Raw genomic sequence first — 57,671 nt, 5'->3', positions numbered from 1 at the left:
ATCCGCCAAGCCAGCACCGGCGCAGACCACGGGAGCGCCGCCGACATGAGCCGCCAGCGACTCTCTTTCTGGTGGTTTGTCGGCACGCTGGCGGTGGCGATGCTGCTGATGCTGGTGCCGCTTCCGCACGTGCTGGAAGCATTCAAGCCGTACTGGCCCGCGTTGGTGTTGCTGTACTGGGCACTGGAGTCGGGCGATCAGCGCGTCACGCTGGGGCTCGCCTTCATCTTAGGGATTTGCGCGGATCTGCTGTCGGGCGTGTTGCTCGGCGAGCAGGCGTTGCGCCTGTGCGTGTTGGCATTCATCGCGCTGCGCTTCCGTTCGCGCCTGCGCTTTTTCCCGATGTGGCAGCAGACGCTGGCGGTGCTGGCCCTGCTGGTCAACGACCGCTTTCTGCTGCTGGTGGTGCGTGCTTTCGCCGGCGAAGCCACCCCGCCGGCGCTGTGGTGGGCTTCGCCGTTCATTAGTGCGGCGTTGTGGCCGTTCCTGTTCCTGCTGCTTGACGACTTGCGGATGCGGTTGAGGCTGCAATGAGAGCGGGAAACAGGGAACGGGGAGCGGGGAACGTGCAGATAGCGCGAGCCACCGCTTTTCTCTGCGTTCCAGCAAGAAATTCATGCGACACGGGATGGATGGGCAGTCGCCATCTACATGTTTCCCGTTCCCCGTTCCCCGTTCCCCGCGGCAGAGCCGCCCCATGAGCCGCCGCCTGCGCACCTACAAGGACACGCGCGGTGAAGGCGAGCTATTCCGCCGTCGTGCGCTGGCGGGTTTTGGCCTGATCCTGCTTGGTCTGTTCGCGTTGGTGGGGCGCTATGTGTTTCTGCAGGTGCTGCATCACGACGAGTTCGCCACCCGCTCGGTCAACAATAGCGTCAAACCGCGCGCGATCCCGCCGGCACGCGGCCTGATTTACGACCGCAACGGCGTGCTGCTGGCCGACAACATACCGGCGTTCCGGCTGGAAGTGCGGCCGGAGCAGGTGCAGCACATGAACCAGATGCTGGCCGATCTGGGCCAGGTGATTCCGCTCGATCAGGACGATCTCGACGCCTTTCACAAGCAGCTCAAGCAATCGCGCCGCTTCGACAGCGTGCCGCTGAAGATGCGGCTGACCGAGGACGACATCGCACGCTTCGCAGTGAACCGCTGGCGCTTTCCAGGCGTGGACGTGGTGCCGTATCTCACGCGCTATTACCCACTGGGGCCGTTGTTTGCGCATGTGGTGGGTTACGTAAGCCGCATTGATGCGGATGATCTGGAGAATCTCGATCAGGATCGTTACAAGGGCACCACGCATATCGGACGCACAGGTCTGGAGCGTTCTTACGAAGACATGCTGCATGGCACGCCAGGTTACGAACTGGATGAAGTGAACGCCGATGGGCGCGTGCAGCGCGTGTTGGAAACGCATCCGCCGGTGCCAGGCAAGAATCTTTATTTGAGCATCGACGCACGCGTCCAGAAGGCCGTAGAGGATGCGTTCGAAAGCAGGCCGGGTTCAGCCGTGGCAATCGATCCACGCAACGGCCAGGTGTTGGCGATGGTCAGCGTGCCGTCGTTCGACTCGAATCTATTCGTCAACGGCATCGGCTCGGCCGATTACAAATCACTGATCACGTCACCCGATAAACCGCTGATCAACCGCGCTTTGAGGGCGGCTTTCCCGCCCGGTTCGACAGTGAAACCGTTCATGGGTCTGGCGGGCCTGGAGTACGGCGTGCGCACGCCACAGGACACGGTGCTGTCCACCGGCGTGTTCTACATTCCGGGCCAGTCGCGCGGCTATCGCGACGACCTGCGCTATGGCAACGGCACGGTGAATCTCTATAAAGCGATTTACGCATCGGTCAATACGTACTTCTACAAGCTTGCGCTGGATTTAGGCATCGATCGCATCAGCGAATTCATGGGCTCTTACGGATTCGGACATCCCAGCGGAGTCGATCTTCCCGGCGAGGTGTCCGGCATCCTGCCGTCGCGCGAATGGAAGGCCAAACATTCGCCCAAGGAGCGGAATTGGTATCCCGGCGAGACCGTGATCGCGGGCATCGGCCAGGGCTATTGGTCCGTCACTACCATGCAGTTGGCGCACGCCTTGGCAACGTTCGCGGGCCGCGGTGTGCCTTACGCGCCACGCGTGGTCATGGCGACTGCGGATGTCGGCAAGTCACCGGCGCCGCTGGCCAATTCGCCCACCGGGCCTTCATTGATCAAGAACATGAAGGACTGGGAGGCGGTGAACGAGGGCATGCAGCTGGTGATCTACAGCAACGATCCGCAGTCGACCGGCTTCGGCACCAAGTTGGGCGAGGGCTTTCCGTATCGCATCGCCGGCAAGAGCGGTACCGCCGAGCGCTTCTCGCGAACCAGCAACGCGTACAACGAGAACAAGAATACGGCGTACCTCGCCGCGCGCCATCGCGCCTGGTTCGAAGCTTTCACGCCAGCCGAGGATCCGCGCATCGCCGTCGCCGTGGTGCTTGAGGCGGGCGCGTGGGGCGCCAAGGACGCCGGCCCGATCGCGCGCAAGATTCTCGACACATGGCTCACTACGCAAGGCGGCGCGGTGCCGCCACACCAGCCGTTGCAGGAATCCGGCGTGGCGGCCGCCTCGTCTGCGCAAGCACCGCCGGCACCGGAAGACACGCCGCAGACCGACATGCCTGCCCCCGACAGCTCCACTGCGGGAGACGACGCACAATGACCATCGATACCTTGCGCATTCGTCTTCATCGCTTTTTCCGTCGCGTGTGGAGGCGTCCGCGCATCGACCTGCCGCTCGCCTTTGCTCTGGTCTTGCTCTGCTGTGTGGGGCTGGTGACGCTGTACAGCGCGGGCGGCGGCAATCTTTCTCTGGTCATCGGACAGGCCGCGCGCTTCGTGCTCGGCGGCCTCTTCATTTTGGTGATGTCGCGCCTTCCACCGTCGATGCTGCGCAACTGGACGCCGTGGCTTTACGCCGGCAGCGTGATGCTGCTGGTGGTGGTGGCGGTGCTGGGCGAAGGCCGCGGCGCGGATCGCTGGCTCAATTTAGGGATCATGCGCTTCCAGCCGTCGGAGCTGATGAAGCTGACCATGCCAATGATGGTGGCCTGGTACCTGCATCCGCGCCAGCTGCCGCCGCGCTGGAAGGACATCGCGGTGGTTGGTGGCATGATCGCGATTCCTGCCTATTTGATCGGCAAACAGCCGGACCTCGGCACGGCCTTGTTGGTGACGGCGGCGGGCAGTTTCACGCTGTTCCTGTCCGGCATGGCATGGTGGCGCATTGGTCTGTTGTTCGCGGGTGCGGCCGGTATGGCGCCGATCGCCTGGCATTTCATGCATCAGTACCAGCGCGGTCGCATTCTCACCATGCTCAATCCGGAATCCGATCCGCTCGGCAACGGTTGGCACATCATCCAGTCGCAGATCGCGGTGGGTTCGGGCGGCGTCTTCGGCAAGGGTTTCGGGCAGGGCACGCAGTCGCGCCTGGACTTTCTGCCCGAGCACACCACTGACTTCATTTTTGCCGTGTTCTGCGAGGAATTCGGCCTGATTGGCGTGTGTGCGATCCTGGTGCTGTACGCTTTCATTATCGGCCGTTGCCTGTGGATCGCGATGGAAGCAAAGGACACCTATTCGCGCCTGCTCGCCGGCGCGATCGGCATGAGCTTCTTCGTATACGTATTCGTCAACGGTGGCATGGTGGCGGGCCTTCTGCCCGTGGTGGGCGTGCCGATGCCGATGGTCAGCTACGGCGGCACCTCGGCGGTGTCGTTATTGGTGGGCTTCGGCGTGCTGATGTCGATCCATGCCAATCGCAAGGTGCATGACTGATGCGCCATCAAAAATGCGCATGCGTGTTACCCTCGCCCGCATGAAGGAACGAATCATTTTTGCACTCGCAGCGCTATGTTTCTTGGCGCCATTCGCAGCCTGGGCCGAGCATCCTGGCCAGCAGCAACTGGTCGCCGAAGTAGCGAAAGACACCGGCAAGGATCCGGCCAGTTTGAACGCGCTACTCGACGGCGCGAAGCGGCAGCAGAGCATCCTCGATGCGATCAGCCGCCCGGCCGAGGCCAAGCCGTGGAGCGATTACCGCCAGATTTTTCTAACTCCCGCGCGCATCGATGCGGGCGTGAAGTTCTACCGTGAACATCAGGCGCTGCTGGAAGGGATCGCCAAGAAGTACGGCGTGGCCCCGCAGTACATCGTCGCCATCATCGGCGTGGAAACGTTCTACGGGCGCAACACCGGCAAGTACAAAGTGCTGGATGCACTGGTGACGCTTGGCCTGTACTACCCGCCGCGCGCCGCGTTCTTCCGCAACGAGCTGAAGACGCTGATGGAACTGCCGGATACGCAACTTGCCGGTCCGCTCGACACGCTCACCGGTTCCTATGCCGGCGCGCAGGGCTGGGGACAATTCATGCCCAGCAGCATCCGCGATTTTGCAGTGGATGAAGACGGCGACGGCCACATCGATCTGCAGAATTCGCTGCCTGACATCATCGGCAGCGTGGCCAACTATTTCGCCAAGCACGGCTGGGTCACGGGCGGTCCGGTGGCGGCGCGCGCGCAGCCGGATGCCGCGGCGAAAGTGCTCACGGTGAAGGACGCCACGCCGCAATGGACGGTGGAACAGCTCGAAGCCTGGGGTTATGCACCATTGCAGCACTTGGATCCAGGTGCACCGAGCAGCCTGCAGACGCTGCAGGGCGCGAACGGCCCCGAATATTGGTTTACGTTCCAGAACTTCCGCGTGATCACCACTTACAACCGCAGCGTGATGTACGCGATGGCCGTGAACCAGCTGGCGCAGGCGATTGTGGATGGCGTGAACGATCAGAGCTCGTCCGGGGCTGCGCAGAAAGTTCAGACAGGCTCTCAGGAGACTGTCACGCGATGAAGACGCTCTGGCGCCTGTCATGGCTGCTTGCGATCACGCTGATGCTGGTCGGTTGCGGCGGCCATCACAGCACGCGTCCGTCTTATTCGTCTTCGCATGGCAGTTCCAGCCAGGGAGGTTCCGGTTCCGGCAGCATCAACGACGACACCAGCAGGCCGCAGAGCAGCCGCTATCGCAGCGGCAGCGACAGTATTCCAGACGGCCCGCCGCCGGATGTGAGCAAGCTGCCCGAGCCGGTGCCGCAAGTGGAGCCGCGCTCGCTCTACGGCAACAAATCGCCGTACTCCGTGCTGGGGCGCACCTACAGCGTGCTGCCGACGGCGCGTGGCTACGACGAACGCGGCATCGCTTCGTTCTATGGGTCCAAGTTCCATGGCTATAAGACCTCTAGCCTCGAGGACTACGACATGTACAAGTTCACCGCTGCCAGCAAGGTGCTGCCGCTGCCGAGCTACGCGCGCGTGACTAACCTGCAGAACGGCCAGAGTGTGGTCGTGCGCATCAACGATCGCGGTCCGTTCCACGAGGACCGCGTGATCGATCTGTCTTACGCCGCCGCCGTGAAGATCGGCATCTGGCCCAAAGGCACGGGACTGGTGGAAGTGCAAGGCATCGATCCCTCCGCACCGCCACCCCAGGAAGCGCCGCCACCGCCACCGATTGCCACCGCCACGCCTGCACATCCGCCCAGTATTTACCTGCAAGTGGGTGCATTCTCTGACCCGGCTAACGCCGAGCGCATCGCCGCGCAATTGCGTGTGGCGAATTTCGCCCCGGTGCAGGTATCCGATGCGACGATTGGCGGCCGGCTCGTGCACCGCGTGCGAGTAGGGCCGCTCTCCGACGTGGATAGCGCCGACCAGGTGAGTTCCAAGATCGAACAAATGGGTCTGCCGCCACCGCAGGTCGCGGTAGACTGAGACACGCTCTGAATTTATTCAGAGCGTATTTGCAAATTTTCTGCGAAGTAGTCATGGCGCCGCGCGCGCCAAAGCATTTACGGATGTAAGCCCACAATGAATCTGTTCCGCCACCCTCTGCACATTCTTGCCGCCGCCGCCCTGGTGTTCGGCGCCGGTGCCATTGCCCAGCAGACCCCGCCCAAGCCCGTGCCGAATCCCGCGCCCGCGCCGGCAGCCACACAGGTGCCGGTACCGCCGCCGCCGGATGTGGATGCCAAGGCATGGGTGTTGATGGATTACGCCACCGGCCAGATTCTCGCTTCCAAGAATCCCGACGAGCGTGTGGTGCCGGCTTCGATCACCAAGGTGATGACCGACTATGTGGTTTCGGCGCAGCTGGTGGCGGGCAAGATCCACCTCACCGACCCGGTGATGATCAGCGAGCACGCCTGGCGCGCAGGCGGCGCGGGCACGGACGGTTCCACCAGCTTCCTCAAGCTCAACAGCCAGGTGCCGCTGAAGGATCTGCTCTACGGCATGATCATCCAGTCCGGCAACGACTCCGCTATTGCGCTGGCCGAACACACTGCCGGTTCCGAAGAAACCTTCGCGAACTTGATGAATGCCTACGCCAAGCAGTTGGGCATGGTGAACACGCACTTCGTGAACGCGTCGGGCTATCCGGCCGACAATCACTATTCCAGCGCGCACGACATCGCCATTCTGTCGCGCGCCCTGATTCATGATTATCCGGATGACTACGCGATCTCCGCGATCAAGGAATTCACCTGGAACGGCATCAAGCAAGGCAATCGCAACACCTTGCTGTGGCGCGACCCAAGCGTTGATGGCATCAAGACCGGCCACACCGCCGAAGCAGGCTTCTGCCTGGCAGCTTCCGCCAAGCGCGGCGAGTCGCGCATGATCGCGATCGTGATGGGCTCCAGCAACGAGAAAGCGCGCGCCGACGCGGCAATGGCACTGCTCAACTACGGCTTCCGCTTCTTCGAAACGCACAAGCTGTACGAAGTCAGCAAGCCGCTGGCTACGCCGCGCTTGTGGAAGGGTGAGGAAGATCAGCTTCCGCTCGGCGTGCAGCAGGACGTGCTGGTGACCGTGAAGACCGGCGACTACGACAAGCTGAAGGCGACGATGGATATTCCGTCCACGTTGATCGCGCCCTACAAGAAGGGCCAGCAGGTCGGTACGCTGCACATCACCGAAGATGGCCAGTCGATCATGGACGTGCCGTTGGTCGCGATGAACGATGCACCGCAGGGCGGTTTCTTCAAGCGCCTGTGGGACAGCATCCTGTTGTGGTTCCACGGTAGCGGCAAGAAGTAAGTTTCACATCATGAACCACACGGGGCCGTCTTCCCGCGAAAGCGAGAATGACGGCCTGTGGAACGACAAGTAAGCGGAGAAGGCCTATGAAAGAGCTGAGCGACATTCAGGCGCAAGAAGGCCAGGGTTTCCAGTTTCCCGGCGAGTTCGAGATCACCGCCATGGGCAACGCCAGCGCGGATCTGAAAGCCCGCGTGCCGCAGATCCTCGAAGGCATCGGCTTGCACGTGCTGCATGAGACCGTGAAACATCGTCATTCGCGCGAGGGAAATTTTCTCTCCGTCACCGTTAGCTTCCGCTGCGAGACGCGCGAGCAGTACGACCTGGCGCATAGCGTGCTGCGGGCGGATCCGGATATTCGCTATACGCTTTGAACAGCAGGGAACGGGAATCGGGGAACAAGGAACGTGGTGCTTCCGGCACTTGTTCCTTATCGCCATCAGCCCAATCTGCTGCCTGTCAAACACCTGCACCTATGGTCTAGCCGTGACCGAGCGTTCCCCGATCCCCGATCCCCGTTCTCCGCTCCATGTCCGCCGCCTGGGCCGCCAACCCTACGAGCCGGTCTGGCAGGCCATGAGCGCCTTCACCGACAACCGCACAGCCGATACCGTGGATGAGCTGTGGGTGCTGGAGCACGATCCCGTCTTCACCCTCGGGCAGGCCGGCAAGATGGAGCACGTCTTGGCGCCGGGCGAGATTCCGGTGGTGCCGGTGGATCGCGGTGGACAGGTCACCTACCACGGCCCCGGCCAGATCGTGGCCTATCCGCTGATCGACCTGCGCCGCGCCGGGCTGGGGGTGCGCGAGCTGGTCAACCGCATCGAGCAAGCCATCATCGATACCCTGGACCATTGGAATATCCAGGCCGTCCGCCGCGAGGGCGCGCCGGGGGTCTACGTTGCGGACGCCAAGGTGGCAGCCTTGGGCCTGCGTGTGCGCCGGGGCTGCAGCTTCCACGGACTGGCCTTCAATGTGAACATGGACCTGGAGCCGTTCCACCGCATCAATCCTTGCGGTTACAAGGGTCTGGCGGTCACGCAGGTGCTAGACTTGGGCGGTCCATCGCGGCTGGCGGACGTCGAGGAGGTGCTGATTGGCGAGTTCTGCCGACAGTTCGGCTTCGAAGGTGAACCGGCCAATCCCGTGATCCCCGAACTCCCCGCTCGCGTGGCGGTCAGAGCTATTTCATGAGCGATACCACCGCATCTTCCACGAAAGTCATTCCGATCAGCGTCGTCAGTGGCGCCCCTGCCGAGAAGCAACTCGGCGGTGACAAGATCGCGCTCAATCGCGCCAGCTTCGATACCAACGTTCCCACTTTGCGCAAGCCCAGTTGGATTCGCGTGCACTTGCCGCAAGGCAACGCCGTGCAGCAATTGAAGGCGCGCTTGCGCGAGAACGCGTTGGTGACCGTGTGCGAAGAAGCCTCCTGCCCGAACATCCACGAATGTTTCAGCAAGGGCACCGCCACCTTCATGATTCTCGGTGACGTGTGCACGCGTCGCTGTTCCTTCTGCGATGTAGCGCATGGCCGTCCGGCCGCCCCCGATCCGCTGGAACCGGCGCGCCTGGCCGACACCATTCGCGACATGCGCTTGAAGTACGTGGTGATCACCTCGGTGGATCGCGACGATTTGCGCGACGGTGGCGCCGAGCATTTCGCCGCCTGCATCCGCGCCGTGCGCCATGCCAGTCCAAATACCCGCGTCGAAATCCTTACACCCGATTTCCGCGGCAAGGGCCGCATGGAGCGCGCGCTGGAAGTGCTGAAGGATTTCCCGCCGGATGTGTTCAACCACAATCTGGAAACCGTGCCGCACCTGTATCGCGAAGTGCGCCCGGGCGCTGACTACCAGTGGTCGCTGGATCTGCTCAAGCGCTTCAAGGCGCAGCATCCGGACGTGCCCACCAAGTCCGGCATCATGCTGGGCCTGGGTGAAACCTACGAACAGGTGATCGAAACGCTGCGCGACCTGCGCGCGCACGACGTCGACATGATCACCATCGGCCAGTACCTGCAGCCCACGCCGCATCATCATCCGGTGGTGCGCTACTGGACGCCGGATGAATTTGAATCCTTGCGCGTGGCGGGTGAGGCGATGGGTTTCCATCACGTCGCATCCGGCCCGCTTGTCCGTTCTTCCTATCACGCCGACCAGCAGGCTCACGCGGCTGGCGTCACCGAGCACGCCTGAAGAGACCTCTATGATCTTTCGCTTTCGTCCCCTGCTGGCTCTACTGATCGCTCTCAGCGTTACCTCGACTGCGACGCTGGCGCAATCGGCGGCCGATCTTGGCGCCAGCAAACCGCGCAAGGTATCCGAGCTGCCGTTGCAGCCGGACACCAATGAAGCCAGCGCGGCGCTGATCTCGGCGCACCTGCTCACCCGCTTCCACTACGACGCGCAGCCGCTCGACGATGCGATGTCGCAGAAGATCTACGCGCTGTACTTCAAGCTGCTCGACGGCGAGAAGGTGTTCTTCACGCAGGAAGACATGGCGAAGTTCGCCAAGTACAAGGACCAGTTCGGCAACGCGATCTGGAATAAGGATCTCTCCGGTCCGTTCGACATCTTCAACCAGTACATCCTGCGCGCCATCGACCGCATGAACTACGCGCGCGGCCTGTTGAAGCAGGGCTTCGACTTCAACACCAACGACACCTACGCCATCGACCGCAAGAAGGCCGACTGGCCGAAGGACAAGGCCGAGCTGGACGACTTGTGGCGCAAGCGCACCATGAACGATTGGCTGCGCCTGAAACTGGCCGGCAAGACCGATGACGACATCCGCAAGACGCTGGACAAGCGCTACAGCAACTACATCGATCGCGTGAAACAGCTCGACGGCCAGGACGCGTTCCAGACGTTCATGACCGCGTATGCGAACTCCACCGATCCACATACCGACTACATGGGCCCACGCGCGGCCGAGAACTTCGACATCTCGATGAAGCTCTCGCTGGAAGGCATCGGCGCGGTGCTGCAGCAGCGCGACGATTACACCGCGATCCGCGAACTCGTGCCCGGCGGTCCGGCGATCAAGTCCGGCAAGCTGCACGTGGGCGACTACGTGCTCGGCGTTGGCCAAGGCGAAAGCGGTCCCCTGACGGATGTGGTCGGCTGGCGCATCGACGACGTGGTCAACCTCATCCGCGGCAAGAAAGACACCACCGTGCGCCTGGAGATCGTGCCCGGCGACCAGGGCACCGACGGCAAGCACGAAAGCATCACGCTGGTGCGCAAGAAAGTCACCATCGAAGAGCAGGCCGCCAAGAAGAAGGTCATCGAAATCACCGATGCCGGCGTCACCCGCAAGATCGGCGTGATCGAACTGCCGATGTTCTATTCCGACTTCGGCGCGCGCAGTGAAGGCGACAAGAACTTCAAGAGCGCCACCCGCGACGTCGCCAAACTGCTGGGCGAACTGAAAACCGAAGGCGTGCAGGGTGTGGTGATCGATCTGCGCAATAACGGCGGTGGTTCGCTGTACGAGGCGAACGAGCTCACTGGCCTGTTCATCGATAAGGGTCCGGTGGTGCAGGTGCGCGATGCACGTGGCCAAGTGCAGGTGCAGGGCGATGACGATCCGGGCATGTCCTGGAGCGGTCCGCTGGCGGTGCTGGTCAATCGCGGCACAGCCTCGGCCTCGGAGATTTTCTCCGCGGCCATTCAGGATTACGGCCGCGGCCTGGTGATCGGCACGCAGACCTTCGGCAAGGGCACGGTGCAGACACTGATCGACCTCAACCGCTTCGCCGCCGATCCCGACAGCAAGCCGGACTACGGCGCGCTGAAGATGACCGTGCAGGAATTCTTCCGCATCAATGGCGGTTCCACGCAGCTACGTGGCGTTACGCCGGACATGCAGTATCCAGGCAACGGCGACGACAAGGAATTCGGCGAATCCACTTACGACAACGCGTTGCCGTGGACGCAGATCGCGCCGGCCGACTACAAGCCGGTGGCCGACATGAAGGCGTATCTGCCGCAGCTTGAGCAGATGCATGACGCGCGTGTCGCTAAGTCGCCGGCTTGGCAGCTGATGCTGGACGAACTCGCTCAGTACAAAAAGCTGGCCGACCGCGCCTCCATCTCGCTGAACTACGACCAGCGCGAGACCGAGCGCAAGCAGTTGGATGCGATCCAGGCCGAGTTCCGCACGCGCCACAAAGCGATCGACGGTGGCACTGCCGACGTTGACGATGAGGCTCAGCTCGACGACGGCCTCAACCCGAACGAGCGCAGCCTGAAGTCGGAGCTGAAGGAACAGGAAGAGGCCAAGAAAGCACCCGATCCGCAGTTGCAGGAAACCTCGCACGTCCTGTTTGACGCGATCGGCCTGATCGATGCCAACCCGAAGCTGGCCGCAGAAGTGCTGCCGTATGGCGGCAAGCTGGGCGATAGTGCATCGATGGCTTCGACGAATGGAGCGATGGCGCTGCCGACACCGATGACGGAGCCGGGTGCGTCGCAAGCGCCGAAGCCGGCGTCGTCGACAGGCGGTAAGTAAGCCACTCGGCAGGACAAAAAAAGCAGCGCTCCGGCGCTGCTTTTTTATTTGCGTCGCGGTCTCTCGCTCGTCATTCCGGCGCAGGCCGGAATCCAGTCAAAACATGACGTGCGAAGCACACGACATAAAAAGATTTTGTGTGCTTCGCACGACGTACTAAAACTGGATTCCGGCCTGCGCCGGAATGACGGTGAGGTAGCGCCGGAGGCTGTGGCAAGGCGATGGATATATGGATCTTTTGGAGCGAGTATGGCCGCAAGCCTCTCGGCGCCAGGGATCTTCCGCCCATGAACCTGCTCTCCAACCTCGCTCTAGCCGGCGGCCTGGCCTGGGCCAGCGGTATCCGCCTCTACGCCACGCTGTTCATTGCCGGTCTGCTTGGCCGGCTGGGTTACGTCACGCTGCCGCCGGGTCTGGAAGTGCTTAGCCACAACTGGGTGCTGATTACTTGCGGAGTGCTGATGGTGGGCGAATTTCTTGCCGACAAAGTACCCGTGTTCGACAGCGTGTGGGATTCCATCCATACCTTCATCCGCATTCCCGTTGGCACCTTGCTGGCGTGGGGCGTGTTCAAGAACGCGGGCGTGGACGAGCAGGTGGCCGCGGCGCTGCTAGGTGGCGCGGTGGTTACGGGCACGCATCTGGCCAAGTCGGGCACGCGCGCCTTGATCAATACCTCGCCGGAGCCTTTCAGCAATTGGGGCGCCAGTGCGGGTGAGGATATTTCGTTGCTGGGGATTCTCTATCTGACGTGGCAGCACCCGCTGGTGCTGTTGATTCTGCTGGCACTGTTTATCGTGCTGATCTGTTGGTTGCTGCCGAAGATCGTGCGTGGATGGCGAGCGATTTTCGCGCAGTTGCGCAAGCTCGTCGGCGCGTCACCTTCTGCGTAATCCTCATGGCCGTCATTCCCGCTTCCGCGGGAATGACGGCCATTTGGGGTACGTGACGCGCTTAACTGGATTTCGCCTTGTCCTTCGCCTTCTGCTGCTTCTGCCACTCCTGAAATTCCGTCACTTGCGGCAAATCACGCAGCAGCTTCGAATGCGGATCGATGATCACCAACGCATCCGCAGGCACCTCAAGCTTGCCTTCGCCATGCGTCATCGGCAGTACGTGCAGCGAGCCATCCACCTGTACTTCCACCGGCATCGGGAAAGGCAGGTCGTGCGGTGTACGCCAGCGCAAACTGAGCGTGTTGCCCTGACGTTGCTCATCCAGCGCCGGCAACGCGGCCTGGTACAGGTACACATTGAAGAACCAGCTCAGGTCGCGGCCAGTCACCTTGTTCACGATGTCGATGAAATCGTGCGCGCTGGCGTAGTGCGGCGTGAAGTGGCCGGGCTTCGGATCGGGCGTGTCATACACCAGCACGCGCAGGCATTCGAAGAACTCGCGGTCGCCGATCAGCGTGCGCAGCGAGTGCAGCATCAATGCGCCCTTATCGTAGATGTCCAGGCCAGGGCCGTGCTCATCGTCATAAACCTGTGCTTCGGTCTTGCTGCTGCCAGACACGACGGGATAACGATCACGCAGTGCCAGGCGCATCTTGTCGAGCCAGGCGTAGTAGCCCCTGTCGCCGTTGATCGCCTGGCTGTATAGGGGTTGCATGTACGTCGCGAAGGCTTCGTGCAACCACATGTCGTCCCAGTCGGCATTGGTCACTTGGTTGCCGAACCACTCGTGCGCGAATTCATGCTGCAGCAGCCAGTCGAAGCCGCTGCCGTCCTTCGCGTAGTGATTGCCGTAGGCGTTGATGGTCTGGTGCTCCATGCCCAGATACGGTGTCTCCACCACGCCCATCTTTTCGTCACCGAAGGGGTAGGGGCCGATCATCGCTTCGTTGAAGGCCAGCATGCGCGGAAATTCGGCAAACAGCTTGCGCGCTTGCTCCTCCTCGCCGGACAGATACCAATATTGCAGCGGAATCACGTTGCCATAGCGGCTGTGGTACTCGCCGGTGAGCTCCTGATACGGACCCACATTGATGGAAATCGCATACGTGGTCGGATGCTTGGCACGCCAGTGATAGGTGCGCTTGTCGCCCTCGTCGCTGATGCCGATCAGCACGCCGTTGCCGGGTGCCACCAGTGGCTTAGGCACGGTCACGTACAGATCGACCAGATCGGGCTTGCCCTGCGGATGATCGATGCACGGCCAGAACAGATCGCAGCCTTCGCCTTCCACCGCGCTGCCTACCCACGGCTGGCCGTCTTTCGTGTGGCTCCATACGAAGCCGCCATCCCACGGCGCCTTCTTCGCCACGTGCGGCTGGCCGCCATAGTGCACGGTAGTGGCGACGTGTTCGCCGGCACTCAGCGTGCGTGGCAACTGGATGCGCAAGCGTCCTTCCGGATTGCTCCAATCGGTGGCAGCAACCAGTTTACCGTCCAGCTCGATAGCGCTGATCGGCAGGTTGCGATCCAGATCCAGCACCAGCACGTTGGTAGGCTCGCGCGCGGTGAAACTCAGCGTGGCGGTAGCATCGATGCGCTGCTGCGAAGGATCGACCGCGATATGCAGCTCCGCATGATCGAAATGCACGCGCTTCTGTTCGGCCGGCATCACACCGCCGGAATTTTCCGTGAGTGCGGTGAGCGGCGGTTGATGCTGTTGGACGCTGGCGCAGCCGGCAAGGCTGGCGACGAGACTGATGGCGAGCAGGGCAGGACGCAGTGGGCGCATGGGTTGGAATGCCAGGTGGAGTATCCGGGCATCATGCGGTGTTGCACGGCGGCGCGACTAAGCCAGAAGTCATGCAAGGGCGACAAGCTCCTCCCCCTGCTTGCAGGGGGAGGTTGGGAGGGGGTGAACACTTGCGGGGAAGTTCATGGCAAGTACTCACCCCACCCCAACCCTCCCCTGCAAGCAGGGGAGGGAGTTATTCGAGGTGTCATGTAGATAATTTACGGCAATGTTCAGCCGTACCGCTTGCTCAACAACGCATACATCGCCCGCAACCCCATCGCCTCGCCGCCGCGCGGACGGCCGGGACGATCAGCGTCGTTCCATGCATAGGTATCCAGATGCAGCCATGGCATGCCTTCCGGAATGAAGCGCTCCATAAACAGCGCCGCGGTGATCGCGCCGGCATGGCGGGATGCGCCCGCATTGGCGAAATCGGCGAGATAAGACTCCAACAACTTGCGGTACGGACGCCACAGCGGCAACCGCCACAGCGGATCGGCGACGGCATTGCCGCAAGCTAGAGCGGCTTCGGCGAGCGCATCGTCGTTGGCGAACAGCGCCGGCAGATCGGGGCCAAGTGCCACACGCGCCGCGCCAGTAAGTGTGGCGAAGTCGATGATCAACTCTGGCTTCTGCTCGGCCGCGTAGGCCAGTGCATCGCACAGAATCAGGCGGCCTTCGGCGTCAGTGTTGTCGATCTCCACGCTGTGGCCGGCGCGCGTGACCACCACATCGCCCGGCCGCATCGCGTTGCCGGCCACCGCGTTCTCCACCGCCGGCACCAGCAGCGTGAGCCGCACAGGCAGTTTCGCTTCCATCACCAATCCGGCCAGCGCGATCGCGTGCGAGGCGCCGCCCATGTCCTTCTTCATCCAGCGCATGCCATCGGAGGATTTCAGATCCAGGCCGCCGGTGTCGAAGCACACGCCCTTACCGACCAGCACTACTTTCGGATCGCTGGCCTTGCCCCAGCTCAATTCGACCAAACGCGGCGGACGATGGCTGGCGCGCCCGACGGCGTGGATAGTGGGGAAATTGTCTTCCAGCAGTTCGTCACCCACCCACTCGCGCACCTTCGCTTTGTACGTCTTGCCGAGCGCCTTGATCTGGTCGGCGAGCTGCTTGGGCCCCAAGTCTTCGGTCGGTAAGTTGACCAGGTCGCGCACGAAGTAGGTGGCTTCGATTTGCGGCGTCAGCGCAGCTAGCGTTTCCGCGCTGACCACCAGCGGCGAACCCGGACGCTTGGCATTGCGGTAACGAGTGAACTGATACGCGCCCAGCGCCCAGCCGAGTGCGGCGAGTTCCGCGTCCAGCGGCACGCTTTCCGCAGCTAAACTGTATTCGCCGGTAGGCAGCATCAGCGGTAGGGCTGCCAAAGCGGCGAGGGGATCCTGCCGTTCCACGCCGACCAGTACACGCGCCAGCTTGCCGTTCGTATCCGGCACCAGGCACACGCTGCCGGGTTTTGCGTCGAAGCCATTCTCATCCAGCCAGCTGCGCTGTGCGGCGTTCAAGCGCTTGCGCGTGGTGGCGAGATGCACGGGGTCGGTGGCTTCAACGGGCGTAGGAGCGCGACGGTTGGAGCGTTGGGCGATAAGGGCGGGCATGCGGTTCCTTGCGCATGGCATGCGCGGGTGATGAGGATTGGCGGAAGATGATGCGCGTTTTTGCTTGGGGCTTCAAAACCATCCGCTTCCCCCTCTCCCTTTGGGAGAGGGGTTGGGGTGAGGGTACGATCAGCGCGTGATGGTGAAGACTTGTACAAGAAGCCGACATCGCGCTTCGCTCGCACCCTCACCCCCGGCCCCTCTCCCGAAGGGAGAGGGGAGTGCTAGATGGGCCGCTCGAGCCACTCCACCAGCGCCGCCAGATCCCGCAAATCCAAATCCGGCGCCGCCCCCAGCGTGCCCGGCCACGGGTGCCCCGCACGATTGATCCACGCCGTGCGCAACCCCGCGTCGCGAGCACCGACCACGTCCAGCTCGGGATCGTCGCCCACGTGCAGGATGTTCTCGGGCGCAATGCCAAGCTTCTCGGCGGCGGCGAGGAAGATACGCGCATCGGGCTTGGCTGCGCCGACATCGCGTGAGCTGATGCGGTGCGCGAAGTGCAGATGCAGGCCGATGCGTTCCAGGTCGGCGTTGCCGTTGGTGAGGCTGGCGACCGGCCATGCGGCGCGCAGGCGTTCGAGCGCGGGCAGCGCATCGGGGTAGAGTTCCACGCTGTTGCGTGCGGCGGCGAAGACTTCAAATAGCGCATCCAACGGTGCTTCGCTGATGCCGCAGGCATCGAACGCACGTTGCATGGTGAGGTAGCGCTGCGCGGTGAAGTCATGCGCCAAGTCGATGCGCTCGGCGGCCACCTGTGCGCGCAATTCACGCAGCGCTGGAATGGGCCAGGTCTTCGCTACCTGCGGGTAGTGCAGCCGCAGGTAGTTGTTCAGATCGCGATCCGCCCGCTCCAGGGCCGGCATGACCGGCCACAGGGTGTCGTCCAGATCGATCGTGATGGCGAGGATTTGCATGGCGAGCGAGTGATCAGAAGTGAGGAGTGAGAGAAGTGCCGCGTACGTCTTTGCTCTTACTTACTCCTCACTCCTCTCCACTCACTTCTCGACGTCAGCGCGACTGAATGCGCAGCGTCTGGCCGGTGCGCACAGTGTTGTCCTTCAGGTGATTCCAGGTGCGGATCTGCGCCACGTCCACGCCGTGCTTGCGCGCGATGGAGTACAGCGTTTCGCCAGCGCCAACCCGATAAGTGCGCGCCGGCTTCTGCTCGACGCTGGCCACCTTCTTCTTGGCTTCGACCTTGCTCTCGACGCTTGCGGCCTTGCTGCCGATTTTCGCAGTGGTCTTGCTGACGGGTACCTTGCTTACGCTCACGTACGCATCGCTGGTGACTTTGGCGAAGCTGCTACCGCGGCCGGCGGCGGCCAGTTCGGTGAACGCATCGCCGCGGACGCCCTTCAGACTGCTCGGCTGCGGCGCGGTGGTTACCACGGCACCGGTGACCTTGTTCAGCGACGGCGTGGCGGGCGTTGCCGGGCGTGCCGCCGCGGCAGCAATGGCAGCCGGCGCCGGACGAGCCGCCGGTGCGGCAGCAATCTGCGAGGGCTCGGCGCTGGCGCGCGCACCGACCTGGGCCAGAATGCGGCTGCGGCGCGAATCATCCATCGCAATTAGCGCGCTGCCTGCCTGATAGGGCACCAGCGAGTGCGCGCGCAATGCTGCTTCGCCCTTCGCGCTCAGCGTGAAATCCACGAATTCCTTCGCCGCCGCCGCGTTCGGGCTGGATGGATTGGTTACCAGATATAGCGGTACAAACAACGGATACGCGCCACTGGCGACCGTGCCCGCGCTCGCCGCCGTGCCATCGATGCGCAGCATCTTGATCTTCGAATTGCCCGCCACGCTCGACAGCGTGGTCACGCCGAAACCGCGCGGATCGAGCATCACCGACTGCTCAAGCTGCGTGGTGTTTACATACAAGCGCGGTGCGGCCACTGGCTGGCTGCCGCGGCCGAACAACAGCTTGCGCAAGCTGTATTCCACACCGTCGCCGGGGCTGGCTACCGCGAACACATCGATCGGCGCGTCGCTGCCGCCGACTTCCTTCCAGTTGGTGATCTTGCCGAAATAGATGTCGTGCACCTGCTGCAGCGTGAGGCTGCTCACCGGATTGGCCGGGCTGGTGACCAGCACCAGGCCGTCCCACGCCACCGGCGTAAAGGTAAGGCCGCTATCGACCGAGCTACCGGAACTGGGACGCGCGCTGCCGGCGATGTCAGCCGAACCGCCGGACACCGCATCCAAACCCGAAGCGGTGTTGAACGGCTGGATTTGAAGCGCGCCGTGGCCGGACGACTGCCAGGCCTTGGCCACGCCCTTGACCACGCTGTTGGCGGTGACCACGTCGCCGCGCCAGGTGAGCGACTGCGTAGCCGCGGCAAGCACGGCAGTGGAAAGAGCGGCGCTGGTCAGGGCGACGGAAAGCAGACGGGTGATGCGTACGGGCATAAAAAGGCGCGACCTGCTAAAGAGGGAAATGATGCGAGTGTGCCGTCGACGACACACGAACGTAGTGACGGGTTACCGTATTTCAGCGGTCCCGGACCAAAACATCAAGCAATTATGTCCATGAACATCGAGTACGTTCATGGAGTTGCATCCAATAGTTGAGCTGGATAGGAAATAGGTGTCGCGTTTTCCGTTTGGCTTTGAGTCATCGTTGCTGTGCTCCCTACCCCTGCGCGCAGAGTAGGGAGCACCGTCAATTTACTGCACCACCACGTAATTCAGGCCCTCATCGGTGGCCACCAGCAGCACCAGCTGACGCGGACGCATGGCGACCAGGCCCTGCAGATCGCGCAAGCTGGTGATGCGTCGGTTGCCGATGCCGACGATCACCTCGCCGGCAGAGAGCCCCGCCTGCGCGGCGCGGCTGCTTGGATTTACCGTCGCCACCGCGACGCCCGCCATGCCCTGGCTGGCCTGTTCATCGCTCAACTCGCTGAAGGTCACGCCGGTGAGGCGTGGATCGAGTCGGGTGCCGTCCAAGGTGGCGAGCTTCTGCGGCGTGAGCTGCGCGGTGAGCTTGCGCGGCGTGTTGTTGCGCAGCGCGGTCAGGTTCACCGTGCTGTTGGGCGGCATCAAGCCCAGCGCATTGTTGAGCTGGTCCGAATTCTGCAGCGCCTGGCCGTTCACCGCGGTGATCACGTCGCCCACTTCCAACCCCGCGTGATCGGCCGCCGAGCCCGGCAGCACGCGCGTCACCACCGCGCCTTCGTTGCTCTTCAGGCCCAGCATGCGTGCGATGTTCGGCGTGATGTCCTGCGTCTGCGCGCCCAAGCTGCCGCGATTGACCTTGCCGTGCGCGATCAGCTGATCCATCACCTCGCTGGCGATCTTGGTAGGAATGGCAAAACCAATGCCGACGTTGCCGCCCGACGGCGAGAGAATCATCGTGTTGATGCCCACCAGTTCACCGCGCAGGTTCACCAGCGCGCCGCCCGAATTGCCGGGATTGATCGACGCATCGGTTTGGATGAAGTTCTGGAAGCTCGACCCACCCAGGCCCGAGCGACCCAACGCGGAGACAATGCCCGACGTCACCGTCTGGCCCAGTCCGAACGGATCGCCCACCGCCACCACGAAATCGCCTACGCGCAGCGTGGAAGAATCGGCAATCGGCAATGCCTGCAGCTTGTCGGCAGTGATCTTCACCACCGCCACGTCGGTGGCCGGATCGGTACCCACCAAAGTGCCTTTGACATTGCGCCCATCTTGCAGCGTCACCGTGATGTCGTCGGCGCCGCCCACCACGTGATTGTTAGTGAGCACATAACCCTTCGCGGCATCCACGATCACGCCCGAACCCAGGCTCTGTTCCACCTGTTCGCGCGGCGAGCCTTGCAGCCCGAAGAACTGTCGGAACACTGGATCGTCGAAGAACGGATTGCTCACCCGTACGCGCGTCTTGGTTGAAATGTTCACCACCGCCGGCGTCACCTTTTCCAGCATCGGCGCCAGCGAAGGCAGCGGTTGGCCGTTGACGGCCGGTGGCAATCCGGCTTGCGTGCGCAGCGGTAGAACGGCGAATGAAGCCGCGGCGAGAAGGGCAGTAAAACTGCGGAGAAAACGCGGATGCATGAAGTCTCCTTGGTCAAGAAAAAACTGCTTGTTCGACTCGACATGGCGCGGACGGTTCCCAAGCATGCACCGTGCCTTTGGTACGAATACAAGTGCTTGATTCGCAGCGAGGCATCCTTGAGGCCGCGTGTCAGTTTGCCTCCCTGTCACAAATCAGTACGCCGGAGGAATATTTTCAGCGCATTGCTCGTCGTGATGCAGTCAGCTCTTTACATCCATCGGTGGCGGGGGTAACGTTCGCCCAGTCGCAACCACAACATCTTGTGTGCGGGGTTCGGTCCGCCACCCAAGTGCTGGGGCTGGATGAATAACGTCAGGAGGGGCTGCCGCTGTTCGCGAAAAAACGCCGAACCCGATTTTCACGCGCGGGCGTGAACCGGGTACGACAGGGCTTTTTTCCGTCACTGACGCCACAACACTTCTACCTATAAGAAACCAACGGGGCCGTGAGGCCATGCCAGGAGGTCAGGAAGCCGATGAGCACCTTGCGTGCAACAAACACCAATCGCGATGCCGCTGCCATTCCGCTGCAACCCGCGTCGCTGGACATCTGGGACAAGAAGTACCGCCTGCGCACCAAGACCGGCGAGCCGGTGGATGCTGCCATCGACGACACCTGGAAGCGTGTCGCGCGCGCTCTGTCCGACGTGGAAGCCACACCGGAGCTTCGCGAACACTGGTTCGAGCGTTTCCTGTGGGCGCTGCGCCGCGGTGCGATTCCTGCCGGCCGCATTACCTCCAACGCCGGCGCGCTGGAACACAAGCCCGCCACCTCCACCATCAACTGCACTGTGTCCGGCACCATCCGCGATTCGATGGACGACATCCTGCAGAAGGTGCATGAGGCAGGGCTTACGCTGAAAGCCGGGTGCGGTATCGGCTACGAATTTAGTACGTTGCGCCCGCGCGGCGCATACGTGTCGGGTGCTGGCGCATACACCAGCGGCCCGCTGTCGTTCATGGATATCTACGACAAGATGTGCTTCACCGTCTCGTCGGCCGGCGGTCGCCGCGGTGCGCAGATGGGCACATTCGATGTCAGCCATCCCGACGTCAAAGAATTCATCCGCGCCAAGCGCGAGAACGGCCGCCTGCGCCAGTTCAATCTCTCGCTGCTGATCACCGATGGCTTCATGCAGGCCGTCGAGCACGATCAGGATTGGCCGATGGTCTTCCCGGTGCACGTCAAAGAGCAGGGCGACATCGATCTCAACGACCCGAGCAAGGTCGTGTGGCGTGAATGGCCCACACACGAGAACTATGTCGAACGCGAGGACGGCCTGGTCGCTTGCAAGATCTACGGCCACATCCGTGCGCGGCACCTGTGGGACATGATCATGGTCTCTACGTACGATTTCGCGGAGCCTGGTTTCATCCTTATCGACAAAGTTAACGAGATGAACAACAACTGGTGGTGCGAGCATATCCGCGCTACCAACCCGTGTGTGACAGCGGATACCTGGGTGCAAACCGGCGAGGGTCCGCGCCAGGTCAGTGATTTGCTGGGCCGTGGCTTTATGGCTCGTGTGGACGGCAAAGATCATGGAACGGGCGCCGAGGGTTTCTTCCGCACGGCTACCAAGCCGGTGCTAACGCTGCAAACGGAAGAGGGCTATCGGCTGCGACTGACCGCTGACCACCGCGTGCGCCGCGTATCGCGTCTCACTCGTTGGAATGTGGAAACAGAATGGTGTGAGGCCGGCGAGCTGCGTACAGGCGATCGCGTGCTGCTGAATGACCATCGTGCCAACGCAAGCTGGAGTGGTGCGCTGACCGAAGAGCAGGGCTATCTGCTCGGCCTGCTGGTGGGTGACGGCACGCTTAAGCAGGAGGCGGCCGTCCTCTCGGTATGGACGCAGGCAGCGGCCGTTAACGCAGTCGGTAGCAGCGGTGCGCATGCCCTTATGGGCGAAGCATTGCGCTGCGCGCAGACGCTGCCACATCGCGCCGATTTCAATGGCTGGTCCGAGGTGCAGGGCCGTGGCGAATGGCGCCTGAAGTCTGCCGCGCTGCGTGACCTGGCTTTCGAGCTGGGCATGGCGCAAGGCGACAAGGCCATTACGCCTGCGCTTGAAAAGGCGTCCAGCGATGCCTATCGGGGCTTCCTGCGCGGCTTCTTCGATGCCGACGGTTCCGTGCAGGGCAGTCAGACAAAGGGCGTGTCCGTGCGCTTGGCGCAATCGGATATGGCGCGCCTGGAAGCGGTGCAGCGCATGTTGCTCCGCTTGGGTATCCCTTCCCGCATCTATCGTGATCGTCGCGTCGCGGGCAGCAGCATGCTCCCTGACGGCAACGGCGGTATGCGCGCCTATGCAACGCAGGCTCAGCACGAACTCGTCATTGCCGGTGAATCCCTATCGCGCTTCGATGAGCTGGTCGGCTTTGCCGATAGCAACAAGGCAGGGCGCCTGAAGTCGCTCTTGGCCGGTTATCGGCGCACTCTGAATCGCGAGCGCTTTGTCGCCACGGTGGCGACCCTCGATGCCGACGGTGTAGAAGACGTCTACGACGTACAGGTTCCCGGCATCAACACCTTCGACGGAAACGGCTTTCACGCACACAATTGCGGCGAGCAACCACTTCCGCCCTACGGCTCCTGCCTGCTCGGCTCCATCAACCTCACCACCTTCGTGCGTGATGCCTTCGGTCCCAAGGCTCGTTTCGATTGGGACGAATATCGCGAAGTCGTGAAGATCTTCACCCGCATGCTCGACAACGTGGTGGAGATCAACGGCCTGCCGCTGGAACAGCAGCGCAACGAAATCCTTTCCAAGCGCCGTCACGGCATGGGCTTCCTGGGCCTGGGCAGCACGCTGACCATGCTCAAGATGCGCTACGGCGCCGCTGATGCCGTGGCCTTCACCGAAGAAGTGTCGCGCGAGATGGCCGTGGCCGGCTGGGAGGTCGCACTCGACCTCGCCAAGGAAAAAGGCCCTGCGCCTGTGCTCACCAAGAACTACACCGTTACCGGCGACATGCTGCGCAAGCGTCCGGAGATGGTCGAGGACGGCTACAAGGTGGGCGATCTCATCCCCGGCCGCGTGCTGCACGCCAAGTACAGCCGCTATATGCAGCGCGTTGCCGAAGTGGCACCCAACCTCGTCAAGGAGCTGGCCGAAGTGGGTGCGCGCTTTACGCACCACAGCTCCATCGCCCCCACCGGCACCATCTCCCTGTCACTGGCCAACAACGCCAGCAATGGCATCGAGCCCAGCTTCGCTCATCACTATTCGCGCAACGTGATCCGCGAGGGCCGCAAGAGCAAAGAGAAGGTAGAGGTGTTCAGTTACGAGCTGCTCGCCTACCGCGCGCTGATCAACGCCGAGGCGATGCCGTTCAGCGACGACCCCAAGGCCAAGCTGCCCGACTACTTCGTTTCGGCCGACGACATCAGCCCCAAGGAGCACGTGGACATCCAGGCCGCGTCCCAGCTTTGGGTGGATTCGTCCATCTCCAAGACCGCAAACGTACCCACCGATTACCCTTACGAAGACTTCAAAGACATCTACTTCTACGCCTATAAACAGGGCCTCAAGGGATGCACCACGTTCCGCTTCAACCCCGCTGCATTCCAGGGCGTGCTGGTAAAAGAAGCCGATCTGGAAAACACCCTCTACCGCTTCGAATTAGAGGACGGTAGTGTTGTGGAACTGAAAGGCAACGAAGAAGTGGAGTACGACGGAGAGATGCACACCGCCGCCAATTTGTTCGATGCTTTGAAGGAAGGCTATTACGGAAAGTTTTAGTAGTAGTGGCACGCAACGCGAAATCGCGCTACGTTTCCGCACACACACCGTAAGCAAGCCTGATGAAGGTTCCATAACAAACGTCCGGAGGGGAATACCCGCATGTCTATCGATACCGAGTTCGAAGTGCACAATGACGATCTGCTCACACCGGCCGCTCCGGTAGCCGAAGAGCCCGCTCCTGCAGCGCCGAAGAAGGCTCGTCGCAAGAAAGCAGCCAAGAAAGCAGCCGCCAAGAAAGCCGCACCCGCCAAGAAGGCTGCGAAGAAAGCAGTGAAGAAGGCCGCCAAGAAGGGCGCAGCCAAGAAAGCCGCGAAGAAGGGTGTAGCCAAGAAGGCAGCCAAGAAAGGCGCTGCAAAGAAAGCCAGCAAGAAGGCCGCCAAGAAAGCCGGCCGCAAAGCTGCAAAGAAGGTCAGCAGCAAAAAGACGGCCCGCAAGGCCGCAGGTAAGAAGACGGCCAAAAAGGCCGCTAGCAAGAAAGCCGCCAAAAAAGCGGTGAAGAGGTCCACTGCCAGCAAGAAGGCCGGTCGTAAGGCGACCAAGAAAACCGCCAAGAAGGCCGCCCGCAAGAAGTAAGTCATGTGCAATCCGGCCCGGCGCGAGTCGGGCCGGATTTCTTTTTAGAAGGACCTGCCTCTCCATCGTTCATCGATAGCGAGGGGCCAAAGAATTCTCTCCCTCTCCCCTCCGGGGAGAGGGTTGGGGTGAGGGGACCAACCTCGCCACAGCGCTTGAAAAAGCCGCTAGCGAATCCACTCACTCCACCAGGCGCCACCACACATACAGGAACCACCAAACATGACGATCAAGATCGAAAAGAAGATCAAGGGCTACGAGGTCGTCAAACCCGAAGACAAAGCCGCGCTCGCCGCGCAGCAATCCGCTGCCGAGCAGCCCAAAGAACCGCCGATGGCGGAAGTCATCCAGATGCACGAGAGCCTGGAGCGTCCCGAGACGCTGATCGGCTCCACCTTCAAGATCAAATCCCCGCTGTTCGAGCACGCCCTGTACGTCACCATCAACGACATCGTGCTCAACGCCGGCACCGCCTACGAACAGCGCCGCCCCTTCGAGATCTTCATCAACTCGAAGAACATGGATCACTTCCAGTGGATCGTCGCGCTCACCCGCATCCTCTCCGCCGTGTTCCGCAAAGGCGGCGACGTCACCTTCATCGTCGAAGAACTCAAGGCCGTGTTCGACCCCCGCGGCGGCTACTTCAAAGCCGGCGGCATCTACATGCCCAGCATCGTCGCCGAGATCGGCGCGGTGATCGAACAGCACATGAAGAACATCGGCCTCATCCACGACCCTGAAATGAGCGACGCCCAGCGCGCCCTGATCGCCGAAAAACGCGCCGCCTACGAAAAGACTGCTCAAAAAAAAACTGAGCTAAGCCCCACCGATGCCGGCACCAACGACTCAGCCGGCTTCCCGCCCGGGGCTACGTTGTGTGCGAAGTGCAATACCAAAGCGTTGGTGTTGATGGATGGGTGTCAGACTTGTTTGAATTGTGGGTATAGCAAGTGTGGTTGAGCATCGCGTTGCTGTAGGAACACCCATAAAGTTGAACTAGTGCCCCCATAACGTTGAACTAAATAGGGTCATAAAGTTGAACTAAATCTTCCAGGCCAATTAAGCCTGTCCCAAAAGGGGCAGGCTTAATTTTTGGTTCGACTAAAACAGTGGCAAGTACTGACGATTTCTTCGCCTGCACGTAAGGGCTGGTCTTCGCCATAGGTCGCTCTAAGCCTAGTGATCGGCAACCCAAATTTGTGAAGCTGTACGCGGCGACATCGGCGGGGTCCGCGAATGTGCTAGCTGTTACATCAGTCATATCGACAACCTCCTTCGGTGTGAGCAACCTAGGCGGGCGGACGTGGTATTAGCTGTCTAGGCTCCGCAAGCTTTCGTCTGCTTTTCCATTTCTGTTCGTAGCGCATCTGTGGCCCAGGTTTCGTGTTCCATGGCGTGCGACACAATGCCAGCATCTACGTCATTTAATCCAATACCGATCATTGCTTGTTTAATGGATTCACAGAAGCTAGCGACGTCTTCGGGCTTTGGCTTAGCCGCTAACAACACTTTCTGCGAGGTTCCGTACCAAGCCTGTTGTTTCAGGAAGCTGGAAACGGATCCCATGTTTTCAGCGTTGCTGATTAGCTGGAACTGGAGTATTGCCGCTGGCGATTTCTCTGCCTGTGTCCTTGCGAAGGTTGCGGCGTCGTCAAAGCTTTTCTGGCACGAGCGAAGCGGTTGTTGGTTAGCGGAACTCGCCTGATTGGGAGCGTTGTTCGATGGCATGCAAATTTCTACATCCGAGAAAACCGACGGCCTGGGCGCGGCGAACCGAAGGGTCCACGACCCCACCACACCCGATGGTGCGTCCCACTCTCCCTCGTGTTCGGGAGTAGGAATTTGAAGGGTGACAGTGATCCCCTTTTTTCCCGGAGCAAGCAAACCGACATCTTCATCAACCGAATGCTCTTCATCTATGCTAGTCGATAGCAGTCTGGCCAATACGCTGTCCAGCGCAGAGGAGGCATCTTTAACGGTTTGCTCCGTTAAGGTCGTCAGCACTGCACTATGCGGAGCCACCAACTTTATCGCGGTTTGCGCAGCCGATATCGCACCCGAGACCGGGCCCTGATATTGAGTCGCACCCTTCAAAACAAATTGAGATGAAAACTTACTGTTACTGCCGTCCTCTTTGATTAGGAATAGCGGGTAGGTTTCCACCTGGTGCGTTACAACGCGCTGAAATCCTTCGCCATCGCTAGTATTGCTAACGTGATCAACGGTCATCAACGGAATGGTTGCGATAAAGGGACCGTCGAAAACCTTGACGCTGAAATTGATAGAGGTGTGCTTCGGGCTGAAGAAACGAGACCACGCACCACGGTCCTGATACTGGTACTTAATGGACTCTTCATTAGGTTGAGACGAGTTTGAACCGTCCGTACTAGTGATGATCAAACGTGTATATGTCCCTGCGTACGCTCCCGAACTACTTGTTCCTGTAGGGATATCAACCGAGCTAAAAGGCGTCACATTAATTCGTGCTGTGTTGCCCGTCTTCTGTTTGTTGGCTGGTCCTTGCTCGGTTACTCCTGACTCCGATGTAGATGTTGCTGGTGGGGGTGGCGTGAAGGGAGTCTGCACCGGGAGATTGTAAGTTCCCTGTAGGGGAGAGTTCTTTACAGCGGTCTCCGCGCACCCACCGACTACCAAAGCGCATACCAATACTGTGAAACCGAATTTGTAAGGGCGATTGGTCGACGCCCGCCCGCGCAACACAGCAATGACTGCGAACAAAGCCAGCACAGATCGCATCGCACACCTCCCGTGATTAATGAATCACACATCCGTAGCCGAGCGCTAACGCCACTCCGCCGTCTGGTAGCCGGCGTTGTGTCAAATGCTTTGAGAGGACCCCTGATCCTGTCGTGAAGACGTAGCAAAGTGTTTGCGAAAGTTCCGTGAAGGCGCCCGGATCCGCTTCGCAAGAAAGGTCAAGGTCAACTCAGTGCTGCCAATCGAGGTGCCTTGTTCTGGTTGATCGACCATGTCCGCCAGAGATGGAAGGGCTGGTTGCTTTAACCTATCTAGAACCTCCGCCCCTACGTAACGTGGCATAGCTACCCAATGGGCGTTTCCGATGCTCGCCAATGGAATGGTGTTTGCCGAACTGTTACGAGGAGAAGCTGCCGCAGCCTTTGGTTGGGATCTCAAATCGATGCCTAGGCGACATACAAGACAGTGGGCTACGCGCCCAGTCTCGAAGGTTGGCGTAGGAATTGGCCTACATCACAAAAGAGAAAGACCTTACAACTGAACAGCCAGAGCCGTCACAAAGTCATCACGAAATCGTGTGCAACCTTACGTCCACTGTGAAAGCGACGTGTACGTCATCGATGTGTTACGCCGCTATTCGCGTAGGGATTTTCGATATTCCAGCACGCGCCATCCCTTTATTGCTGAGGTGGCGCCTTTAAGGGGAACAGGGGACAACGCATGGATGGCTATCGCAACACCCTTCTGTCCGTAGTGGACGGCTGGTCTACGGCTCCATCGGGACTAGCCCCACACGGGGATCACGTGAATCGCTCAAGCAACGCTTTATGGGCGAGGCTAAGTCCTGCGTGCCAAAACGACGAACCTTCCACCAACATCCTTCGATCGGTTGCGAGCCGGTCCGTAATTAGGAAGTCGTTGTTGCGCGCCTTTATGGTTGCTGTGATGGCTATTTGCCTCTCAGCACTCGTACTGCCCAGGTTGAGTATGGCCGACGACTTCGGTTATCCAACGATCGGCGAAGGGTTTTATTCCCAAGCCGACGCCCATGGAGCTTGTGTGGCCTTTGCAGCGTACTGGACCAATTTTTGGAACGGCAATCAAGGCTATTTCGAATGTCGCGCTGTCAATGCAACAACGTATTCCACTTGGCAGATTGCTCCTCCCGGCCAAACAGGTTGGTCCGGCAACGGCCAAATGAGTTGGGCCTTTCCTTTGTGCTGTGGTTTCAATCAGGTATTCACATGGCTGAGTACGCCACAGAGTGGGTTTGTTCCGCCCAAGAACCTAGGAAAACCGGATTGTTCGTGTGCTGATCCCATCGACGTCTCCACCGGTAATCGCTTCGAGGAAGTGACGGATGCCGTCATGGATGGTGACGTCATCTTCAAGCGCTATTACAACTCGTTATCCGCCCAAACACGGGGATGGCATCTCGGTTCGAAGTGGACGTACAGTTACTCGCGATACTTGGACCTGACTCAAGCCTCACTGCCCAGTTACATTTTGTCAGGCGGGGGAGGTCAGTCTTCGCAGAGCCTGCTTCTTGTAAACGTCATTCGAGATGACGGTCGCCAGTTCGTCTTCACATCGAGCTACAACAACGGTGGCCCGCAAACGTGGACGTCTGATACCGACGTTCACGATCAACTGACCGAACTCTACGATAGCTCTGGAGACGTCTCTGGATGGCAGTATTTTGATGCCTCTAACCGCGTTATCGAACGGTATTCGACCCAGGGCAGTCTTTTGAGTGTCACCGATGCGACTGGCAAGGTAACGACATTTAGCTACACCAGCGTACCGGGCCTCGCAACAGGCACGACTGATTTGGTATTGGCATCCATCACGTCGCCGGCTGGGCGCGTGTTGAATTTAACCTACGCGAGTTCGGGTTCGCTCGCATCGTTGGGGCTCCCGGATGGATCGACGGTCGCCTATCAACAGGATGCGAATCTGAATCTGGCGACCGTCACTTACCCTGATGGCAAGGTATTCCAGTACGTCTACAACGAGACCGCGTATGCAGGAGGCAACTATCCCAATCTGATGACAGGGATTGTGGACGAGGCTGGCGTACGTTTTGCCACATTCTCCTACCAAGGCATCAATCAGCCCTACCAAACATCCAATGCGGGTGGCGTCAATACGTTCGTCTCGAGCTTCCCTGCTGGCTCTCCAACAACGAGCACGTTCACAACGCCACTCAATGCAACGCACACGTTCAATTGGACCACCATAAACAGTCGATCTTTCGTTTCTAGCGTGGCTAGTTCCTGTAGCGGCTGCACAACCGCGACGACGTCATACGCCTATGACGCCAACGGTAATCAAACACAGATGACCGATCCGTTGGGAAACGTCACTAACTACACGTACGCGACAGATGGTAGTGGTTTGGAAACCCAGAGGGTGGAAGCTGTAGGTACCACCGCACAGCGAACTATCCAGACGAGTTGGAACGAAGCCATCCGGCAACCCCTGCAAAGCACCGTTCTCAATACCAGCGGCAACCCGGTAGGCAGCACGCAATGGGTCTACAACAGCGCCGGTCAGACGCTTGCCCGTTGCGATATCGATCCCACCAATTCGGCCGCATCGGGCTATAGCTGCAGCAACACCGGTGCAGTGCCCGCCGGCGTGCGCCGCAGCACCAACACCTACTGCACCGCCATTGACACCGTGCGATGCCCGATCCTAGGCCTGATGTTGACCGCTACTGGTCCACGCAGCGATTTCACTCAGACCACCGCCTACAGCTATTACATGGCGGCCAGCGCGGTGAACTGCGGCACGCCCGGCGCCGCCTGCTACCAGCCCGGCGACTTGCATACGATCACCGATGCGGCGGGGCACGTCACCACCATCGCCTCCTACGACGCTGACGGTCGCGTCACGCGCCTGATCGATGCCAACGGCATCAACACCGATCTCACCTACACCCCACGGGGTTGGTTAGCGAGTCGCACGGTCGGTGGTGCGCAAACGGTGATCGGCTACACGCCTTACGGTGCCGTTTCTTCGTTTACCGATTCGGATGGTGTTACCACCATCTACGGTTACGACGCCGCGCACCGCCTGGTGAGGATCACCGATGCGCAAGGCAACTACGTGCAATACGCGCTGGATGCAGCGGGCGATAAGACCGCTGAACAAACGTACGACGCCAGTGGCATGGTGCATAAGAGCCTGAGCCGCACCTTCAACCCGTTGGGTCAGTTGGCCACGGTGGTGGATGGGTTGAATCACACGGTGTTCAACGCCAGCGCGAGCGGCAGTTACGACGTGAACGGGAACTTGGTGCAGAGCACGGACGGGCTAGGCATCCAACGGCAATTGGGCTACGACGCGCTCAATCGCCTGGTGCAAACGCTCGACAACTACAACGGCACGAACTAGGTGTAAGCGCTTGTTCGATGCGCAAGTTTAGTGGTCGCTAGGGCGCGACAGAAGTGAAGTTCGAAAGGGACTGAAAGGGGATTGGATGAGTGTCTATCGCGCACGAATCTCGTCATCAATAAAAGAGTCACGTGGATAGCAGAATTTGAAGGGGCGTGATCAAGTGAGTTCGACGATAAAAATGTCATTGCTGCCCATGATTCGTCTGCATCCGCGTAGGATGTTCTTGGCGAACATACCCCTCCGCATTGCGGGATCCTTGGTAGCTCACCTCTTATCAATCCTTATGTCTCTGATGAGCTTGCACATGACACACAATGCTTCTCGTCATCGGGCACGCATGCATGGTGTAGCAATGACGAGGACGTCCGGTCGTACTACACCGCTGTTGATCGCAGCATTCTTACTCATCACACTTGCTACAGGTGTCCAAGCGCAAAGCTGCAGCGATGCCAACATTCGCTGCGTTGCGCCGATTACCGGGCCGTGGCGTTTCACGAATGGCAGCTATTTCGCCTATAAGTGGTTTCCATCGGTTGGATCGATGATGGCTGCCGTGAATGCGCTCCTTGTCCAAGCCTACAGCCCTTCATATAGCGTCACATCGTTTTCTCCCATCGATGAATTCAACTCCCTCCTCGCCATGTCGCCGCCGGATAACAGCTGCGCAAACGGTGGCTCCTTCATGTATGCCGGCTCTCCGATGTCCGATTGGGAGGTGTGCGCAGAGATGGGGGTCTACTACGGCATCAACTGGGCAAACGACGGAACATGGGTTTTAAACTACACAGGTCCTATTTACTATCCTCCCGAGACGCAACCCATAGCATTCAGCGATATCGCATCGCGCGTGGTTACTTGCCCGACGGGTTACAGCGTTGGGTTCATCTCTACGATAAACGCTTGCTATATCACGACGACGGCTCTGAAACCGGACAAGAGCCGCAAGCCGGGCTGTAATAAGTGCCGACCTTCCACCCCCGATCCGGTAGATATCGCCGAGGGCTTCATGTGGGAGAACGTCGATGATATCGACGGCACAGGTGGCCCGAGCCTTCAGCGCAACTACAATTCGCAAGCCCATGTCATCGTGGGTGTGCAAGGCGCCCCGGCTGAAGGTTTTGGTTATGGTTGGCGTACCAACTACAGCCGTCGCGTGCGCTATGTTGCCAGTGCCTCGATGACCGGTGCGTACGTCGAGCGTCCCAACGGCCAGATTCTCTACTTCAGCCAAAACGCCAGCACTGGCGCTTGGTCTTCTGATCCAGATGTGCACAGCACACTCACCGAGATCCAAGGCAACGGCAGCATCAGCGGCTGGACCTATTTCGACGAAGACACGGGCGACACCGAAACCTACAACAGCGACGGCAACCTTACCCAGATCGTTCATTTGGGCGGTCGGGCACTCACATTCTCCCTACGATTCGCAAAACGAGCTGGCGATCGTGACGGACGATTGGGGACGCAGCCTGACGTTCAATTACACGTCCCCCAGCGGCGCTACATACACCGGTACTGTGTACAGCGTGAAGGACCGTGCAGGTAACACCTGGACCTATACCTATAACACCTCCTCCTCTAGCCCTCTCCTGACCCAGGTGGCCAACCCCGATGGTTCGGCCATCGTCTACCACTACGAAAACGCCAATAACCCCAATCTGATCACCGGCGAAGGCTACGTGCCGGCAGGGGGTACAGAAGCACGCTATTCGTGGTTCACCTACGACAGCAACAACCTCGTCACGCAGGGCTATAACGGCAACAATGCCAACCAGACCGCGCTGACCTACAACGGCGGCGGTGCAGTAACGGTCACCTACACGCTTTCCGCGAGTCAGACACAAACGCGCAACTACAACTTCAGCATCGTGCAAGGGACCTCGAAGCTGGTCAGTGTCTCCGGCAATTGCGATCGCAGTTGCGGCCCGCAAAGCACAAACTTCGACAGTAATGGCAACTTGCTTAGCGAAACGGACTTCAACGGCGTGGTCACCAACCATAGCTACAGCGCGGACGGGGCGGGCCTGGAAACCCAGCGCATCGAGGGTGCAGGCACGTCGTCACAACGCACGGTGCAGACCGATTGGAATGAAACGCTACGCCTTCCTACCGAACGGCGCACGCTGGACATCAACAGCAACTTGGTGGGGCGCGAAGATTGGGTGTACAGCACTGCCGGGTCGGTACTGGCGCGTTGCCTGATCGATCCGACCAATAGTGCGGCGACAGGTTACAACTGCTCGAATACAGGAACAGTTCCCGCTGGCGTGCGCCGCTGGACCTACACCTACTGCACCACTGTCGGCACGGGCTGTCCGCTTGTAGGTTTGGTGTTGACCGCCACCGGCCCACGCACCGAACTCACGCAAACCACCAGCCACAGCTATTACATGGCAAGCAGCGCGGTGAATTGCGGTACACCTGGTGCGGCCTGCTACCAGGCCGGCGATCTGTATCAGGTCACCGATGCTATGGGCCACGTCACCACCGTCGCTTCCTACGACGCCGATGGCCGTCCCACCCGTATCACCGACGCCAACGGTGTCAACACGGATATGACCTACACCCCGCGCGGCTGGCTCGCTTCGCGTACCGCGGGTGGTGCCACTACATCTTTCACCTATACGCCTTACGGTTCCGTGCAAACGGTTACCGATCCGGATGGGGTAACGACCACGTACGGCTACGACGTTGCCCACCGCCTGATAAAGATCACCGACGCGCAGAGCAACTACATCCAATACACCCTGGATGCCGCCGGCAACAAAACCGCTGAGCAGGTCTATGACACTAGCGGCACGCTGCATAAGAGCCTGGCCCGCACCTTCAATACGCTCGGTCAGCTCACAAAAGTGATGGATGGGCTCAATCACACGGTGTTCGACGCCAGCGCGAGCGGCAATTACGACGCCAACGGCAACCTGGTGCAAAGCGCTGATGGCTTGGGCGTCCAGCGCCAGTCGGGCTACGACGCCTTGAACCGCCTGGTGCAGACACTCGACAACTACAACGGCACGAATTAGCTGAGTTGATGCCCGAATGTTGTGGGCGAAAGCTCCGTGTATAGATCACTCAGAGTAAACCCGAATGGACTTTTTGCGGCGCATAATGTGGATTCTCGGCCTACTGGCTGCCTCGACCAGTGCGAGCGCGACAACCTATTGGGGCCCGCCGTACTACAACCCCTACTTCGGCATTTCGACTGGCAGTGAGCAGCAAACGATCAATATCTTGATCAGCAAAACTAAGGCCAGCTGGCCGCAGTGCACGCTACAAGGAGAGTACCTGGATCCCAATAACAATCCATTCCATGAGGGCGGTCTCGTCTATAACTTGGGGTTTACAGGTGTCTGCACCGGTCAAGTTGACGTATATGCAACGGGATATCCAATCAACGCCGGGGAAAACCTGGGAGAACAATGCCACTGTATTGCCGGAGACCCGATTAATACTGGGACTGGCAATGAATTTCGTGACGATGAAGATGCGTCATTGGGCGACTTGAGCTTTCATCGTTATTACAATAGCCAGTCCGCTGTGGCGTCGACCAACATTGGATCCAATTGGCGTCATAGCTTTGATCGTACTATTGAATATAAGCCTGGAAGTACGCTTACTACGGCTGTAGCGCTTCGTGCGGACGGGCGCCAGGTAACCTTTACGCTGAATTCGGGGCAATGGATTGCAGACACAGGTATCGATGATCGACTGACTGAACAGACGAATACCGCTGGAGCACTAACAGGATGGACCTATTTCGATGCGGCGACCCGTTATCAAGAGAACTATGATCAGAATGGCAATTTGCTTTCGATCACTGATACGGACGGACTGACGACCACGCTGACTTACAGCACTGCCTCGACACCCGCCAATATCGCGCCAACGGCTGGGTTGTTGATCGCGGTCACTGATCCTCGGGGACGCATACTAAGCGTCGCCTATAACAGTAGTTCAAAACTGGCTACTGTCACTGAGCCGGATGGGGGTGTGCTTGCTTACGGCTACGACGCAAGTGGGAACCTAACCTCAGTTACCTATCCAGACAAATCATCGCGTCAGTATGTTTACAACGAGAGTTCATTGACGAATGGCGCCAGCTTGCCGAACGCGCTGACTGGCGACATCGATGAAACGAATACGCGTTTCACCAGCATCGGCTATAGCACCCAAGGACAGGCCATCATGTCGGCGTTGCCATCCAGCATCGACAAAACGCAGGTTGCTTACAACACGGATGGAACCGCTTCAATTTCCTACGCAACAGGGGTGCAAACCACATTAAGTTTTGTGACGCTGAATGGCCTTGTGCGCCCAAGCACAGCGAGTACCCAGTGTGGTGTCCAGTGTGGCCAGTCGAATGCTTCGGGAACTTATGACGCAAACAGCTATCCAGCGTCGGCGACGGATTGGAACGGCAATGTCACCAAGACCACTTACGACGCCAATGGTCTGCTCGACCAACGGATCGACGCGTCGGGCTCGACGAGTCAGCGCACCACCAACCTCACATGGAACACCACATTGCGTGTTCCGCTGACGCGTGTTGTCCTGGGTGGTTCCGGCAGCACCGTTAGCATCACGCAATGGCTCTATAACAATATAGGTCAGCCGTTAGCCCGTTGCGAAATTGATCCCTCCAACTCAGCCGCATCTGGTTATAGCTGCTCCAATAACGACACTGTACCCGCTGGCGTACGTCGTTGGACCTACACCTACTGCGCAGCCGTCGACACCACGCAGTGCCCGATCGTGGGCTTGATGCTCACGGCCACCGGTCCGCGCACCGATACCACCCAGACCACCACCTACGGCTATTACCTAAGCAGTAGTGCGACGAGCTGCGGCACGCCTGGTGCCTCCTGTTACCAGGCCGGTGACCTACACACCGTCACTGATCCGGCCGGCCACGTCACCACCATCGCCTCCTACGATGCCGATGGCCGCGTTACCCGCCTGACCGATGCCAATGGCATCAACACGGATATGACCTACACCCCGCGCGGCTGGCTCGCCTCGCGCAACGTGGGCGGTGCCACCACCAAATTCACCTACGCCGCTTATGGCGTCGTGCAAACCGTCACCGACCCGGACAGCGTCACCACCACCTACGGCTACGACACCGCGCACCGCTTGGTGAAGATCACCGACGCCCAAGGCAACTACCTCCAATACACCCTGGATAACGCCGGCAACAAAACCGCTGAGCAGGTCTATGACTCGACCGGCACCTTGCACAAGAGCCTGAGCCGTACCTTCAACACGCTAGGCCAGCTCACCAAGGTGATGGATGGTCTCAGCCACACCGTGTTCGATGCCAGCACAAGCGGCAGCTACGACGCCAACGGCAATGTGGTGCAAAGCGCCGATGGCCTTGGTATCCAACGTCAGCAGAGCTACGACGCCCTGAACCGCTTGGTGCAAACCCTGGACAACTACAACGGCACAAACTGACTAGGGCGCGGCTATGAGTTATTTGCAAATTCTGTCACGTACCTTCACTACAACTGTTCTGTTGAGAGTGGCGGCAACATTCGTTCTTTTCTTTTGCGGAACGATGACTTGGGCGTCGACGCCGACCACCTTCTATGGGCCGCCGTATAGCGACACTTCGTACAACAATAGGGCGAACGATGTCCAAACTATAATATCTATGGTGTGGGCTGATTACCAAGCCCAATATTATTGGGCTTTTCCTGGTTGCAGTTACAGCGTGTTAGTTGTCAGCCCGTACGATACGACTTATGGGAATGGACAGGTCGCAATAATGCAATATCACGGCACCTGCGGCGGCGGTACGTGGGTGTATGCAACGTCCTATCCCTATAATCCAGGGAGAAATCTTGGGAAACCGTGCAATTGTGCTGGTGATCCCATCGATATAGCTACGGGTAACGAATACAGGGACGACGAAGATGCATCGCTTGGCGATCTGAGTTTTCATCGCTATTACAACAGTCATTCATCGGTATCTTCCACTCACATTGGTACGCATTGGCGGCATAGTTTCGATCGCAGTGTCGAATATCTGGCAGGTAGCAACACGTCAGCTGTAACTGTTTTTAGGTCTGATGGGCGTCAGATTGCTTTCACCTTGAACTCTGGCCAATGGGTTACCGATCCGGATGTCGCTGATCGGCTGACGGAACAGACCGATGCGTCAGGCAATCTTACGGGCTGGCTGCATTTCGATGCTTCTACACGCGACCAGGAAGCCTTTGATCAGAATGGAAGGCTGATATCCATCATTGATCCCGATGGGCAGGTAACTACGCTGACCTATAGCACGGCTTCAACACCTGCAAATGTTGCGCCTATTGTAGGTTTGCTGCTTACGGTGACCGATCCCAAAGGTCGGGTACTAAGCTTTGCTTACAACACTAATTCGGAAGTGAGTACTGTCACCGAACCCGACGGCGGTGTTCTCGATTATGCCTATAGCTCAAGCGGGAATCTTGTCTCGGTCACCTATCCAGATAAAACATTGCGCCAGTATGTCTACGACGAAAGCTCGCTAACCGGAGGTGCCAATCTCCCCAATGCGTTGACAGGCGATATCGACGAATCGAATACGCGCTTCACCAGTATTGGGTACAACAGCAGTGGTCAAGCAACGATGTCGATGTTGGCCTCCAGTATCGATAAGACCCAACTTACTTACAACACGAATGGAACGACGTCTGTAACCTATCCGACTGGCGCGCAATCAACATTAAGTTTCGTAACTCCGAATGGTTCTATGCACATCAGCTCAGTGAGTGCGCCGTGTGGGGTACAATGCGGTCAGCCTAATGCCGCCGCAACATTTGATGCGAATGGATATCCAGCCTCAACGACGGACTGGAAAGGCAATGTGACGAAGACAACCTATGACGTCAATGGACTGCTCGATCAGCGAATCGACGCATCGGGTTCGACCGGTCAACGCACAACCAATTTCACTTGGAACACCATACTGCGTGTTCCGCTGATGCGAATTGTGCTAGATGCCTCCGGTAATACGATCAGTAGCACCCAGTGGGTCTACAACAGCGCCGGTCAAACGTTAGCTCGTTGCGAAATCGATCCGACCAACAGTGCCTCATCAGGCTACAGCTGCAATAGTTCGGGTACGGTGCCCGCGGGCGTCCGCCGCTGGACCTACGCCTACTGCACGGCGGTAGATGGTGTTCAATGTCCCATCGTCGGTTTACTGCTGACGGGAACGGGGCCGCGCACTGACACCACCCAAACCACCAGCTACAGCTACTACCTGAGCAGCAGTGCGACGAGCTGCGGCACACCGGGTTCGGCCTGTTACCAAGCCGGTGATCTGCACACCGTTACCGATCCATCAGGACACGTCACCACCATTGCTTCGTACGACGCTGATGGCCGTATCACTCGCCTGACCGATGCCAGCGGCGTCAACACCGATCTGACGTACACCCTGCGCGGCTGGCTGGCGACACGCACGGTGGGTGGGGGACAAACCACTATCAGTTACATGCCGTATGGGGCGGTGTCCTCGGTCACCGATCCAGACGGGGTAACGACCACCTACGGCTACGACGCTGCGCATCGCCTAGTAAAGATCGCCGATGCGCAAGGCAACTATGTCCAGTACACCCTGGATGCAGCGGGCGATAAGACAACCGAACAGGTGTACGACACCACGGGCACCTTGCATAAGAGCCTGAGTCGTACCTTCAACCCCCTGGGGCAATTGACCCAAGTGACGGATGGTCTGAGCCACACGGTGTTCAACGCCAGCGCGAATGGCGATTACGACGCAAACGGTAACCTGGTGCAGAGTACGGACGGGTTAGGCATCCAACGGCAATTGGGCTACGACGCGCTCAATCGCCTGGTACAGACGCTCGACAACTACAGCGGCTCGAACTGACAGGGGCGAAGCCATGAATCACACACAAACTTTGAAGCTTTCTTTGGTGACACAACGGGCGGACGAGGCTAAGCCAATCGACCAACGAACAGAGAACGGAAAAGGAGCGATGGATATGAAGGGTGTTAGGTGTAACCACGGTGCAGTCGATGTCCGCACGACGAAAGAGAGCATGGCAGCGATCGCCGGATTGGCGCTTGCGGTGGCCATCGCGTCCTGTATCTCTCCAGCGATGGCACAGACAGCCAATACCAAGACCACCTATACCTACGATGCATTGAATCGCATCACGCAGGTGACCGACCCCAGTGGTCTTAATACCACCTATCAATACGATGGGTTGTCCGATCCCACCAGCCTCACCAGTCCGGATACCGGTGTGACGGCTCGGAGCTACGATGCTGCCGGTAACGTACTCACCGGGATCGATGCTAACGGTAACGCCGTGACGTATACCTACGACGCCGAAGATCGTCGGCTAAGTGCTAGCTATGCTGATAGTACCCAGAACGTCGCCTACACCTACGACGAAGCCAACAGCGTTACAGGCTGCACGAGCTCCTATCCGATCGGTCACCTGACCCGTGTCGTCGAAAATGCCGTTAGTACCACCTTTTGTTACAACGCCCAAGGCTACGTAACTCAGGTAAGCCAGGCGGTCGGTGGCCACACGGACGTGACAACCTATACACACAGTCCTGGCGGCAAGATTCTCAACATTACGTATCCCAGCGGCAATCAGGTGAACTACAGCTATGACGCGAATGGCCGCATCAGTGGGGTCACTGCGAGCACGAGCGGTGGAACCACCACTCTGGTGAGCAATGTCAGCTATCTGCCTTTCGGACCGGTTAGCGGCTACACATTAGGCAATGGCCAGGCGGTCACGCGGACGTATGACGCTAACTACCGCCTGACCGATCTCACCAGTCCAGCGTTTACGCTGCATGTGGCCCGCGATGCCATGGGTGATATCACGGCCATCGGCAATAGTGCTGGCGCGAACCCTGCCGCCGAAACGTATAGCTATGATCCGCTGTATCGCCTTACGGCTATCACGGAGGCAGATGGCAGCACGCTGGAGAGCGTCACGTACAACCAGACGGGCGATCGCCTAAGCAAGATTGGTAGTGGTCTGGCTACCGGAACCTACGGTTACAAGAGCAATACCCATCAGCTCGTTGCCACAGGCAACGCGGCGCTGACGATAGATGCCGGTGGCAACACCACAGCAATCAGTCAAGCTGGAAACACTTACGGGTTTGGCTACAACGCACGCAACCGAATGGTGCTAACGCAGCTCAACCAGAGCACGATTGCAGCCTACACGTACAATGCCTATGGCCAGCGCACAGCGAAAACGATCAGCGGCGTGACTGAACGCTATAACTATGGACCGAACACTCAGCTTATCAGCGAATACGGCTCCAGCAATCGGGAGTATGTTTATCTCGATGACATACCGGTAGCCAACATCGACATGCAGGGAAGCTCCGCGTCGATTGCTTACGTTACTGCCGATCAGCTAGGAACTCCGCGGGCCATCGCTGACGGAAGTGGCAACACGGTCTGGGCTTGGGGATATCAAGGGAATACGTGGGGTGAGCAATCACCGACTACCAACGGTTACACATACAACCTGAGATTCCCGGGGCAGTACTTCGACTCGGAGACGGGGCTCAGCTACAACGTCTTCCGAGATTACGACCCTGCAACAGGACGGTACATCGAGAGCGATCCGAGCGGCTGGAACGGCGGGCCAAGTTCATATGCCTACGTCGGCGGTAGCCCGTTGAATGCGACTGATTCTTTTGGTCTTGAATGCGCGGTATCCGCCGGGCGTGTTACTTGCGTGTACCCAGGTGGAGGCCCTGCATTTACGCTTCCCGCACCGGCAAATTTCCCTGCGCTACTTGGCCCGAACGACGGTCACGACTATTGGTATCACGAGTACGACGTTACGCGTTCAATTGGATGCGCTGATCCAGATTCTGTGATGCAGGGCCTAATCAACAACCCAACGCCACCAGCTGGGAATCCGCAACCCGCTACGCCAGGTGGCACACCCAACAACGCGGCAGTCCCTCTTATCGCGCCGATTAATCCAGTAACGTCTTACCTCACAACCGATCTAAATACGGGCGCGCCTGTAGTTGTGAACATCACTGGACCAAGCAGCGTATTCGGACCCGGGTATGTCGCCCGAACGGTTACGGACGGTGTCGCGCACACCTACGGTGAGGGCGAAGCTCCGATTCAAGGTGATATGGGGTCGGCTGGTCCAAATCCGGCCATGACGCTTGGCAACTATGTTGGCAACGAGCTTGTTTGGGGTAACCAAATGAATCAAATTATCGCCAACGCGAAGCAGAAGTGCGGCTGCAAACCATAGGATGCCATTATGAATGTGAAGCGATCGACTGCCGTGATCTTGGGATTTATTGTTGCGCCACTCGTGCCGGTGATAGTTTTGTGTGCAATCAATCCACCGACGGCGCAATATTTTGGGACATACCTAGCAATAGCGGCCATCGTATACGTCAATGCTTGCGTCTTCATGCTTGCTCTTGGAACACCCACCTATTTCTTGTTTAGAAGATGGAAATTAATGCATTGGTGGACCATTACGGCGGTCGGATTTGTTGTGGGAGCTTTGGTGGGTTATATGTACCGAATCCCACACTACCCGTCGCCCCTTCAGTCAGGACTAGTGCAGGGGGGCGCATGCGGTCTGGCCGGAATGGTGTTTTGGCTGATTTGGAGGTTAGGTAAGGACTCGGGCGAGGGCGTCACCTAATGCCCTTCATGCCACTAGTTTGCTAGATCTGCGACCGAGTAAGGGTTGAAGGCAACTACCTCATCGCTGATCCAATCATTGTGCTGCTGAAAGCGCACCTGGAGCAGCAGCAGCTCATTGATAGCGAAGACCTGAGCCGCTGGTATTGCCGATCCGAACCTGGTGGTGCCACCACCCATCGAATTAATCAGCGTGACAACCAACTTATACAGGGGATTAGCGGATGGATTTCGCTAAACGCGTAGTGTTGTTCTTGAGTTTGATCATGGACAGGTTGATTTCCAATGCTTCAAAGAAATGCGGCTGTGGAAAGTAATCAACCCGTTATATTTCGAAGCGCAGCGGAAGTGATTGGATGCTTGGTGGCCCCAATGCCCATTGTTGGCGTTGGAATTGTGGAGTCAATTTTGTATACCACATTTAACGTGCCTACCATCATTGTGTTTTCGTCCATCGTGTATGTATGCGCGTTCGGGTTCACCGTCGTACTTGGCTACCCGCTCTATCGCTTATTGTCGCGACTAAACGTGTTCCGCTGGTGGACAGGCACTCTGTCAGGGTTTTCAATTGGAGCGTTAGTGACGATTTTGACTAGTCATCCAGCAAGCCCTATGTCAAAGGGAGTTCTAATAAATTCATTGGCTGCAGCTACGTCAGGCTTGTTGTTTTGGATTATTCAACATAGCAAAGTAGGTGCAAAAAAACTCCCGCAACTTTAGAGGGCTTGCCATGTCACATTTCATTTCGGCCGATGCGATAATTATGTTCCTAGCCACAGGTTGCTGTCTGGCGCAAGTCCCTGGCCCCGCGTCACCACAGCTAAAGTGCGACATTGGGCCAATACCAAAGGTCTTTGGCAACAGCCAGTGGCGGGTCTACAGCTGCTCGGACGGGCGCTCGGTTGTTGTTGTGTCTGCGCCTGGAAATTCCGCGGGCCCGTTCTACTTCATGTTCCAAGCAACTGCTAGCGGGCATCACCTCATAGGCGAAGGAACCGGCAACAAAGTGGCGACCGATGAAGCATATAGCGAACTGAAAGGATTGTCTGAGCAGGAAATACAGGATCTCATTAAACAAACGAAGGCTGTTAAGCGATAACGCTATGTCCTCGCAATCTGCGAGCGGCGACTAACTCATTGAGCCAGGCACTCTGTAGCGCGGATAGGTCGCCAGTGATGCGGAGGTTTTATTTTCTGACTTGGCGTCAAAAAAACAAGTAAATTCAAATGCTTGATAAGGTATCCCGGAAAATTCAATCTTATGCATTGGTCCGGGCGCGAAAATTCATTTATATGGGGCTTCTTTTGTTCAAAGGTTGCGGTACCGATAAATGGTAAAGCGTTGATTTTTCTTGAACATGTGTTCAATTTTATGGTGGAACCTACAGGCGAGATTCTTAACTTTTTGAACAGTGATGTATTTGACGACCCTCAGCGTCGATACTTCTTGGTGTTAGATAGGTTGGATGAGGAATGGGTTACTTCTAAAATTAAATGCAAGCTCATCCGTGCTTTAATTGAAGAAATTAAAGTATTCAGGAGGGTTTCCAATGTGAAAATTGCTATTGCTCTGCGAGATGATTTATTAGAGCGAGTCTATGATGAAATTAGGGATGGTGGATTTCAGGAAGAGAAATACGAAGCTTACTATGCAAGAATAAGATGGACAGAAGTTGAGCTAATTGAGCTAATCAAGAAGCGAATCAATGAGGTCTTCAGGCACAAGTACGCAGATATAGGCATGGATCTCGCCGATCTATTTCCAAGTAATAGAAAAGGGATTTCGCCCATAAACTATATTATGGAGCGAACTTTTGATCGGCCTAGAGATGTTATCTCTTATGTCAATCAGTGTTTAGATCAGGCTGAGGGTCGTCCAAGAATTTCTTGGCAGGTTATTCACGATGCTGAGGAAAAATATTCCAAGGGCCGATTGAAGTCGCTATACGACGAATGGCTCGCTCGTTACCCTAGCCTTCAGCGTGTAGCAGAGTCTATCCAAGGGTTTGCAGAAACCTTTACGCGTTCCGCTTTTTCCGATACCGCCCTGAACGAATTGGCGTCCGGAATCGCCGGGCGTGCTTTCAATGACGATATTGGCAAGCTGTGTGAGTCTTTGCTTTCCCCTGGCTCAAGTAAAAAATTGGCCGACTTGACCTCGGCAAGTCTTCAGCTTCTCTATCATGTGGGAATGATCGGGGTGAAAATGTCCACCGAGTCGGCCTGGATCTGGAGTTATAGAGGAGGAGAGGTGCTTACTCAAGGGGATATGAAGAGGGCGATATCGTTTCGTGTACATCGCATGTTTCATAGAGCGCTTCGTATTAAGTCAGATGACGCGTGGAAGTGGTCAAGTTCCCAGGATTGAATTCCAGGAACGATAAGGAACGATCGGGGGTCAGAACTCTTTTCCCAATTAGTTGAAGTGTTTTTCTACCTTGTCTTCTTAGATAAGCGAATGATTACCGGGGGGCTTATGAATTGCTTCAACCACCCAGACACTGTGGCTGTGGGTACGTGCAGAGCATGCTCCAAAGGTCTTTGCCATCAGTGCGTCGTCGATTTGGGTCACGGCCTGTCATGCAAGGGCGAACACGAATCAATGGTGCAGTTCTATAACGAATTGGCCAAGCGAAACCAGCGAGCTATTGCTGCCGCTCCAAAAAATATCCTGATTGGCCCCCTGTTCTTTGCGTTCATGGGCGTGGTGTTCATTGTCTGGGGACTGAAATCGCCATCGGGAATGCTGGATTTCGCTGTCATCCTTGGCGTTGGCTTTTTGGTCTATGCAGTGACCATCTATCTGCGGGCCAGGAAAGCGTTGGCGCGCCGGGCATAACGCAGCGTTACAGAAAGAACGATGCCAGGTTAGGTTGGGGCAAAAATGATCCAGGGATCGCGTTGCCCTTGGAGGCTTACTCTTGATGGTCGTGCCTGGGGGAAATGGGATGGAGAAGGTTGCTCGTTTTGCGCTCATCGCCGCTTTGATATGTGGCGGCAGCTCCGCCATGGCGGCCGAAGGCCAGTCGATGGATCTTGTGTGTGCGAACGGAAGCTTTGCAAGTGAGCAAAGTACGTTCGGATTGGCCAAGGTTATCGGCGAAGGGCATTTGAATTTTATGCTGGGCGCGGATGGTTGCACTTCAAAGCCGACCGACTGTACTGGTTGGGGTTATGTGCTGCCAGGCGATGTGCTGATCACGGGTAACACTCACGGCACCCATGTATGTGCGTTCTATCCGAACCGCAAAGGCGGCAGTGCGGGATGGGTGGAACAGGCGCGGTTGTCACTTATCCCCGTTAACAAGAGCCCTTCTCTTAAGGCATGGGCAGGTCTTTGGAAAGATGGAGACGACACCATCAGCATCCGTCTGCAAGGTGCTCAGCTTGTGGGGGAGGGGCACGCCTTTTGGCCTTCAGAAAATCCGCCTGCCAACGTAGCGCCAGGCGGTCCGAACGTTGGAGATTTCAACGGACAAAGCAATCCGGTCGGCAATGTGGTGGAGTTTTCAGAAGGTGATGGCAACGATAGTTGCCACGTAACGCTTCGATTGATCGGAGATGTACTTGTCGTAAGTGACAATGGCAATTGTGGCGGTATGAACGTTCGTTTTAACGGTGTATATCGACATCGCTGAGTAGGAGTTGGTGGAAAAAAGGGGGGGCTCAGACACCTTTTTCCATTTTGCGCACCCTATGACTAACGTCCATATGCAAGCCAAGGCCGGCGTGTCATTCTCGCGACAACAGACTGTGGTCGACTATTCAACAGATACTTCTTCTGCAAGTTGGCGATCCGTGGGGCGGGCATATGGATGCGAACAATAGGACGGCGCGTGTCGCGGGCTTGTTGTATTTGTTGACCGTCGTCACCGGCATATTTAGTCTCATCGTCGTGCCATCGCGTGTTGATGCGCATGGTGATGCAGCCATGGCGGTTACCAACATCGTCTCGAATGAGCTGATTTTCCGTCTTGGTATTGCCTCCGGTGCGCTAGGCTACGTCGCCTTTCTGATATTGCCTTTAGCGCTCTACAAGTTGCTCAGCTCGGTTAACAGAGACATGGCTGTGCTCATGGTGGCTTTGGCTGTGGCTTGTGTGCCCATTTACTTCGTCGCGCTGGCGAATCAGATGGATATTCTTTCGCTCGTGGATGGCGACAAATACAAGCAGCTTTTTACCCCGGACCAGCTGCGCGAAAGAGTCATGTTGTTGATGGATGCGTACAACCATAAGGTTTTCGTATCCGAGATATTTTGGGGACTTTGGTTACTTCCTTTCGGCTATCTGGTGTTCAAGTCGGGATTTCTTCCGAAAGTCCTTGGCATTCTGTTGATGATGGGATGCTTCAGCTATCTGATCAGCTACTTCGCGCAAATAGTTTTTCCGCACGCCACGATACCGAGCTTCGTCATGCTGCCGGCCACATTTGGTGAAATCGGAATCTGCTTGTGGCTTCTGATCGTTGGGGTGAGAAAACCAAAACATGCCGTTGGCTGAGTACATGGGAAGCAACAACTAATAAGAAGCAAGCAAAGGGTCAGAGTACTTTTTCTGAAGTGCCGCCAGGGGAAGGGTTGGATCACCAGTAGGTATCTCTTTCCTCTGTGTTGAAAAACAAGGCCGCTTTTTTCAAATCGTCAAGGAAGCCAAATGCTCAGAAGATTATTTGTCGCATTGTTTTTGTTCCTGCCGCTTGCTGTCTTCGCCGGTGAAAAGGGACAGGATCATCCGCTCGTACCGCGGCTCCCCGGTTTCACGATTTATGAGTACTACGTACACGACTACGACGTGTTTGACGAAAAGCTGGCACGCCAAGGGCAGCCCGATCTGCCGTTTCACGCGGAGGGAAAAATCACCTACATCCGCTACTACCGAGCTAATCCGGAAATTGCACCGATGGAGGTCGTGGCCAACTATGTCACTGCTTTGAAGGGCATCGGCGCCGTTGAGCTCAATCAATCGGACAGCGTGCTGGCCTCCCGCGTATTGAAGCTGACGCGTCCCGAAGGCGATATTTACGTTTCGGTAGAACCCGAAGGCAACCACGCGCACTATTATTCGCTGACCTTTATCGAGCCACAGGTGCGTCAGCAACTGATCACGGCAGACGCGATGTATCAAGCGATCAACAAGGTTGGTTTCGTCGCCCTATACGTCAATTTCGATACCAATAAATCCGATATCAAGCCTGAGGGTGAGCCTGTGGTCGCGCAAATCGTGGCGCTACTCAAGGCCAATCCAGGCCTCAAGATTTCGATCGATGGCCATACCGACAACGTCGGCTCGCCCGCAGCCAATAAGGCGCTGTCTCTCCAGCGCGCCAAGGCGGTAATGCAGGCCGTGGTCAAGCAGGGTATCGACGCGTCGCGCCTGACAGCACGCGGCTTCGGGCAGGAAATGCCGATTGCCGACAATCGCCTCGAGGAAGGGCGCGCGAAGAACAGGCGTGTCGAGTTGATGAAGCAGCAGTGAGAATTGATCAAAAAGCGGTTCCAGGTTCACTTCCTGATACAGCTTGACATTAGTCGCATCGAAAGCAGCGTGCCTTGATCATGAACCGATAAAGAGGGGACTGCCATGAGTGAGTTTAGTGCTCGACATGCCATTTTGATGGGCAGCTATATCTCGTCTGTAATGCCGGCTACCGTTGTGCCAGAAGTTATCGCTCCTGATCTTTCGATGGAGGATTTGAACGTAATGGCCGATGCTCTCGTTTCCGAGGGTCTCATCGTCAAACTTCCGGGGTTGGTTTCAACGATTATTGAAGACCGAATAACCTGCCCTTACGATCTCACGGACAAAGGGAAGGGGCTGATCGGCATTGGCGCAGGGCTGCCCAAGATGGATTTCAGCCTGATCAAAATCATCGTTGCGACGGGCGGAAGTATCGTGCACAACGTTGAGACGACGACTACGTCTATAAGCGTGTCGACATTCGAGCAGAACCTTCTAAATAGAATCGAGATGTCCGATCACTCGGAACAGGAAAAGCATGAAGCCAGGTCGAAATTAAAGGAATTTCTGGCGCATCCACTTCTTAGTGCGGCACTGGAGGCTGTACTGGGCGCAACGTTGAAGGGCTAGGACGCCGAGATTTCCTTCATGAAAGACAGGGACAGGAACGATGAGTTGGGGCGATGGTTTCAGCGAATATTGCGCAACCACAAGCCGCGTCATGCTTTGGTTTTGAGGTTAACGGCTGCTCTCTTGCTGATCATTTGACTCGCTCACGTCCTGCCGTTTAGCCGTGGAGCGTAGTTCAATGTGTGGAAGCCACCATGCGCCCAATCGTTGGATGGGGCCTTCACGGGGTTGGCTTGTGAACCGGCCTAGGGCAAAGGTACGAGTTACTTCCTGCACGCGACGACTGGCTTGCCGGATGCTCGACTTCTTTCAGGAAAAGGCAGGAGGCATTTATGGCTGGTCGCTACGTATTGATCACGTTATGGATCGTGGCGCTGTTCATGCAGTCGCCGCTGCTGGCGGAAGAGTCGGCTGTTGATGCGCGGATAAAGGCCGCAGACGAAACCTACTGGCGGGCCTATAACGCATGCGATTTAAAGGCGATGGCGCCCTTGTTGACCCAAGACGTCGAGTTCTATCATGACAAGTCTGGCCTGACAGCTACGCGCACCGGTGTCGTTGATTCGATCGAACACGGCATCTGTGGTGATTCGGCGAGGAAAATTAGAAGGGAGGAGGTTCCGGAAAGCGTGCATTTCCACGCCATGGCAGGCGGCTACGAGATCGAAACAGGCATGCATCGCTTTTATGTGACGGAAACCGGCAAGCGCGAATATCTGGACGGGCAGGCCGCTTTCACCATCTTATGGAAGCAAGTGGGCGGCATGTGGCAGATGCATCGCATCCTCAGTTATGACCATGGACCTGCGCCTTATCAGCCACCGCGTCCGTCGCTGACTTTGTCGCCCAAGGAGTTGAGCGCGTTTGCCGGGCGCTACGTATCGCCTCGCGATGGCGATATTGTTGTAAGCGTCGAAGGCAGCCATCTTCGCCTCAAGGCCAGTCACGTAAGCGTTTCGCTTTATCCAAGCAGTGGCACCCATTTCTTCGCCCTGGAGCGTGACCTGCAATTCGAATTCACAGGGAACGCAACGACATTGACCGTCATCGAAAAAGGTGGGCCGGTTGCGGTGGCAACGAAGGTATTGGACGCCTCACCCTGAGCCATATTCACGTGCAGCACATAGCCAGGATGTGAATCCCCGCAATTGTGAGCGCGCTGGGATGAAAATCCCAGGCGTACCTCCACGCACAACTGCTGGGATTGTCATCCCAGCCTACGCGCTTCGCCGCCAATCAATGAACGTGCACGTGCCCCGTCAAGCTCATGATCAGGAAGAAAAGCCCAGCTGCAGCGAACAGGCCTCCGAAAACGTATAGAAACGTAATCCCGCTTACGCTTTCGGGCTCCAGTACAGCCTCGGCAGGGTTGGTCGGGTTGTAGTAAACCTGAACTGTGGAATTGTCGGGATAGCGGCTTACCACGCTTTGCGCGCGGTTGGTTGTAGAGGCGAGATCCAAAAAGGAGATTTTGGAAGACGAATAGCTCTTGCCATGCACCTTGTAACGATAGACGACATCGGCTTTATACGTCGAGGCATTGTCCGCCGTAGCTGATGTATCCGTTTGATACAGGACCGCCGAATGCGCAATTTCCCCCTCCGTCGTGGGCCAAGACAAGCTTTGCTTCGCCTTGGCCGCGGTATTTCGCCCAAAGTTGATAGCGACAACCCCAATGAAAATGAATATGAGGCTGAAAAGAGACGGAAAAAGGATATTCATTGAGGCCCCCCTGCTTGCGCATTTCTACCTGGACATCCCTAGATGCAAAGGACGCTATACAGGCCGTATTCTGCCGAAAAGGTCTGCAGATCCGATACACGGTCGCCATCGTTATGGCGATCATTTGTGTCAGCATTGTGACGCACTCTACCGCTAACGAGGTCTGGTTCCGATAGGTCGCGAACGCGAGCTTAGGCTTTTTAGGGCTGCCGGATTCATCAATCCCAGGGGTATGCAGAGCAAGAAACAGAATTGATTTGCTGGTAGTCAATTCTGTGCGGCATTATTGGAAGCTCAGGCATGATCGGGGGATTCATGTTCGGACTGTTTCGCAAAGGACGGCTGTTAGACGCCGAGTTGACCCAATGGCAGTTGGACTGCTTCGAATGGCTACTCGAACATACCGGTGGCATCGAGGCTTTCAGGCAACGCCGGCTGATCCTGCCCACGCCGCAATTCTTTCCGCATGACGGTTCGCAAGGGCACGCCTTCGCGGAAATGATCTTCCATCAGGTCAAGGTCTACGCCGGTATGGCGGATTGGCCATGCACCTTGCAGTGCCAGGAAGACGATCCGAATCCCATGGTTTCGCCGCAGGCATTCGTCAAGGATGCGCCAAGTTCGCCCGCCGGGACCTTTCGCAAATTGGAGGAAGGCGGGGCGCTGATTACCTATCACCCGCGTCAATTGCGCGATCCCATGTCGATGGTGGCTACCTTCGCTCACGAGCTTGCGCATTACCGCACAGCGGGGTCTCCCGAACCGCCGCCCGGTGGCTGGGAGGTGTGGGAGCCGGCCACCGATATTGCGGCGGTGTTCCTGGGCTTCGGCATCTTTCTCGCCAACTCCCGCTTCCAATTCGCGCAGTATTCCCAAGGGAATGTGGGTTGGCGGTGGCGGCAGCAGGGCTATATATCGGAAGCGGAGGTGTTGCACATGCATGCGATCGTGTCGATCGCGCTTGGCGTGGACCCGCAGCAGACCTTGCCGCATCTCAAGCCGGCCTTGCGCGGCATCTTCAAGCGCGTGTACAAGGACGTAGCGGGAATGCATGGGGGCATGCGGCGCCTGCAGGGGTCCGCAGCCGTTACCGCTTAGGGGTTTTCAATTGCCTGCTGTGCGCTGGCCGGCAGGCTGTCTTCACGCTGACAGGGGGAAGTATGAGCAGCAACAATCCGTATGAAACACCGCGTTCTCAGGTTGATGATCGTCCGTCGGACAGTGCCGAACTGCAGCAGATCGCTAGCGGCCAGAAGCTGATTATCTATTCGATCATCTTGAACTTTATAACCATCGCGCTCCAGCATTCATCTGGTGGGTTGGCGTTGGTAGCCAGCCTCGTAGCATTGGTGATGTCGATCATCGGTATCCTCCGCCTCTGCGGAGGCTTTGGACATTCCACCGGCACCAAGGTGCTGTTGGTGATCGGATGTTTTATTCCGCTCGTCAACTTGGTGATTCTGGTGGTGTTGAGCATGAAAGCCACCAGCCGGCTGCGTGAGGCAGGCTACAAGGTGGGCTTGCTTGGGGCGTCGCTGCCATAAGAAGTTGATCCGCTGCGCGTGCGAAGCACACGAAGATTTATTCGGAGTGCTTCGCACGACAGTGGCGTTGCATCAAACGCGGCTGGTGTATCGATGCGGCTATCGATCTGGCGGGAGGTGCAATCATTCTTGCTGCCCTGCGCGGGCTATACCACCGTAAACGGCATATCCAGCCTGTGACGATAGGCTTGATGAAAGCCTGCCGTGTGATGCAGTTGGGCGCCCTTCGCTAAATTCTCGTCAGAAATAATGCGGCCAAGAAAGAACGTGTGCGAGCCAATCACCTGGCTATGCACAATGGTCAACTCTTGAATGCGTAACGCTGCAGCCACTACTGGAATGCCAAATTTCCGCGATGGCCGAACAGGAAACGGAAGCGCATTCCAATCCATCAGCGGCTGCTTATGATGCTCGCTGAGCTTGTAAACAGTCGCTTTCATTGTCGAAGGAATGTTAGAGAGAGCAAGCTTGCGCACCTCGCGCATGGTTGGCTCTGAAACGTTGGTGCTGCGTAGCGCGAGCGAAAAAAATCCACTCCGTTCCAGCGGGCCAATCAAATCCATTGGGAACATATTTTGGTGGCCTGGCGCGCCGACAGAGACAAGGACCACCGGGCGCGGACATAGATAGGCGATCATGAGCTGCTGTGCTGTGGCAGGCTCCATATTGAGGTGATTCGACGAACGATGCTTCAGCATGCTGCGGTTCTGGAGCCACGCGTTCCATGAGCGACGCGGCCACACTAGACAGCGGTGTTCGCCAGTTGCAACGTGGTAGAGGGCGAGAGATGTCTTTTCGGTGGTGACTGACGCTGTCCGCGCCAGACGCAAAACGCCGAGTAGCTTTCCTGTGACGTTATCGCGGTATTCAAGTATGGGATGTTGGCCGGCATCAAGGCTGGTCGCAATTGTGAGTGGCTTGAGCGAAGCTACCGTGTGGTCTGCCGTGACATCTGCCGATTGGCCGTCCCAATGCAAAGTGGCGGTGACCACCCGTGATGGAGGAGCAATGGCAACCGGAGACCATTGCGGCAGTGGACGCACGAACGGCCTTAGCCAATCTTTCCACATGTCAGGTGCGCCGGAATAGCAAGAACATATAGAGCTGGGTGGCCAATCCGAAGCCACGCGGAGTGAGGCGCTCCAACCGGAAATACGGTGCCGCTGCTCGCGCCACGACACGCGGCGTAAAACGATGGATGCGGCTTTCACTTGCAATGGCGTAGTGGCCACGTCGCATAAGATTTATGAGATTCGCCCGCCACCAACCGTAACGCGCATCGCCGAGGTAATAAGGATTGAGCATGCTGGCCAGGACGAAGCCGCCCTGAGGGACCACGCGTGACAACTCTTCAAAAAGCGAAGTGTGACTTTCGAAATGATTGAGGACTGCAAAGTTCGCCGTGACTGCCTGCACCCTGCAGGCGAGATGCGATGGAATCGTGACTATGCTTTTTCGAGCAATTTCGTCACGGCAATACTCCGCCAAGTACTCGTGCATCGCCTCCGAAGGTTCATACACAAAGGTGCGGTGCCCCCTGGCGGAAAACGCTTTTGCGTCAATACCGGTGCCAGCACCAAAATCGAGCACGTCTGCTCCATCAGGAAGAAAGTCTAGCGCCATCTTCTGAAACCTGTCACGCACCACCCGATCTCGTTGCGAGCTAAGAATGAACGTGTGGTACTGCTCACCAGTATGCATGTCGTCGACTACCTTGCTGACAAATGCGTTGCCGTTTTGACGGCCGTGATCCCCCGGCATGTCTCAGGCTGCGTTATGCGTTAAGCGATCTTCCAGCGCAGGCTGAAAGGGCCTTTCGCGGGTGAGTGCTGGTTAAGTAGTGAAAGGTTGCGTGAAGCTTAGGCATTGGGCTTCTTTGTCATGTGCTGCCATAACTCTCGAGCTTGTTGAAGCAAGCTCGTCACCGACTGCTAGCGCGTAAACAACGTAAAAGGTGCGTGCCGGATAAGGGCAAATGAAGGAGATAGGGAAATCAACTGCGATAGCACTGTGTGCAGCTTGATCCAATATCCGTTGGAAGTACGGCGCCCTCACAACCAAACGAGCGAAAGTACTCACTCACCAAGATGAGTGCATCGGAGAAAAGGCTAGAGTGGGTGCAGGCGCTGCGGGGTATCGCGGCTTTCATGGTCGTGATGGTTCATAGCCGTAGTGTTCTTCTGGACACTGAGGCGGGGAAGGCGGTTGCCAACCACATACTGTTGCCGATGGGCATGGGCGTTGACCTGTTTTTCGTCATCAGTGGCTTTCTGATGGTGTTGACCACTCAGAGTTTCGATGGAACCAAAGCCTATGCTTGGAGATTCGTCGCCAAGCGCGCAGCCAGGATCTGGCCCTTGTTTGCTGTCGTGACGTTGATGGCTGTGGCCGTGGATCACCATGGCGTTCACGGCTTTACTAATCCATCCATCTTTCTTCCTTACCTGGAGGGGTTAGCTTTTATTCCGCACAACCCGGCTGCGTCAGGTATTTATTTCCAGATGGCCGTTGGCGTCGCCTGGACCTTGTGCTTTGAGTGCTATTTCTACCTGGTGTTCGCCGCTTGCATGCTCTTCGGGCGTTGGCGCTATGGGGTGATGGCGGCATGGTTTGCGTTGACCCTAATGGCGATTCCCCTCTTTCGTGGAGGTTATAACCTCGGCGTGGCATCGCAGCCACTGGTGGAATGGTCGAGATACGCGAATCTCCCCATCAATCCGATCGTGTGGGATTTCATAGTAGGCATGGCCGCGGGTTGGTTATATGGCTGTCGTTTCAGAATTAAACAGCGTGCCATCGTCTACGCCACCATAGCGTTGCTGTTCACGATGCTTTTGTTGGGATGGAATCGCGTAGGGATGGTGAACTTCTTCGGTCCGCGCGGTTGGGCAGCGCCAGTGGCCATTCTTTTCCTTGGCATGGTGATGCTTGCAAAGATCGGCGCCGCCAAGGTGCCTGCGTGGTCCGTATGGATGGGCGAGATTTCCTATTCGCTCTATCTGATCCATGTTTATGTTTTTGAAGTTTTGTACCGTATCGTTGCCCACATTCCTATGGATCACAGTACGTTTCGGATTGTGCTTTTTGTCGCACGTCCTATTGCTGCTGTGATCTGTGCTTGGGTAACTTTTCGTTACGTTGAAGTTCCGCTTTCTAGATGGGTACGTAAGTTGTTGCTTCAGATGCGGCTGCCTTCTTGGCTAAACATAAAGGCTGCAACTCGTGAGTCCCGCAGCCACGAAGTGACCGGACCATGAAGCTGATATCGAATCATCGGAATAAGCACTGCTACGGCATGCATGGCAATGCGCAGCCTGAATAAATCGTCGCCCCGGCGAAAGCCGGGGTCCAGTGACTTCTTAGATGCTTAAAGACGCTGGATCCCGGCTTTCGCCGGGACGACGAATCCGGAATTGATTAGAGCTTCTTCTCTATGGGCCACTGATTAAACGCAAACACATACATCATGATGATGTTGACTAGCGGTACGAAGATCAGCAATGACCACGCGCCGTTGTAGCCGGCTTTGGAGACGATCTTCCAGGCGGGAATCACGGCCAGGATGGCAGCGACCAGACCAAAGAACGGATGCGGATGCATAAACCCCTCGCTTCCCCGGTTCCTCCCCATTGGAGTGGGCCAAGCTTACTCCGAGCAGGCGCAAGGTGCCGATGCCTGGATCGTGCCGAAATTCGCATCGAACTTGCCCAGCTTCCTCGAGACGGCACGTGTCATCTTGCATGACGCTTACCGCGCACATTGCGTTGCAGAGCTTGAAGCAAGCTGGGGAGTGCCGCCGACAATGGCGATAGCTGGGGAATGCCTGTAACAGCAAATCACGCGCGCCGGTTATGGCGCGCGGTCGTGCACTGCTCCTATGAGTGCAGCTTCATCGTTGACCTGATGTTTTTTTGGAGGCGATCAGCGGCTTGCATCCATAGGCAATGAAAACCTGCCGGGTCGTTCCGTAGGGAGCGGCCCGGTTTACGACTGCTGGTCGCTCAAGCGCACATCAGGCCGCGTGTTCGGCCGGCCAGGACGGTGCCTTCATCTTGGTTGCTTCGGATGGTTTGGCGGCTTGCCGTCGCAGCCATTCGTCCTGGATACGCTCGGTGACCAGGCACGGTTCGCCCATGCGGCACTGGGAGCAGGATTGGTTATGCAGCATCAGTGCTGCAACGACGGATGATGTAGTCATGATGGAACCCCCCAAGGCTCCGCATCGATTGAAGCCCTGAGAATCCTATCGACCGGCGCTGGGTTTCCTTGAATCGGATCAGGAAGCTCTGGCGGCCGCCATGAGTATCCATTGCGAGGGCGGCGAAATGCCGTAGCTGACCAGCACTTCGTAGATCCGCTCGGTGACCCAGTCATAGAGATCGAGCGATACCCGGTCCCGAATGGCATCGGCGCGCTCCAGAAACTCGATCCAGAACTCGGTGCCGTGGTTGTCCTGCAGCAGGCGCGGCATGGCGCCCTGCAAATCCGCAAGCCGTTGCTCGATTTCTTGGAGGGTCATGGGCACAGCCGTCACCGCGTCAGGTAGCCAGGTCATCGGCCGATGCGAGACGGCCTTGATGTGAGACGTTTGGTGGGGCGGATTTTGAAATGGGGTGGGGGCGGGTGTGCCGTGGGAGAAGCATGGAGCAAGCCCCTCCCCCTGCTTGCAGGGGGAGGTTGGGAGGGGGTGAACACTTGTGGGAAAGTTTCCGGCTAGTACTCACCCCACCCCAACCCTCCCCTGCAAGCAGGGGAGGGAGCCGATTCCGGCATGAATGGAGATACCCGTACGGCGGAGGCTTTTTTTAAGGCACCTTATCAGTGCCCCGCCTCGTGCGCCCCGACCGCATCCATCACCCTGGCCGAGTACACCAGCGCGGCGCCCGCATTAAGGGCAATAGCCACGCCCAGTGCCTCGGCGATCTCCTCATGGGTGGCGCCGTGCTTCAGCGCTTCACCGGTGTGCACGGTGATGCAGCCGTCGCAGCGGGTGGTGACGGCGACAGCCAAGGCAATCAGTTCGCGGGTCTTGGCATCCAGGTGGCCGGTTTTCTGGCCGGCCTTGGACAGGGTCTGATAGCCGGCGACGGTGTCGGGGCTGAGTTTGCCGATCTCGCCGATGCGGCCCAGCAGTTGCTTGCGGTAATCGAGCCAATCCAACATGGGAAGTTCCTCATTGTGGGCAAGGGTGGCGGGGCAGGGCGCCCGGCTGCGCTGCCCATCATGCGCGCGTTAGTGATTGCCTGCATGGGCCGCCATCAACCCTTGGGCGTATGCTCCGCGGGCTTCACGGACGGATGCGGTGCCGCCGCAGGCACGACGGCTACTGCGCTCATTTCAAGCATCACGTCCTTGCGGAACAAGCCTTTCACTTCCACCAGGGTTGCCGTGGGCAAAGGGCCGGTCATGTATTCGTTGCGGATCTTCCGGTACGTGTCGACCTGCGACATGTCCGTTACGTAGGTAGTCATCTGCACTACATCGGAAAAATTCGCGCCGCCGGCTGCCAGTGCGGCTTTGAGGTTTTCGAAGGTCTGCCGCACTTGTGCCGCGAAATCGCCGACGCCAACGAGCTGGCCATGCTGATCGAGCGGCACCTGTCCGGCGATGTATACCGTGCGTCCGCCGTCGACGGTGATCACGTGGGTATAGCCATGCGGCGCGCTCAGCGTGGAAGGATTGATGCGCTGCACATTGGCGGTTTGCTCAGCGGCAAACGACGCACCGGTCAGCAGAACAAGCGTTGATGCAAGGAAGATCGATTTCATCGGCAGCATTCCTGATGAGAGGGGATGTTCGACAAGTCGCTTCGGGGCGATGACGCGCGTCGAATCATACGCCGGAGAAAGTTGCACGCGTCTTCGCAGCCCATCCCCGTCGACCGGGCACACACGCGCCACTCATCGGTGTCGTTGAATTTCTTTTTCGACGTTCTCTTGCGCGACGTGGGTGATTTAGGAGTGCCGTGTTTCCAGTCTCGCGTGGCGCCATTCGATCAGCCGCCGCACCTGCTCACTGAGCGCATCCACGTTGAACGGCTTGGACAGCAGCGCCATGCCTGCGGGCAGGCTAAGGGACGAATGAGCGGCGCTGGGATCGTAGCCGGTCATTAGCAGTACCGGTACGTTTGGTTGCCTGCTGCGCACGGTTTCGGCAAGGCTGCGCCCATTGACGCCGGGAAGGCCTACGTCGGTGATGATCAGATCGAACGGTTTGCCCGCCAGCGCGATCGATATGCCTTCCAATCCGTCGGATGCCTGCATCACCACGTAACCGAGTTTACCGAGCACCTCGGTGATAGCGTCGCGTACTGCGCCCTGATCTTCCACCAGCAGAATGTGCTCGCCGCGCGCGGCGGGGCGCTCCACATTGGCTACCGGCTCCACCGCGGGCTGCACCGGACCCACGTAACGCGGCAGCAGCAGGGTGATGCGCGTGCCTTCGCCCAGTTCGCTGTCGATCACGCAATGACCGCCGGATTGGCGGGTGAAGCCGTACACCATGGACAACCCTAGTCCTGTGCCCTGGCCGACCGGCTTGGTGGTGTAGAAAGGGTCGAACGCGCGCTCTTTCACGTCGGCTGGCATGCCGGCGCCGCTGTCGGCCACGGTGATCTTCACGTAGCTGCCGTCAGGATCGAGCGCGGTGAAGGCAGCGGGATCGTCGCCGTTGACGTTGGCCGCCTCGATGCGCAGGCGGCCACCGCGTGGCATAGCGTCGCGCGCATTGATCGCCAGGTTGAGAATGGCGTTCTCGAGCTGGTTCGCATCGCAGTGCGCGGGCCGCAGATCGTCCGGCAACGCTAGCTGCAGTGCGATGTGCTCGCCGATGGAATGGCGTAGCAGCTCGCTCATGCCGGCAATGAGCACCCCCACGTCCACCGCTTGTGCATCGAGCGCCTGGCGGCGCGCGAATGCCAACAGGCGATGGGTGAGCGCGGCGGCGCGCCGCACGCTACTCAGCGCGTTCTGGATGTGCTTGTCGGCCTTGGTGAACTGCTCCTTGTGGCCGATAAGTTCCACCACTTCCAGCGAGCTGGCGATGGCTTGCAGGATGTTGTTGAAGTCGTGCGCGATACCGCCGGTGAGCTGACCTAGCGCTTCCATTTTCTGCGATTGGCGCAGCTGTATTTCCATCTGGATCTTTTCGCTGAGGTCGCGCATGAAGATGTTCATCAAGGAACCGGAGGACAGTATCAGCACG

General features: G+C 58.1%; 46 protein-coding genes and 1 pseudogene (2 of these 47 cut by a window edge). 32 read left to right on the top strand and 15 right to left on the bottom strand.

The window, feature by feature from the left end:
• The 12 genes from mreC to ISP18_RS14335 form a co-directional block, all read left to right on the top strand.
• Positions 1–49, top strand: the end of a protein-coding gene (mreC, locus tag ISP18_RS14390) for a rod shape-determining protein MreC (protein WP_380013222.1). It extends 956 nt beyond the left edge of the window; only the last 49 of its 1,005 coding nucleotides appear in the window; the start codon falls outside the window, past its left edge; its stop codon occupies positions 47–49.
• Entirely contained in the window at positions 46–534 is a 489-nt protein-coding gene (gene mreD / locus ISP18_RS14385; protein WP_380013219.1) for a rod shape-determining protein MreD, read from the top strand. Before mreC ends, mreD begins: the two co-directional genes overlap by 4 nt.
• A 163-nt stretch (positions 535–697) precedes the next feature.
• Positions 698–2,707, top strand: a complete 2,010-nt coding sequence (gene mrdA, locus ISP18_RS14380; protein ID WP_380013216.1) for a penicillin-binding protein 2 — start codon at positions 698–700, stop codon at positions 2,705–2,707.
• Positions 2,704–3,822: a rod shape-determining protein RodA gene (rodA, locus tag ISP18_RS14375; RefSeq protein WP_380013213.1), complete on the top strand. Its 1,119-nt coding sequence runs from the start codon at positions 2,704–2,706 to the stop codon at positions 3,820–3,822. The genes mrdA and rodA overlap by 4 nt, the downstream gene beginning before the upstream one ends.
• Before the next feature lie 19 nt (positions 3,823–3,841).
• A complete protein-coding gene (gene mltB / locus ISP18_RS14370) occupies positions 3,842–4,894 on the top strand; it encodes a lytic murein transglycosylase B (protein ID WP_380013210.1) in 1,053 nt (350 codons plus the stop codon).
• The gene (locus tag ISP18_RS14365; RefSeq protein WP_380013207.1) at positions 4,891–5,814 is read left to right on the top strand and encodes a septal ring lytic transglycosylase RlpA family protein; all 924 of its coding nucleotides are present in this window, start codon (positions 4,891–4,893) and stop codon (positions 5,812–5,814) included. Before mltB ends, ISP18_RS14365 begins: the two co-directional genes overlap by 4 nt.
• A 96-nt stretch (positions 5,815–5,910) precedes the next feature.
• Positions 5,911–7,140, top strand: coding sequence for a D-alanyl-D-alanine carboxypeptidase family protein (locus tag ISP18_RS14360; protein ID WP_380013204.1), 1,230 nt, complete (start codon positions 5,911–5,913; stop codon positions 7,138–7,140).
• Between the two features lie 86 nt (positions 7,141–7,226).
• Positions 7,227–7,514, top strand: coding sequence for a YbeD family protein (locus ISP18_RS14355; protein ID WP_380013201.1), 288 nt, complete (start codon positions 7,227–7,229; stop codon positions 7,512–7,514).
• A 73-nt stretch (positions 7,515–7,587) separates the two neighbouring features.
• Positions 7,588–8,334 carry a lipoyl(octanoyl) transferase LipB gene (lipB, locus tag ISP18_RS14350; RefSeq protein WP_380015853.1) on the top strand — a complete coding sequence of 249 codons (747 nt, stop codon included), beginning with the start codon at positions 7,588–7,590 and terminating at the stop codon, positions 8,332–8,334.
• Positions 8,331–9,338 carry a lipoyl synthase gene (lipA, locus tag ISP18_RS14345; RefSeq protein WP_380013198.1) on the top strand — a complete coding sequence of 336 codons (1,008 nt, stop codon included), beginning with the start codon at positions 8,331–8,333 and terminating at the stop codon, positions 9,336–9,338. Before lipB ends, lipA begins: the two co-directional genes overlap by 4 nt.
• A 10-nt stretch (positions 9,339–9,348) precedes the next feature.
• Positions 9,349–11,655, top strand: a complete 2,307-nt coding sequence (locus tag ISP18_RS14340; RefSeq protein WP_380013195.1) for a carboxy terminal-processing peptidase — start codon at positions 9,349–9,351, stop codon at positions 11,653–11,655.
• Positions 11,656–11,942: 287 nt separating this feature from the next.
• Positions 11,943–12,548 carry a DUF4126 domain-containing protein gene (locus ISP18_RS14335; protein ID WP_380013193.1) on the top strand — a complete coding sequence of 202 codons (606 nt, stop codon included), beginning with the start codon at positions 11,943–11,945 and terminating at the stop codon, positions 12,546–12,548.
• A 61-nt stretch (positions 12,549–12,609) separates the two neighbouring features.
• Here ISP18_RS14335 and ISP18_RS14330 read toward each other — a convergent pair whose 3' ends face one another.
• The 5 genes from ISP18_RS14330 to ISP18_RS14310 all read right to left on the bottom strand — a co-directional run bounded on the left by ISP18_RS14330 (position 12,610) and on the right by ISP18_RS14310 (position 19,991).
• A complete protein-coding gene (locus ISP18_RS14330) occupies positions 12,610–14,340 on the bottom strand; it encodes a M1 family metallopeptidase (protein ID WP_380013190.1) in 1,731 nt (576 codons plus the stop codon).
• A 233-nt stretch (positions 14,341–14,573) separates the two neighbouring features.
• Positions 14,574–15,950, bottom strand: a complete 1,377-nt coding sequence (locus ISP18_RS14325) for a leucyl aminopeptidase family protein (RefSeq protein WP_380013187.1) — start codon at positions 15,948–15,950, stop codon at positions 14,574–14,576.
• 224 nt (positions 15,951–16,174) lie between these two features.
• Positions 16,175–16,867: an HAD family hydrolase gene (locus tag ISP18_RS14320; RefSeq protein ID WP_380013184.1), complete on the bottom strand. Its 693-nt coding sequence runs from the start codon at positions 16,865–16,867 to the stop codon at positions 16,175–16,177.
• A 94-nt stretch (positions 16,868–16,961) separates the two neighbouring features.
• Entirely contained in the window at positions 16,962–18,359 is a 1,398-nt protein-coding gene (locus tag ISP18_RS14315) for a LysM peptidoglycan-binding domain-containing protein (protein ID WP_380013181.1), read from the bottom strand.
• Between the two features lie 258 nt (positions 18,360–18,617).
• Positions 18,618–19,991, bottom strand: a complete 1,374-nt coding sequence (locus ISP18_RS14310; RefSeq protein ID WP_380013178.1) for a DegQ family serine endoprotease — start codon at positions 19,989–19,991, stop codon at positions 18,618–18,620.
• Between the two features lie 476 nt (positions 19,992–20,467).
• Between ISP18_RS14310 and ISP18_RS14305 the strand changes: the two genes are divergently transcribed.
• From ISP18_RS14305 to ISP18_RS14295, 3 genes are all read left to right on the top strand, one after another.
• On the top strand, positions 20,468–23,737 hold the full coding sequence (locus ISP18_RS14305; RefSeq protein WP_380013175.1) for an LAGLIDADG family homing endonuclease: 3,270 nt from the start codon (positions 20,468–20,470) through the stop codon (positions 23,735–23,737).
• Positions 23,738–23,839: 102 nt separating this feature from the next.
• Positions 23,840–24,313 (top strand): hypothetical protein, encoded by a 474-nt coding sequence (locus ISP18_RS14300; protein WP_380013172.1) that lies wholly within the window; start codon positions 23,840–23,842, stop codon positions 24,311–24,313.
• Between the two features lie 222 nt (positions 24,314–24,535).
• Entirely contained in the window at positions 24,536–25,273 is a 738-nt protein-coding gene (locus ISP18_RS14295; protein WP_380013169.1) for a TSCPD domain-containing protein, read from the top strand.
• A 357-nt stretch (positions 25,274–25,630) separates the two neighbouring features.
• On the opposite strand, the gene ISP18_RS14290 is transcribed toward ISP18_RS14295, so the two are convergent.
• Positions 25,631–26,713 carry a hypothetical protein gene (locus ISP18_RS14290; RefSeq protein WP_380013166.1) on the bottom strand — a complete coding sequence of 361 codons (1,083 nt, stop codon included), beginning with the start codon at positions 26,711–26,713 and terminating at the stop codon, positions 25,631–25,633.
• Between the two features lie 1,305 nt (positions 26,714–28,018).
• Here ISP18_RS14290 and ISP18_RS14285 point away from each other — a divergent pair.
• From ISP18_RS14285 to ISP18_RS14225, 14 genes and pseudogenes are all read left to right on the top strand, one after another.
• Entirely contained in the window at positions 28,019–30,430 is a 2,412-nt protein-coding gene (locus ISP18_RS14285; protein ID WP_380013163.1) for a DUF6531 domain-containing protein, read from the top strand.
• A gap of 355 nt (positions 30,431–30,785) precedes the next feature.
• Positions 30,786–31,979: a DUF6531 domain-containing protein gene (locus ISP18_RS14280; protein ID WP_380013161.1), complete on the top strand. Its 1,194-nt coding sequence runs from the start codon at positions 30,786–30,788 to the stop codon at positions 31,977–31,979.
• On the top strand, positions 31,879–33,456 hold the full coding sequence (locus ISP18_RS14275; protein ID WP_380013158.1) for a hypothetical protein: 1,578 nt from the start codon (positions 31,879–31,881) through the stop codon (positions 33,454–33,456). The genes ISP18_RS14280 and ISP18_RS14275 overlap by 101 nt, the downstream gene beginning before the upstream one ends.
• 64 nt (positions 33,457–33,520) lie before the next feature.
• Positions 33,521–34,081, top strand: a pseudogene (locus tag ISP18_RS21555) (DUF6531 domain-containing protein); the annotation flags it as partial.
• Positions 34,082–34,237: 156 nt separating this feature from the next.
• Complete coding sequence (locus tag ISP18_RS14270) at positions 34,238–35,887, top strand: hypothetical protein (RefSeq protein ID WP_449757888.1); 1,650 nt, start codon at positions 34,238–34,240, stop codon at positions 35,885–35,887.
• Positions 35,888–36,200: 313 nt separating this feature from the next.
• Positions 36,201–38,318 carry a DUF6531 domain-containing protein gene (locus tag ISP18_RS14265; RefSeq protein WP_380013152.1) on the top strand — a complete coding sequence of 706 codons (2,118 nt, stop codon included), beginning with the start codon at positions 36,201–36,203 and terminating at the stop codon, positions 38,316–38,318.
• Positions 38,319–38,331: 13 nt separating this feature from the next.
• Positions 38,332–40,710: an RHS repeat-associated core domain-containing protein gene (locus tag ISP18_RS14260; RefSeq protein ID WP_380013149.1), complete on the top strand. Its 2,379-nt coding sequence runs from the start codon at positions 38,332–38,334 to the stop codon at positions 40,708–40,710.
• A 1,665-nt stretch (positions 40,711–42,375) separates the two neighbouring features.
• A complete protein-coding gene (locus tag ISP18_RS14255; protein ID WP_380013146.1) occupies positions 42,376–43,482 on the top strand; it encodes a P-loop ATPase, Sll1717 family in 1,107 nt (368 codons plus the stop codon).
• 234 nt (positions 43,483–43,716) lie between these two features.
• The gene (locus ISP18_RS14250; RefSeq protein WP_380013143.1) at positions 43,717–43,953 is read left to right on the top strand and encodes a hypothetical protein; all 237 of its coding nucleotides are present in this window, start codon (positions 43,717–43,719) and stop codon (positions 43,951–43,953) included.
• 109 nt (positions 43,954–44,062) lie between these two features.
• A complete protein-coding gene (locus tag ISP18_RS14245; protein ID WP_380013140.1) occupies positions 44,063–44,752 on the top strand; it encodes a hypothetical protein in 690 nt (229 codons plus the stop codon).
• A gap of 173 nt (positions 44,753–44,925) precedes the next feature.
• Positions 44,926–45,615: a DUF4386 domain-containing protein gene (locus tag ISP18_RS14240; protein WP_380013137.1), complete on the top strand. Its 690-nt coding sequence runs from the start codon at positions 44,926–44,928 to the stop codon at positions 45,613–45,615.
• 183 nt (positions 45,616–45,798) lie between these two features.
• Complete coding sequence (locus ISP18_RS14235; protein WP_380013134.1) at positions 45,799–46,590, top strand: OmpA family protein; 792 nt, start codon at positions 45,799–45,801, stop codon at positions 46,588–46,590.
• Positions 46,591–46,695: 105 nt separating this feature from the next.
• Complete coding sequence (locus ISP18_RS14230) at positions 46,696–47,202, top strand: hypothetical protein (RefSeq protein ID WP_380013131.1); 507 nt, start codon at positions 46,696–46,698, stop codon at positions 47,200–47,202.
• 368 nt (positions 47,203–47,570) lie between these two features.
• Positions 47,571–48,305 carry a nuclear transport factor 2 family protein gene (locus ISP18_RS14225; protein ID WP_404559529.1) on the top strand — a complete coding sequence of 245 codons (735 nt, stop codon included), beginning with the start codon at positions 47,571–47,573 and terminating at the stop codon, positions 48,303–48,305.
• Positions 48,306–48,438: 133 nt separating this feature from the next.
• Here the strand turns inward: ISP18_RS14225 and ISP18_RS14220 are convergent, their stop codons facing one another.
• Positions 48,439–48,924, bottom strand: a complete 486-nt coding sequence (locus ISP18_RS14220; protein WP_380013125.1) for a DUF3592 domain-containing protein — start codon at positions 48,922–48,924, stop codon at positions 48,439–48,441.
• A 315-nt stretch (positions 48,925–49,239) separates the two neighbouring features.
• Between ISP18_RS14220 and ISP18_RS14215 the strand changes: the two genes are divergently transcribed.
• Both ISP18_RS14215 and ISP18_RS14210 read left to right on the top strand, forming a co-directional pair.
• Positions 49,240–50,022, top strand: coding sequence for a hypothetical protein (locus ISP18_RS14215; protein WP_404559528.1), 783 nt, complete (start codon positions 49,240–49,242; stop codon positions 50,020–50,022).
• A gap of 62 nt (positions 50,023–50,084) precedes the next feature.
• Positions 50,085–50,468 carry a hypothetical protein gene (locus tag ISP18_RS14210; protein WP_380013119.1) on the top strand — a complete coding sequence of 128 codons (384 nt, stop codon included), beginning with the start codon at positions 50,085–50,087 and terminating at the stop codon, positions 50,466–50,468.
• Positions 50,469–50,614: 146 nt separating this feature from the next.
• Here the strand turns inward: ISP18_RS14210 and ISP18_RS14205 are convergent, their stop codons facing one another.
• Positions 50,615–51,538, bottom strand: coding sequence for a hypothetical protein (locus tag ISP18_RS14205; RefSeq protein WP_380013117.1), 924 nt, complete (start codon positions 51,536–51,538; stop codon positions 50,615–50,617).
• A gap of 1 nt (position 51,539) precedes the next feature.
• Positions 51,540–52,229, bottom strand: coding sequence for a class I SAM-dependent methyltransferase (locus ISP18_RS14200; protein WP_380013114.1), 690 nt, complete (start codon positions 52,227–52,229; stop codon positions 51,540–51,542).
• Positions 52,230–52,555: 326 nt separating this feature from the next.
• On the opposite strand from ISP18_RS14200, the gene ISP18_RS14195 reads away from it, so the two are divergent.
• Positions 52,556–53,725: an acyltransferase family protein gene (locus tag ISP18_RS14195; protein ID WP_380013111.1), complete on the top strand. Its 1,170-nt coding sequence runs from the start codon at positions 52,556–52,558 to the stop codon at positions 53,723–53,725.
• A gap of 160 nt (positions 53,726–53,885) precedes the next feature.
• Here ISP18_RS14195 and ISP18_RS14190 read toward each other — a convergent pair whose 3' ends face one another.
• The 6 genes from ISP18_RS14190 to ISP18_RS14165 all read right to left on the bottom strand — a co-directional run.
• Positions 53,886–54,068 carry a DUF805 domain-containing protein gene (locus tag ISP18_RS14190; protein WP_380013108.1) on the bottom strand — a complete coding sequence of 61 codons (183 nt, stop codon included), beginning with the start codon at positions 54,066–54,068 and terminating at the stop codon, positions 53,886–53,888.
• A 412-nt stretch (positions 54,069–54,480) separates the two neighbouring features.
• The gene (locus ISP18_RS14185; RefSeq protein ID WP_380013105.1) at positions 54,481–54,666 is read right to left on the bottom strand and encodes a hypothetical protein; all 186 of its coding nucleotides are present in this window, start codon (positions 54,664–54,666) and stop codon (positions 54,481–54,483) included.
• A 78-nt stretch (positions 54,667–54,744) separates the two neighbouring features.
• Positions 54,745–54,987, bottom strand: coding sequence for a hypothetical protein (locus tag ISP18_RS14180; RefSeq protein ID WP_380013102.1), 243 nt, complete (start codon positions 54,985–54,987; stop codon positions 54,745–54,747).
• Between the two features lie 299 nt (positions 54,988–55,286).
• The gene (locus ISP18_RS14175) at positions 55,287–55,631 is read right to left on the bottom strand and encodes a carboxymuconolactone decarboxylase family protein (RefSeq protein ID WP_380013099.1); all 345 of its coding nucleotides are present in this window, start codon (positions 55,629–55,631) and stop codon (positions 55,287–55,289) included.
• Positions 55,632–55,726: 95 nt separating this feature from the next.
• Positions 55,727–56,236 (bottom strand): RidA family protein, encoded by a 510-nt coding sequence (locus tag ISP18_RS14170; RefSeq protein ID WP_380013096.1) that lies wholly within the window; start codon positions 56,234–56,236, stop codon positions 55,727–55,729.
• A 186-nt stretch (positions 56,237–56,422) separates the two neighbouring features.
• Positions 56,423–57,671, bottom strand: the 3' portion of a protein-coding gene (locus ISP18_RS14165) for a hybrid sensor histidine kinase/response regulator (RefSeq protein WP_380013093.1). 1,166 nt of this gene lie beyond the right edge of the window; the window shows 1,249 of its 2,415 coding nt (coding positions 1,167–2,415); its start codon lies off the right edge, out of view; the stop codon is at positions 56,423–56,425.

Origin of the sequence: Dyella humi (assembly GCF_044904605.1) — a bacterium.
GTDB lineage: Bacteria > Pseudomonadota > Gammaproteobacteria > Xanthomonadales > Rhodanobacteraceae > Dyella_B > Dyella_B humi.
The sequence above is the reverse complement of the archived record's forward strand: the minus strand, read 5'-3'. Positions and strand labels throughout refer to the sequence as shown.

Bases quoted from the DNA above. Each gene is read 5' to 3' on its own strand.
- ISP18_RS14190 (WP_380013108.1), bottom strand. From the start codon at position 54,068: ATGCATCCGCATCCGTTCTTTGGTCTGGTCGCTGCCATCCTGGCCGTG.
- ISP18_RS14215 (WP_404559528.1), top strand. From the start codon at position 49,240: ATGTTCGGACTGTTTCGCAAAGGACGGCTGTTAGACGCCGAGTTGACC.
- ISP18_RS14200 (WP_380013114.1), bottom strand. From the start codon at position 52,229: ATGCCGGGGGATCACGGCCGTCAAAACGGCAACGCATTTGTCAGCAAG.
- ISP18_RS14175 (WP_380013099.1), bottom strand. From the start codon at position 55,631: ATGTTGGATTGGCTCGATTACCGCAAGCAACTGCTGGGCCGCATCGGC.
- mrdA (WP_380013216.1), top strand. From the start codon at position 698: ATGAGCCGCCGCCTGCGCACCTACAAGGACACGCGCGGTGAAGGCGAG.
- ISP18_RS14355 (WP_380013201.1), top strand. From the start codon at position 7,227: ATGAAAGAGCTGAGCGACATTCAGGCGCAAGAAGGCCAGGGTTTCCAG.
- ISP18_RS14260 (WP_380013149.1), top strand. From the start codon at position 38,332: ATGAATCACACACAAACTTTGAAGCTTTCTTTGGTGACACAACGGGCG.
- ISP18_RS14285 (WP_380013163.1), top strand. From the start codon at position 28,019: ATGGCCGACGACTTCGGTTATCCAACGATCGGCGAAGGGTTTTATTCC.
- ISP18_RS14315 (WP_380013181.1), bottom strand. From the start codon at position 18,359: ATGCCCGTACGCATCACCCGTCTGCTTTCCGTCGCCCTGACCAGCGCC.
- ISP18_RS14305 (WP_380013175.1), top strand. From the start codon at position 20,468: ATGAGCACCTTGCGTGCAACAAACACCAATCGCGATGCCGCTGCCATT.
- ISP18_RS14230 (WP_380013131.1), top strand. From the start codon at position 46,696: ATGAGTGAGTTTAGTGCTCGACATGCCATTTTGATGGGCAGCTATATC.
- ISP18_RS14265 (WP_380013152.1), top strand. From the start codon at position 36,201: ATGCAATATCACGGCACCTGCGGCGGCGGTACGTGGGTGTATGCAACG.
- ISP18_RS14295 (WP_380013169.1), top strand. From the start codon at position 24,536: ATGACGATCAAGATCGAAAAGAAGATCAAGGGCTACGAGGTCGTCAAA.
- ISP18_RS14255 (WP_380013146.1), top strand. From the start codon at position 42,376: ATGCATTGGTCCGGGCGCGAAAATTCATTTATATGGGGCTTCTTTTGT.
- ISP18_RS14205 (WP_380013117.1), bottom strand. From the start codon at position 51,538: ATGTGGAAAGATTGGCTAAGGCCGTTCGTGCGTCCACTGCCGCAATGG.
- mreD (WP_380013219.1), top strand. From the start codon at position 46: ATGAGCCGCCAGCGACTCTCTTTCTGGTGGTTTGTCGGCACGCTGGCG.
- ISP18_RS14320 (WP_380013184.1), bottom strand. From the start codon at position 16,867: ATGCAAATCCTCGCCATCACGATCGATCTGGACGACACCCTGTGGCCG.
- ISP18_RS14325 (WP_380013187.1), bottom strand. From the start codon at position 15,950: ATGCCCGCCCTTATCGCCCAACGCTCCAACCGTCGCGCTCCTACGCCC.
- rodA (WP_380013213.1), top strand. From the start codon at position 2,704: ATGACCATCGATACCTTGCGCATTCGTCTTCATCGCTTTTTCCGTCGC.
- ISP18_RS14210 (WP_380013119.1), top strand. From the start codon at position 50,085: ATGAGCAGCAACAATCCGTATGAAACACCGCGTTCTCAGGTTGATGAT.
- ISP18_RS14195 (WP_380013111.1), top strand. From the start codon at position 52,556: ATGAGTGCATCGGAGAAAAGGCTAGAGTGGGTGCAGGCGCTGCGGGGT.
- lipA (WP_380013198.1), top strand. From the start codon at position 8,331: ATGAGCGATACCACCGCATCTTCCACGAAAGTCATTCCGATCAGCGTC.
- ISP18_RS14220 (WP_380013125.1), bottom strand. From the start codon at position 48,924: ATGAATATCCTTTTTCCGTCTCTTTTCAGCCTCATATTCATTTTCATT.
- ISP18_RS14240 (WP_380013137.1), top strand. From the start codon at position 44,926: ATGGATGCGAACAATAGGACGGCGCGTGTCGCGGGCTTGTTGTATTTG.
- ISP18_RS14170 (WP_380013096.1), bottom strand. From the start codon at position 56,236: ATGAAATCGATCTTCCTTGCATCAACGCTTGTTCTGCTGACCGGTGCG.
- ISP18_RS14245 (WP_380013140.1), top strand. From the start codon at position 44,063: ATGGAGAAGGTTGCTCGTTTTGCGCTCATCGCCGCTTTGATATGTGGC.
- ISP18_RS14300 (WP_380013172.1), top strand. From the start codon at position 23,840: ATGTCTATCGATACCGAGTTCGAAGTGCACAATGACGATCTGCTCACA.
- ISP18_RS14185 (WP_380013105.1), bottom strand. From the start codon at position 54,666: ATGACTACATCATCCGTCGTTGCAGCACTGATGCTGCATAACCAATCC.
- ISP18_RS14335 (WP_380013193.1), top strand. From the start codon at position 11,943: ATGAACCTGCTCTCCAACCTCGCTCTAGCCGGCGGCCTGGCCTGGGCC.
- ISP18_RS14280 (WP_380013161.1), top strand. From the start codon at position 30,786: ATGACGAGGACGTCCGGTCGTACTACACCGCTGTTGATCGCAGCATTC.
- ISP18_RS14310 (WP_380013178.1), bottom strand. From the start codon at position 19,991: ATGCATCCGCGTTTTCTCCGCAGTTTTACTGCCCTTCTCGCCGCGGCT.
- ISP18_RS14365 (WP_380013207.1), top strand. From the start codon at position 4,891: ATGAAGACGCTCTGGCGCCTGTCATGGCTGCTTGCGATCACGCTGATG.
- ISP18_RS14340 (WP_380013195.1), top strand. From the start codon at position 9,349: ATGATCTTTCGCTTTCGTCCCCTGCTGGCTCTACTGATCGCTCTCAGC.
- mltB (WP_380013210.1), top strand. From the start codon at position 3,842: ATGCGTGTTACCCTCGCCCGCATGAAGGAACGAATCATTTTTGCACTC.
- ISP18_RS14250 (WP_380013143.1), top strand. From the start codon at position 43,717: ATGGTGCAGTTCTATAACGAATTGGCCAAGCGAAACCAGCGAGCTATT.
- ISP18_RS14330 (WP_380013190.1), bottom strand. From the start codon at position 14,340: ATGCGCCCACTGCGTCCTGCCCTGCTCGCCATCAGTCTCGTCGCCAGC.
- ISP18_RS14180 (WP_380013102.1), bottom strand. From the start codon at position 54,987: ATGACCCTCCAAGAAATCGAGCAACGGCTTGCGGATTTGCAGGGCGCC.
- ISP18_RS14360 (WP_380013204.1), top strand. From the start codon at position 5,911: ATGAATCTGTTCCGCCACCCTCTGCACATTCTTGCCGCCGCCGCCCTG.